Origin of the sequence: Sphingomonas sp. SFZ2018-12 (assembly GCF_022496715.1) — a bacterium.
In the GTDB taxonomy this organism is placed as follows: Bacteria; Pseudomonadota; Alphaproteobacteria; order Sphingomonadales; family Sphingomonadaceae; genus Sphingomonas.
Genome location: NZ_WTFM01000001.1, coordinates 1,593,216 through 1,646,646, shown reverse-complemented (window position 1 = coordinate 1,646,646; position 53,431 = coordinate 1,593,216). Strand labels below are relative to the sequence as shown.

Annotated in this window: 62 protein-coding genes and 1 tRNA gene (2 of these 63 only partly in view); 28 read left to right on the top strand and 35 right to left on the bottom strand. The window is 68.0% G+C overall.

Annotation, left to right across the window (positions count from 1 at the left end):
• Positions 1–49: the 5' end (the start) of an RluA family pseudouridine synthase gene (locus tag GO308_RS07680; RefSeq protein ID WP_240884985.1), read on the bottom strand. The gene continues 902 nt to the left of window position 1, outside the view; only the first 49 of its 951 coding nucleotides appear in the window; the start codon lies at positions 47–49; its stop codon lies off the left edge, out of view.
• A gap of 20 nt (positions 50–69) precedes the next feature.
• Here GO308_RS07680 and GO308_RS07675 point away from each other — a divergent pair, with 20 nt between their 5' ends.
• The 7 genes from GO308_RS07675 (at position 70) to GO308_RS07645 (ending at position 6,416) form a co-directional block, all read left to right on the top strand.
• Entirely contained in the window at positions 70–492 is a 423-nt protein-coding gene (locus GO308_RS07675; RefSeq protein ID WP_240884983.1) for a M67 family metallopeptidase, read from the top strand.
• Positions 493–575: 83 nt separating this feature from the next.
• Positions 576–1,220 carry a histidine phosphotransferase family protein gene (locus tag GO308_RS07670; protein ID WP_240884981.1) on the top strand — a complete coding sequence of 215 codons (645 nt, stop codon included), beginning with the start codon at positions 576–578 and terminating at the stop codon, positions 1,218–1,220.
• Positions 1,221–1,288: 68 nt separating this feature from the next.
• Positions 1,289–3,610, top strand: a complete 2,322-nt coding sequence (locus GO308_RS07665) for a chemotaxis protein CheW (RefSeq protein ID WP_240884979.1) — start codon at positions 1,289–1,291, stop codon at positions 3,608–3,610.
• The gene (locus GO308_RS07660) at positions 3,607–4,032 is read left to right on the top strand and encodes a chemotaxis protein CheW (RefSeq protein ID WP_066480056.1); all 426 of its coding nucleotides are present in this window, start codon (positions 3,607–3,609) and stop codon (positions 4,030–4,032) included. The genes GO308_RS07665 and GO308_RS07660 overlap by 4 nt, the downstream gene beginning before the upstream one ends.
• A 73-nt stretch (positions 4,033–4,105) precedes the next feature.
• Positions 4,106–4,471: a response regulator gene (locus GO308_RS07655; protein ID WP_066480233.1), complete on the top strand. Its 366-nt coding sequence runs from the start codon at positions 4,106–4,108 to the stop codon at positions 4,469–4,471.
• A 32-nt stretch (positions 4,472–4,503) separates the two neighbouring features.
• On the top strand, positions 4,504–5,586 hold the full coding sequence (cheB, locus tag GO308_RS07650) for a chemotaxis-specific protein-glutamate methyltransferase CheB (protein ID WP_240885215.1): 1,083 nt from the start codon (positions 4,504–4,506) through the stop codon (positions 5,584–5,586).
• Positions 5,583–6,416, top strand: coding sequence for a protein-glutamate O-methyltransferase CheR (locus GO308_RS07645; protein ID WP_066480053.1), 834 nt, complete (start codon positions 5,583–5,585; stop codon positions 6,414–6,416). Before cheB ends, GO308_RS07645 begins: the two co-directional genes overlap by 4 nt.
• Before the next feature lie 10 nt (positions 6,417–6,426).
• On the opposite strand, the gene GO308_RS07640 is transcribed toward GO308_RS07645, so the two are convergent.
• Positions 6,427–7,038 (bottom strand): hypothetical protein, encoded by a 612-nt coding sequence (locus tag GO308_RS07640; protein WP_066480050.1) that lies wholly within the window; start codon positions 7,036–7,038, stop codon positions 6,427–6,429.
• A gap of 332 nt (positions 7,039–7,370) precedes the next feature.
• Here GO308_RS07640 and GO308_RS07635 point away from each other — a divergent pair, with 332 nt between their 5' ends.
• The 3 genes from GO308_RS07635 to GO308_RS07625 are packed head-to-tail and all read left to right on the top strand — an operon-like array spanning position 7,371 to position 13,196.
• Positions 7,371–8,564, top strand: a complete 1,194-nt coding sequence (locus GO308_RS07635) for an efflux RND transporter periplasmic adaptor subunit (RefSeq protein ID WP_082730875.1) — start codon at positions 7,371–7,373, stop codon at positions 8,562–8,564.
• A gap of 7 nt (positions 8,565–8,571) precedes the next feature.
• Entirely contained in the window at positions 8,572–11,760 is a 3,189-nt protein-coding gene (locus GO308_RS07630) for an efflux RND transporter permease subunit (protein WP_240884977.1), read from the top strand.
• Positions 11,757–13,196 carry an efflux transporter outer membrane subunit gene (locus GO308_RS07625; RefSeq protein WP_240884975.1) on the top strand — a complete coding sequence of 480 codons (1,440 nt, stop codon included), beginning with the start codon at positions 11,757–11,759 and terminating at the stop codon, positions 13,194–13,196. Before GO308_RS07630 ends, GO308_RS07625 begins: the two co-directional genes overlap by 4 nt.
• A 156-nt stretch (positions 13,197–13,352) precedes the next feature.
• Here GO308_RS07625 and GO308_RS07620 read toward each other — a convergent pair whose 3' ends face one another.
• The 6 genes from GO308_RS07620 to GO308_RS07595 form a co-directional block, all read right to left on the bottom strand.
• Positions 13,353–14,204: a DUF6236 family protein gene (locus GO308_RS07620; RefSeq protein ID WP_240884974.1), complete on the bottom strand. Its 852-nt coding sequence runs from the start codon at positions 14,202–14,204 to the stop codon at positions 13,353–13,355.
• 203 nt (positions 14,205–14,407) lie between these two features.
• A tRNA-Thr gene (locus GO308_RS07615) sits at positions 14,408–14,480 on the bottom strand.
• Positions 14,481–14,499: 19 nt separating this feature from the next.
• The gene (locus GO308_RS07610; protein ID WP_240884972.1) at positions 14,500–15,366 is read right to left on the bottom strand and encodes a hypothetical protein; all 867 of its coding nucleotides are present in this window, start codon (positions 15,364–15,366) and stop codon (positions 14,500–14,502) included.
• Positions 15,350–15,697: a hypothetical protein gene (locus GO308_RS07605; protein ID WP_066671716.1), complete on the bottom strand. Its 348-nt coding sequence runs from the start codon at positions 15,695–15,697 to the stop codon at positions 15,350–15,352. Before GO308_RS07605 ends, GO308_RS07610 begins: the two co-directional genes overlap by 17 nt.
• Before the next feature lie 13 nt (positions 15,698–15,710).
• On the bottom strand, positions 15,711–17,084 hold the full coding sequence (locus tag GO308_RS07600) for a serine hydrolase (protein ID WP_240884970.1): 1,374 nt from the start codon (positions 17,082–17,084) through the stop codon (positions 15,711–15,713).
• Positions 17,068–18,387 carry a replication-associated recombination protein A gene (locus GO308_RS07595; protein ID WP_240884968.1) on the bottom strand — a complete coding sequence of 440 codons (1,320 nt, stop codon included), beginning with the start codon at positions 18,385–18,387 and terminating at the stop codon, positions 17,068–17,070. The genes GO308_RS07600 and GO308_RS07595 overlap by 17 nt, the downstream gene beginning before the upstream one ends.
• A 166-nt stretch (positions 18,388–18,553) precedes the next feature.
• Here GO308_RS07595 and GO308_RS07590 point away from each other — a divergent pair, with 166 nt between their 5' ends.
• Complete coding sequence (locus GO308_RS07590) at positions 18,554–18,973, top strand: hypothetical protein (protein WP_066480018.1); 420 nt, start codon at positions 18,554–18,556, stop codon at positions 18,971–18,973.
• On the top strand, positions 18,973–19,203 hold the full coding sequence (locus tag GO308_RS07585; protein WP_240884966.1) for a helix-turn-helix transcriptional regulator: 231 nt from the start codon (positions 18,973–18,975) through the stop codon (positions 19,201–19,203). Before GO308_RS07590 ends, GO308_RS07585 begins: the two co-directional genes overlap by 1 nt.
• Positions 19,204–19,237: 34 nt before the next feature.
• Here the strand turns inward: GO308_RS07585 and GO308_RS07580 are convergent, their stop codons facing one another.
• Positions 19,238–20,356 carry a DUF5694 domain-containing protein gene (locus GO308_RS07580; RefSeq protein ID WP_240884964.1) on the bottom strand — a complete coding sequence of 373 codons (1,119 nt, stop codon included), beginning with the start codon at positions 20,354–20,356 and terminating at the stop codon, positions 19,238–19,240.
• A 58-nt stretch (positions 20,357–20,414) separates the two neighbouring features.
• A complete protein-coding gene (locus tag GO308_RS07575) occupies positions 20,415–21,581 on the bottom strand; it encodes a glycosyltransferase family 1 protein (protein ID WP_240884963.1) in 1,167 nt (388 codons plus the stop codon).
• Positions 21,582–21,671: 90 nt separating this feature from the next.
• Here GO308_RS07575 and GO308_RS07570 point away from each other — a divergent pair, with 90 nt between their 5' ends.
• From GO308_RS07570 to GO308_RS07545, 6 genes are all read left to right on the top strand, one after another.
• Positions 21,672–21,890, top strand: a complete 219-nt coding sequence (locus GO308_RS07570; protein ID WP_066671726.1) for a DUF2945 domain-containing protein — start codon at positions 21,672–21,674, stop codon at positions 21,888–21,890.
• 262 nt (positions 21,891–22,152) lie between these two features.
• Positions 22,153–23,526: a DNA repair protein RadA gene (radA, locus tag GO308_RS07565; RefSeq protein ID WP_240884962.1), complete on the top strand. Its 1,374-nt coding sequence runs from the start codon at positions 22,153–22,155 to the stop codon at positions 23,524–23,526.
• 58 nt (positions 23,527–23,584) lie between these two features.
• Positions 23,585–24,154, top strand: a complete 570-nt coding sequence (locus tag GO308_RS07560) for a CvpA family protein (RefSeq protein WP_240884960.1) — start codon at positions 23,585–23,587, stop codon at positions 24,152–24,154.
• Complete coding sequence (locus GO308_RS07555) at positions 24,151–24,591, top strand: iron-sulfur cluster assembly scaffold protein (RefSeq protein WP_240884958.1); 441 nt, start codon at positions 24,151–24,153, stop codon at positions 24,589–24,591. The genes GO308_RS07560 and GO308_RS07555 overlap by 4 nt, the downstream gene beginning before the upstream one ends.
• A 2-nt stretch (positions 24,592–24,593) precedes the next feature.
• Complete coding sequence (locus GO308_RS07550) at positions 24,594–26,372, top strand: cation:proton antiporter (RefSeq protein WP_240884956.1); 1,779 nt, start codon at positions 24,594–24,596, stop codon at positions 26,370–26,372.
• Positions 26,369–26,701, top strand: coding sequence for a DUF423 domain-containing protein (locus GO308_RS07545; protein WP_240884949.1), 333 nt, complete (start codon positions 26,369–26,371; stop codon positions 26,699–26,701). The genes GO308_RS07550 and GO308_RS07545 overlap by 4 nt, the downstream gene beginning before the upstream one ends.
• Positions 26,702–26,962: 261 nt before the next feature.
• Here the strand turns inward: GO308_RS07545 and GO308_RS07540 are convergent, their stop codons facing one another.
• The gene (locus tag GO308_RS07540) at positions 26,963–27,835 is read right to left on the bottom strand and encodes a LysR substrate-binding domain-containing protein (protein WP_240884947.1); all 873 of its coding nucleotides are present in this window, start codon (positions 27,833–27,835) and stop codon (positions 26,963–26,965) included.
• 266 nt (positions 27,836–28,101) lie between these two features.
• On the opposite strand from GO308_RS07540, the gene GO308_RS07535 reads away from it, so the two are divergent.
• Entirely contained in the window at positions 28,102–29,859 is a 1,758-nt protein-coding gene (locus tag GO308_RS07535) for a TonB-dependent receptor (RefSeq protein WP_240884945.1), read from the top strand.
• A 152-nt stretch (positions 29,860–30,011) separates the two neighbouring features.
• Here the strand turns inward: GO308_RS07535 and GO308_RS07530 are convergent, their stop codons facing one another.
• From GO308_RS07530 to GO308_RS07520, 3 genes are read right to left on the bottom strand one after another with little or no spacing between them, the layout of a single operon-like run.
• Positions 30,012–30,155 carry a DUF2256 domain-containing protein gene (locus GO308_RS07530; protein WP_082730879.1) on the bottom strand — a complete coding sequence of 48 codons (144 nt, stop codon included), beginning with the start codon at positions 30,153–30,155 and terminating at the stop codon, positions 30,012–30,014.
• Positions 30,155–31,255, bottom strand: a complete 1,101-nt coding sequence (gene aroB, locus GO308_RS07525; RefSeq protein ID WP_240884943.1) for a 3-dehydroquinate synthase — start codon at positions 31,253–31,255, stop codon at positions 30,155–30,157. The genes GO308_RS07530 and aroB overlap by 1 nt, the downstream gene beginning before the upstream one ends.
• On the bottom strand, positions 31,252–31,794 hold the full coding sequence (locus GO308_RS07520) for a shikimate kinase (RefSeq protein WP_066479991.1): 543 nt from the start codon (positions 31,792–31,794) through the stop codon (positions 31,252–31,254). Before GO308_RS07520 ends, aroB begins: the two co-directional genes overlap by 4 nt.
• A 100-nt stretch (positions 31,795–31,894) precedes the next feature.
• Between GO308_RS07520 and GO308_RS07515 the strand changes: the two genes are divergently transcribed.
• The 4 genes from GO308_RS07515 to GO308_RS07500 are packed head-to-tail and all read left to right on the top strand — an operon-like array spanning position 31,895 to position 35,666.
• Positions 31,895–32,032, top strand: a complete 138-nt coding sequence (locus tag GO308_RS07515) for a hypothetical protein (RefSeq protein WP_197417106.1) — start codon at positions 31,895–31,897, stop codon at positions 32,030–32,032.
• Positions 32,013–33,806 carry a hypothetical protein gene (locus tag GO308_RS07510; RefSeq protein WP_240884942.1) on the top strand — a complete coding sequence of 598 codons (1,794 nt, stop codon included), beginning with the start codon at positions 32,013–32,015 and terminating at the stop codon, positions 33,804–33,806. Before GO308_RS07515 ends, GO308_RS07510 begins: the two co-directional genes overlap by 20 nt.
• Positions 33,803–34,708: a tyrosine-type recombinase/integrase gene (locus GO308_RS07505; protein WP_269450163.1), complete on the top strand. Its 906-nt coding sequence runs from the start codon at positions 33,803–33,805 to the stop codon at positions 34,706–34,708. The genes GO308_RS07510 and GO308_RS07505 overlap by 4 nt, the downstream gene beginning before the upstream one ends.
• A 10-nt stretch (positions 34,709–34,718) precedes the next feature.
• On the top strand, positions 34,719–35,666 hold the full coding sequence (locus GO308_RS07500) for an acetyl-CoA carboxylase carboxyltransferase subunit alpha (RefSeq protein WP_066479986.1): 948 nt from the start codon (positions 34,719–34,721) through the stop codon (positions 35,664–35,666).
• Between the two features lie 282 nt (positions 35,667–35,948).
• On the opposite strand, the gene GO308_RS07495 is transcribed toward GO308_RS07500, so the two are convergent.
• Positions 35,949–36,164: a Flp family type IVb pilin gene (locus tag GO308_RS07495; RefSeq protein ID WP_066551172.1), complete on the bottom strand. Its 216-nt coding sequence runs from the start codon at positions 36,162–36,164 to the stop codon at positions 35,949–35,951.
• A 127-nt stretch (positions 36,165–36,291) separates the two neighbouring features.
• Positions 36,292–36,480: a Flp family type IVb pilin gene (locus tag GO308_RS07490; protein ID WP_066551103.1), complete on the bottom strand. Its 189-nt coding sequence runs from the start codon at positions 36,478–36,480 to the stop codon at positions 36,292–36,294.
• A 64-nt stretch (positions 36,481–36,544) separates the two neighbouring features.
• Here GO308_RS07490 and GO308_RS07485 point away from each other — a divergent pair, with 64 nt between their 5' ends.
• Complete coding sequence (locus GO308_RS07485; RefSeq protein WP_240884940.1) at positions 36,545–36,967, top strand: (deoxy)nucleoside triphosphate pyrophosphohydrolase; 423 nt, start codon at positions 36,545–36,547, stop codon at positions 36,965–36,967.
• 67 nt (positions 36,968–37,034) lie between these two features.
• Here the strand turns inward: GO308_RS07485 and GO308_RS07480 are convergent, their stop codons facing one another.
• Together GO308_RS07480 and GO308_RS07475 are read right to left on the bottom strand one after the other, a co-directional pair.
• Entirely contained in the window at positions 37,035–39,206 is a 2,172-nt protein-coding gene (locus GO308_RS07480) for a primosomal protein N' (protein WP_240884939.1), read from the bottom strand.
• A gap of 60 nt (positions 39,207–39,266) precedes the next feature.
• The gene (locus GO308_RS07475) at positions 39,267–40,748 is read right to left on the bottom strand and encodes a diguanylate cyclase (RefSeq protein WP_240884931.1); all 1,482 of its coding nucleotides are present in this window, start codon (positions 40,746–40,748) and stop codon (positions 39,267–39,269) included.
• A 97-nt stretch (positions 40,749–40,845) separates the two neighbouring features.
• On the opposite strand from GO308_RS07475, the gene fsa reads away from it, so the two are divergent.
• On the top strand, positions 40,846–41,499 hold the full coding sequence (gene fsa / locus GO308_RS07470; RefSeq protein ID WP_066547526.1) for a fructose-6-phosphate aldolase: 654 nt from the start codon (positions 40,846–40,848) through the stop codon (positions 41,497–41,499).
• Between the two features lie 13 nt (positions 41,500–41,512).
• On the opposite strand, the gene GO308_RS07465 is transcribed toward fsa, so the two are convergent.
• Positions 41,513–41,872, bottom strand: coding sequence for a hypothetical protein (locus GO308_RS07465; RefSeq protein ID WP_066547523.1), 360 nt, complete (start codon positions 41,870–41,872; stop codon positions 41,513–41,515).
• A gap of 68 nt (positions 41,873–41,940) precedes the next feature.
• Here GO308_RS07465 and GO308_RS07460 point away from each other — a divergent pair, with 68 nt between their 5' ends.
• Positions 41,941–42,831: a tyrosine recombinase XerC gene (locus GO308_RS07460; protein WP_066547520.1), complete on the top strand. Its 891-nt coding sequence runs from the start codon at positions 41,941–41,943 to the stop codon at positions 42,829–42,831.
• 176 nt (positions 42,832–43,007) lie between these two features.
• Here GO308_RS07460 and GO308_RS07455 read toward each other — a convergent pair whose 3' ends face one another.
• The 13 genes from GO308_RS07455 to GO308_RS07395 all read right to left on the bottom strand — a co-directional run bounded on the left by GO308_RS07455 (position 43,008) and on the right by GO308_RS07395 (position 49,375).
• The gene (locus GO308_RS07455; RefSeq protein WP_240884923.1) at positions 43,008–43,610 is read right to left on the bottom strand and encodes a DedA family protein; all 603 of its coding nucleotides are present in this window, start codon (positions 43,608–43,610) and stop codon (positions 43,008–43,010) included.
• A complete protein-coding gene (gene gshB / locus GO308_RS07450; protein WP_240884921.1) occupies positions 43,603–44,571 on the bottom strand; it encodes a glutathione synthase in 969 nt (322 codons plus the stop codon). Before gshB ends, GO308_RS07455 begins: the two co-directional genes overlap by 8 nt.
• A 308-nt stretch (positions 44,572–44,879) precedes the next feature.
• Complete coding sequence (locus GO308_RS07445) at positions 44,880–45,287, bottom strand: SufE family protein (RefSeq protein WP_240884919.1); 408 nt, start codon at positions 45,285–45,287, stop codon at positions 44,880–44,882.
• A gap of 253 nt (positions 45,288–45,540) precedes the next feature.
• Positions 45,541–45,780 (bottom strand): hypothetical protein, encoded by a 240-nt coding sequence (locus GO308_RS07440; RefSeq protein ID WP_066548396.1) that lies wholly within the window; start codon positions 45,778–45,780, stop codon positions 45,541–45,543.
• A 92-nt stretch (positions 45,781–45,872) separates the two neighbouring features.
• Entirely contained in the window at positions 45,873–46,148 is a 276-nt protein-coding gene (locus GO308_RS07435; RefSeq protein ID WP_240884917.1) for a hypothetical protein, read from the bottom strand.
• A gap of 11 nt (positions 46,149–46,159) precedes the next feature.
• A complete protein-coding gene (locus GO308_RS07430) occupies positions 46,160–46,486 on the bottom strand; it encodes a hypothetical protein (protein ID WP_066548390.1) in 327 nt (108 codons plus the stop codon).
• A 14-nt stretch (positions 46,487–46,500) separates the two neighbouring features.
• Positions 46,501–46,821: a hypothetical protein gene (locus GO308_RS07425; protein WP_066479960.1), complete on the bottom strand. Its 321-nt coding sequence runs from the start codon at positions 46,819–46,821 to the stop codon at positions 46,501–46,503.
• Between the two features lie 26 nt (positions 46,822–46,847).
• Positions 46,848–47,138 (bottom strand): hypothetical protein, encoded by a 291-nt coding sequence (locus GO308_RS07420; protein WP_240884915.1) that lies wholly within the window; start codon positions 47,136–47,138, stop codon positions 46,848–46,850.
• A gap of 30 nt (positions 47,139–47,168) precedes the next feature.
• Entirely contained in the window at positions 47,169–47,447 is a 279-nt protein-coding gene (locus tag GO308_RS07415; protein ID WP_066479954.1) for a hypothetical protein, read from the bottom strand.
• A gap of 30 nt (positions 47,448–47,477) precedes the next feature.
• On the bottom strand, positions 47,478–47,858 hold the full coding sequence (pspC, locus tag GO308_RS07410) for an envelope stress response membrane protein PspC (RefSeq protein ID WP_066479952.1): 381 nt from the start codon (positions 47,856–47,858) through the stop codon (positions 47,478–47,480).
• Between the two features lies 1 nt (position 47,859).
• A complete protein-coding gene (pspB, locus tag GO308_RS07405) occupies positions 47,860–48,129 on the bottom strand; it encodes an envelope stress response membrane protein PspB (RefSeq protein ID WP_066479950.1) in 270 nt (89 codons plus the stop codon).
• A gap of 4 nt (positions 48,130–48,133) precedes the next feature.
• Complete coding sequence (gene pspA / locus GO308_RS07400) at positions 48,134–48,802, bottom strand: phage shock protein PspA (RefSeq protein WP_066479947.1); 669 nt, start codon at positions 48,800–48,802, stop codon at positions 48,134–48,136.
• 81 nt (positions 48,803–48,883) lie between these two features.
• Positions 48,884–49,375 (bottom strand): TonB family protein, encoded by a 492-nt coding sequence (locus tag GO308_RS07395; RefSeq protein WP_240884914.1) that lies wholly within the window; start codon positions 49,373–49,375, stop codon positions 48,884–48,886.
• Between the two features lie 175 nt (positions 49,376–49,550).
• Between GO308_RS07395 and pspF the strand changes: the two genes are divergently transcribed.
• A complete protein-coding gene (gene pspF, locus GO308_RS07390) occupies positions 49,551–50,591 on the top strand; it encodes a phage shock protein operon transcriptional activator (RefSeq protein ID WP_066479941.1) in 1,041 nt (346 codons plus the stop codon).
• A 115-nt stretch (positions 50,592–50,706) separates the two neighbouring features.
• The gene (locus tag GO308_RS07385; RefSeq protein WP_240884912.1) at positions 50,707–51,327 is read left to right on the top strand and encodes a superoxide dismutase; all 621 of its coding nucleotides are present in this window, start codon (positions 50,707–50,709) and stop codon (positions 51,325–51,327) included.
• A gap of 137 nt (positions 51,328–51,464) precedes the next feature.
• Here GO308_RS07385 and GO308_RS07380 read toward each other — a convergent pair whose 3' ends face one another.
• From GO308_RS07380 to mtaB, 3 genes are all read right to left on the bottom strand, one after another.
• Positions 51,465–52,085, bottom strand: coding sequence for a septation protein A (locus tag GO308_RS07380; protein ID WP_240884909.1), 621 nt, complete (start codon positions 52,083–52,085; stop codon positions 51,465–51,467).
• Between the two features lie 122 nt (positions 52,086–52,207).
• Complete coding sequence (gene ftsY / locus GO308_RS07375; RefSeq protein ID WP_066670670.1) at positions 52,208–53,137, bottom strand: signal recognition particle-docking protein FtsY; 930 nt, start codon at positions 53,135–53,137, stop codon at positions 52,208–52,210.
• Positions 53,134–53,431: the 3' portion of a tRNA (N(6)-L-threonylcarbamoyladenosine(37)-C(2))-methylthiotransferase MtaB gene (mtaB, locus tag GO308_RS07370; RefSeq protein ID WP_240884903.1), read on the bottom strand. Its footprint extends 938 nt past the window's final position; 298 of the gene's 1,236 nt are visible here — the last part of the coding sequence; its start codon lies off the right edge, out of view — the gene reads right to left on this strand; it ends in the stop codon at positions 53,134–53,136. Before mtaB ends, ftsY begins: the two co-directional genes overlap by 4 nt.

Below are 53,431 nucleotides of genomic sequence, written 5' to 3'. Positions count from 1 at the left end.
TGGCCGCCGCGTCGATCCGTGCTTCGATGGTAGAAATCCCTGAATCCATTTTTCATCTAGATGGGCGCAATGGCGGTTTTTTCAACACGGGTGATCGACCATGTCGCCCGCGCGGCGCGCGCCGATCCGCAGGTCGAGATCTGCGGGCTGCTGCTCGGGCGTGACGACCATGTCACCGAGGCGGTGGTCGCGCGCAACGTCGCCGACGACCCCGCCGCGCGGTTCGAGATCGACCCCGCGACGCTGATCGCGGCGCATCGCGATGCGCGGGCGGGCGGTCCGGAGGTGGTCGGCTGGTTCCATTCGCATCCGCGCGGCGACAACCGGCCGTCGGCGACCGACGCGGCGATGGCGCCACCCGATGGCCGGCTGTGGCTGATCCTGGGCGGGCCGCCCGACCATGCCCCGGCGTTGTGGCGCGCGGTGCGCGACGGGCCGGTGCACGGCCGCTTCGAGCCGGTGGCGCTGCGCACTGACCCGCAGGCTGCATAGCTTGCGCGCCCGTCGCGGCTGCTCCAAAAGGCGCACGACCGCGGCGTCCGCCCTGGGCCGACGCCTCATCCGGAGTGAATTGATTGAACATCAGCCCGACCGATTTCGCCAGCATGCTGTGCTCGCGCCTGTGCCACGACCTGCTGAGCCCGGTCGGTGCGCTCAACAACGGGCTGGAGCTGCTCGCCGACGAGCATGATCCTGAGATGCGGGCGCGCTGCCTGGAACTGCTGGCCGACAGCGCGCGGGCGTCGGCGAGCAAGCTCAAATTCTTTCGCCTGGCATTCGGCGGCGCGGGCGGTTTCGGCGAGACGATCGACACGCGCGAGGCGCACGCCGCGTTGCAGGGGCTGTTCGGTGACAACAAGCGGCTGATGCTGGGCTGGATGGTCGACGAACCGGTGCTGCCCAAGACCGCGATCAAGGTGCTGCTGAACCTGGCATTGATCGGCGGCGATGCGCTGATCCGCGGCGGGCAGCTGGACGTCGGGGCGGAGAATGTCGACGGCGTGACCGAAATCGTCATCCGCGCCGACGGGCCGCGCATCGTGCTCGATCCCGAATTGCGCGCGGCGCTGGAGGGCGAGATCGAGGAGAGCAGCGTGTCGCCGCGCGCGGCCGCGGCGCTGCTGGTCCATGCGCTGGTGGTGCAGAGCGGCGGGATGCTGCGCGTGTCGCCGCCCGAGGCCGAAGTGCTTCTGTTCGGCGCATCTTTCCGCGCCGGGTAAACTCCGCCTTAACCCTGACCGGCGCAAGGTCCCGGCGTGCAGACCGCGAGGACAGCCGCCGGGGACCCATGGACGACCTTCTTCAGGAATTCATTCTCGAGACCCGCGAGACGCTGGAGGCGCTGTCCGGCGAGATCGTCGCGTGGGAGGCGGACCCGTCCGACACCGCGCGGCTCGACGCGATCTTTCGCTTCGTCCACACCGTCAAGGGGAGCTGCGGCTTCCTGGACCTGCCGCGCCTCGCCCGGCTGAGCCACGCCGCCGAGGATGTGCTGGCGCAGGTGCGCAGCGGCGAGCGCAAGCCCGACCGCGCGCTGGTCAACGCGGTGCTGGCGATCGTCGACCGCATTTCCGAGCTGGTCGAGGCGATCGACCAGGGCGTTTCCCTGCCCGATTCGGGCGAGGAGCTGCTGATCGCCGCGCTGGCGGCGGGCAGCGACGAGGTGGCGGCGACCACCGCCGCTCCGGCGGTGCGCGCGGCATCGCGCAGCGTCCGGCTGGGCGTCGAGCTGCTCGACCGGATGATGAGCGGCATGTCGGACATGGTGCTGGCGCGCAACGAACTGGCGCGGCGGCTGCGCGACGTCGATGCGGACCCCGCGCTCGACGCCTCGCTCGAGCGGCTGTCCGCGACCGTCGCCGAGATGCGCGACACGGTCACGCGCACCCGCATGCAGAAGATTGACGCCCTGTTCTCGGCATTGCCGCGCATGGTGCGCGACACCGCCGCGACGCTGGGCAAATCGGTTACGCTGAGCCTCGACGGCAGCGACGTCGAACTCGACCGCGAGATGATCGAGGTGATGCGCGACCCGCTGGTCCATATCGTGCGCAACGCGATCGACCACGGCATCGAGAGCCCGCAGGAGCGGCGTGCCGCGGGCAAGCGCGAGAACGGCCGCCTGTCGGTCGCGGCGCGCCAGTCGGGCAACCAGATCATCATCGAGATCGCCGATGACGGGCGCGGCATCGATACCGACCGGCTGATCCGCAAGCTGGTCAAGAACGGCTCGCGCAGCGAGCGCGAGCTGATGGAACTGAGCGCGCGCGCGCGGATCGACCTGGTCTTTGAACCCGGATTGTCGAGCAAGGACGAGGTGACCGCGATTTCCGGGCGCGGCGTCGGCATGGACGTGGTCCGCGCGTCGATCGAGCAGATCGGCGGGCGCATCGACCTGCAGAACCGGCCGGGCCAGGGCCTGCTGATCGCGATCCGCGTCCCGCTGACGCTGTCGATCATCCCGACAATCGTCGTCGGGGTGGGTGGACTGGAACTGGCCATTCCGCGCCAGCCGATCGAGGAGATCGTGCGCGACCGGGGCGACGCGATCCGCATCGACCTGATCGGCGACACGAGCGTGGCGACGGTGCGCGACCGGCGCCTGCCGCTGGTCGACCTGGCGCGCCTGCTGGGGACCGAACGGACGGGCGCGGACGCCCAGATGATGCTGGTGATCATCAATCTGGGCAGCATTTCCTTTGCGATCGCGGTCGATTCGGTGCTCGACAACGAGGAACTGGTGATCAAGCCCGCCGCTCCGGCGGTGATGGCGACCGGCATCTATGCCGGCCAGACCCTGCCCGACAGCGGTCGCCCGATGCTGATGCTCGATTGCGCGGGCGTCGCGCGCGCGGCGGGAATCAGCGGTGCGACCGTCGTGGATCGCGACGTCGAAGCGGTCGATGCCGAGGCCGCGGCTGCCGAGGGCATCCGCGTGCTGCTGTTCGAGGATCTGGACGGCGTGCGGCGCGCCATGCCGCTCGCCATCGTCGATCGCGTCGAAAAGGTCGACGCGAGCGCGATCCGCCACAGCGCGGGGCGGCTGCGCCTGGCCGTCGACGGATCAATCGTGGCGCTCGCCGCAGTGGCGCCGCCGCCGCCGGGCGAGGAAGTCCTGGTGCTGCGCCTGCGCGACGAGGCGTCCGAGCTCGGCTATGCCGTCGCCGAAACGGGCGACATCGTGACCCTGGCCGGCGACATCGCGCCGCCTGCCGCGCCGGGCATGGTCGCCGGCGTCGCACTGGTCGACAACGACCCGGTCGAGCTGCTCGACCCGCACTGGCTGTTCACCCATCACGGCGCGGAGGCGATCGAGGGCGATCGCGCGCCCATCTGTCTGATCGGGGCGGACCCGAGCGGGTGGATCGGCACGTTCCTGCGCCCGATGCTGGAGGGTTATGGCTACCGCGTCACCCAGCGCCTCGGCCCGGAGGAGCAGCCCGCGATCGTGCTGACGCTCGACGCGCCGCCCCCCGACACCGTCGCGCCCGCCCCGGTGGTGCGGCTGACCAGCGATCGCGGTGCCGCGGAAACCGGGCAGATCTATCGTTATGACCGGGCGGCGCTGATCGACGCCCTGCAGCGCGCGGTAACGGGGGGACGCCGGTGAACAAGCTGTTTCTGGTCGCGCACATCGACGGCCGCGCAATCGCGATCGACGCGGACCAGGTGGATTCGGTCGTCGATCTGGGGCCGGTCACGCCGGTGCCGCTGGCCAGCCGGCAAGTGCGCGGCCTGGCGGCGCTGCGCAGCCGGGTCGTCACCGTCATCGACACCAAGGCTGCGCTGGGCATGCCGGCGCACGGCGCGCCGCGCCGCGCGGTGATCACGCGGATCGACGGCCATCATTATGCGCTGCTGGTCGACGCGCTGGACGACATCGTGGCGATGACGCTGCTACCGCTGTCGCCGGCGATCCCGCTCGAGCCCCTGTGGCGCGAGGCCGCGCGCGGCGTCGTCGAACGGGACGGCGAGCCCATCCTGGTGATCGACGCTGCTGCACTGATTCCGCAGAGCGCGGCCGCAGCATGATTTGTGGATTAACGCCACGGTTACGGACTTGTGCCAAAACCCTACTCCTCGAGTGCAAAATGAAAGCGTGTTCATGAAAACCTGTCTGGTGGTCGACGACTCAAAGGTCATTCGCAAGGTTGCGCGACATATCCTCGAGACCCTCGATTTCGAGGTTCGCGAGGCCGGCGACGGCCGCGAGGCGCTGGACGCGTGCATCGCCGACGCGCCTGACGTGGTGCTGCTCGACTGGAACATGCCCGTGATGAGCGGCATGGATTTCCTGCGCGCGCTGGGCGAGAGCAGCCTGCCGGCAAAGCCCAAGATCGTCTTCTGCACGACCGAGAACGGCATCGCCTACATCCGCGCCGCGATCGAGGCGGGCGCCGACGAATATGTGATGAAGCCGTTCGATCGCGAAACGCTGCAGAGCAAGCTTCAGATCGTCGGCATGGCCTGAACGCCGTTCAGGGGAGAGCGGCGGTGGGCGAGATGACGCACCAGGCAAAAATCGACAGAAGGGGCGCCGCCGCCGCCAAGGTCGTGCGCGTGCTGGTCGTCGACGATTCGGTCGTCGCGCGCACCATTATTTCGCGCATGGTCGACGCCATTCCCGGTTTCATGGTCGCGAACGCGGTCAACAATGCCGCGCGGGCGATCGACTTTCTGCGCCGCGAGCGCGTCGACATCATCCTGCTCGACATCGAGATGCCGGGGACGGACGGCCTGTCCGCGCTGCCCGACATGCTGCTGATCGGCGCGGGCGCCCGCATCCTGGTCGTCTCCTCGATCTGCGAGGAGGGCGCGGCATCGACCATCCAGGCGCTGTCGCTGGGTGCCGCGGACACACTGGAAAAGCCGATGGCGGGGGCGCTGGCCGGGCGCTTCGCGGCGACGCTGCACGAAAAGCTGACCCGGCTGGTCGCCCCGGCGGGCGACATCCAGCAACCGACGCTCGCGCATGAGCGCCCGGGTACGCCGGTTCCGGTCGGCGCGCGTCCGTTCGACATCGTGGCGATCGGGGCGTCGACGGGCGGCATCCACGCGCTCACCCAGCTGCTGCGCGAGCTGCCGGCGGGGCTGCAGACCCCCATCCTGATCACGCAGCATCTGCCGGATTCGTTCATGAGCTATTTCGCGGCGCAGATCGCGGTACTGGCCGCGCGCCCGTGCGACGTCGCGACCGAACGCCTGCTGATCCGGCCCGGCCGGGTCATCGTCGCGCCCGGCAACGCGCACATGGAATGCGTGCAGGTGGCCGGCGGGATCGGCGTCACCCTGACCCACGAACGGCAGTCGTCGGGCTGCATGCCGTCGGTCGACCCGATGTTTGCGTCGGTGGCGCGCGTTTACGGCGACCGGGCGCTCGGCATCGTGCTGAGCGGCATGGGTCGCGACGGCGTGCGCGGCGCGGAACAGCTCGCCGCAACGGGCGCGAACGTGGTCGCACAGGACGAGCGCAGTTCGGTGGTGTGGGGCATGCCGGGCGCGGTCGTCGCGGCGGGTGTCGCGCGCACCATCCTGCCCCCGTCGGAGATCGGCCGGCTGGTCGCGCGCGGGCGCGCAACCGCATGATCACGGGCCACGCCAACGCGATCGGATCCCCCCGCGCCACCGGCATCATCCTTGGCCTGCTCGAACAGCGGACCGGCCAGCGCATCGACTCCAGCCGGTCGTGGCGGATCGAAACCGCGCTCAAGCCGCTGCTGCGCGACCTGGGGCTGGCGAGCATCGACCAGCTTGCCAGCGCGCTGGGGGACGGCACGTCGCCGGGGCTGTCCGATTCGATCGTCGACGCGCTGCTCAACCAGGAAACGTCATTCTTTCGCGACGCCAACGTGCTGGAGATGATCGCCGACGTCGTCGCCAGGCTGCAGGCCGAGGAACCGGACCGGCGGATGCGGGTGTGGTCGGCGGGGTGCTCGACCGGTCAGGAGCCGCTGTCGCTGGCGATGCTGTTCGCCGAAGCCGAGACGAAGGGCGGGGCGGCCGCGCCGGAAATCCAGGCGTCGGATATTTCGGCGCAGGCGATCGAACGCGCGCGGCGCGGCACGTTCAGCCAGTTCGAGATCCAGCGCGGGCTGCCCGTGCGGCGCATGGTGACATGGTTCGACGACCGCGACGGCCAGTGGGTTGCGAAGCCCGAGCTGATGCGCCGGATCAGCTTCCGGCGACACAATCTGGTCGATCAGCCCCCGCTGCCGGGCCGGTTCGACCTGATCCTGTGCCGCAACGTGCTGCTCTACTTCGCAGCACCCGTGCGTCAGCGCGTCCTCGCCAGCCTGGCGAGTGCGCTGCGGCCCGGCGGGCTGCTCGTGCTCGGCGCGGGCGAGACCGTGATCGGCCAGACCGACCTGTTGCAGCCCAGCGTTACCTATCGCGGGCTCTACGAACTCTCCCGCTGAGCCGGATGCCTCAGCGCGGCTCGGGCACGCGGATCTTCGACCCGAGCCGTTCGACGACCTGTCGCGCATCGAAGGCCCGGACATTGTCGGCCGGCTTCGGCCCGCGCCCGACGACGATCTCCGCGATCGCTTCGTAACGGTCGACCGAGCGCACGTCGAACCCGGGGCCGAAACCGCCGCCGAACCCGCCCGCGAAGAACGGGTCATAATAGCGCCAGCCATAGCCGCGGCCGAAGTAGCGCCAGCTCGGGCCCCACAAACCGCCGCCGTAGAAGCCGCCATAGCCGCCGAAGAAATTGCCGGTCGTGTAGGTCTGCGTCTGGCGTTCGGTATCGCGGTCGACGAGGATGAAATGGTCGTAACCGCGCTCCAGCGTCAGCTGGGCCGCGCGGTAGAGGAGATACCGCTCGACCACCTCGCGCGAGGTCAGGCTGTTGCCGCTGAAGCTGACGCGGAAGCGCGCGTCCTCGATCTGCTCGTCGGCATAGCCGGCGCGCGAGAAGCCGCGCCCCGATGCGGGCTGATAGGGGGTCGGCGTCGCACACGCACCGAGCGTCGCCGCCATCAGTACCGCCGCCACGGCCGGCCGCAGCCGACGCCGTTGTGCAACCAATCCCACCATTTTCGTTCTCCAATCAAACCGATCCGGCGAATATGCGGCGAATCGTGCGGCTGCCACGTTACAAGCCGACATGGAACCAGAACATCCATTGCTTGTTGCTGAACGCGACATGACGGGGACCGCTCCGTCGACCCGGCAACAAATTTTCCACGGCGTTACACATTGCGACAAAAGGCCGCATTGACATCCGCGACGTTGTCCGGTCGTAGGCGCATCCTGGAGCGCGCCGGCGTTCCGTCTTCTCCATCATTGCGGAGGCAGGGCTTGGCCACGTCCGACACACCAGGGATCGCGACGCGGTGCAACCGGGCCGGCCGGATAAAGTCGAGGCGATGAGGTTGAACATTCCGGGTACCCGCCGCGGCGCGCGGCGCGGCCTTGCCATCCTCCTGATCGTCAGCCTGCAGGCCTGCGGCGCTTCCGAAGGCGAGCAGGCGGGCGGGCGGGCGCAGCGCACGCCGACCGTCGGCTATGTCACCGTCCAGCCGGTCAGCGCGCCGATCGAGGTCGAGCTCGCGGGACGGACCGCGCCGTTCGCGATGTCGGAGGTGCGCCCGCAGATTTCGGGGGTGATCGAGCGGCGGCTGTTCACCGAGGGTGGCCTGGTCCGCGCCGGGCAACCGCTCTATCAGATCGATCCGAGCCTGTATCGCGCCAGCGTGAGCGAGGCGGAAGCCAATGTCGCGATCGCGCGCGCCAATGCGGAGGCGACACGCATCCGCGCCGAGCGGCTGAAGCCGCTGGCCGATATGGAAGCGGTGAGCCGCCAGGACTATACCGACGCCGCTGCCGCCGCGCGCCAGGCGGCCGCGACGGTCCAGCAGGGCCGGGCGCAACTCGACACCGCGCGCATCAACCTGCGCTTCACGCGCGTGCCGGCCCCGATCACCGGGCGGATCGGCCGGTCGCTGTTCACCCAGGGCGCGCTGGTCACGGCCAACCAGGCGCAGCCGCTCGCGGTGATCGAGCAGCTCGATCCGATCTTCGTCGACATCCAGCAGTCGAGCGCCGATCTGCTCGAGCTGCGGCGGTCGCTGGCGCGCGAAGGGGTGATGCCGACCCAGGCGGTGGTCAAGCTGACGCTCGAGGACGGCAGCGTCTATGGACCGACGGGGGTTATCCAGTTTTCCGAGGTGATCGTCGATCCCGCGACCGGTACGGTCACGCTGCGGGCGCGCTTTCCCAACCCCGAACAGCTGCTGCTGCCCGGCATGTTCGTGCGCGCCAGCTTTGCCCAGGCGATCAACACCCGCGCGTTCATGGTGCCGCAGTCGGGGCTGACCCGCGATCCGCGCGGCCAGGCGACGGTGCTGGTCGTCGGGCGCGACGGCAAGGTCGCCGAGCGCAAGGTGACGGCCGACCGGACGATGGGGACCAACTGGGTGGTGACCAAGGGGCTGGAACCGGGCGACCGCGTGATCGTGCAGGGGACGAACGGGCTGAAGCCGGGCCAGGCGGTGAAGGCGGTGCCGGCGAGCGCGCCGCAGCCGGTCACGCGCCCCGCCGCCGGCAAGACCAAGGGCTGATCGCCACATGATCTCGCGCATCTTCATCGATCGGCCGATCTTTGCCTGGGTGATCGCGATCCTGATCATGCTGCTGGGCGTCGGATCGATCTTCATCCTGCCGACCGAACAATATCCCGACGTCGCGCCGCCCCAGGTCAATATCCGCGCCAGCTATCCCGGCGCGTCGGCGGAGACGCTGGAAAGCAGCGTGACGCAGGTGATCGAGCAGCAGCTCGCGGGCATCGACGGGCTGATCTATTTCAGTTCGGAATCGAACGCGCGTGGGCAGGTGACCGTCACCGTCACGCTCGACAAGGGCACCGACCCCGACATCGCGCAGGTCCAGGTCCAGAACCGCGTGCAGCAGGCGCTGCCGCGACTGCCCGGCCCCGTCCAGCAACAGGGGCTGACCGTCACCAAGTCCAATTCCGATTTTCTGATGATCGTCGCGGTCTATGACGCGACCGACCGGGTGACCAACCAGGACGTGTCGGATTATCTGGTGTCGAACCTGCAGGACCCGATCGGCCGGCTGCCCGGCGTCGGCGACACCAATGTGTTCGGCGCGCCCTATGCGATGCGCATCTGGCTCCGGCCCGAAAAGCTCGCCGGGGTGGGGCTGATCCCCGCAGACGTGATCGCCGCGATCCAGGCGCAGAATACCGAGGTCGCGGCCGGCGAGGTGGGCGGATTGCCGTCGCCGCCGGGGCAGTTGCTCAACGCCACCGTCACCGCGCAGTCGCGGCTGCAGACCGCGGACCAGTTCCGCCGCATCGTCCTGAAATCCCAGTCCGACGGGTCGATCGTCACGATCGGCGACGTCGCGCGCGTCGAGCTGGGTGCCGAAAGCTATGCGGTGCGCACGCGCGTCAACGGGCATCCGGGCGTCGGCCTCGCCATCTCGCTCGCCCCCGGCGCCGACGCGCTGGCGACCGCGGAACTGGTCAAGGCCGAGGTCGAGCGCCAGGCAAAGAGCTTTCCTGCCGGGTTTCAATATGCCTATCCGGTCGACAGCACCGAGTTCATCCGCCTGTCGGTCAAGGAAGTGGTCGAGACGCTGATCGAGGCGATCATCCTGGTCGTCATCGTCATGTTCGTGTTCCTGCAGAGCTGGCGCGCCACGCTGATCCCGACGATCGCGGTTCCGGTCGTGCTGCTCGGCACCTTTGCCGTGTTCGCCATCGCAGGCTTTTCGATCAACGTCCTGACATTGTTCGGGCTGGTGCTGGCGATCGGCCTGCTGGTCGACGACGCGATCGTCGTGGTCGAGAATGTCGAACGCGTCATGCACGAGAACCCCGGCATGAGCCCGCGCGACGCCACGATCGAGTCGATGAACGAGATCCAGGTCGCGCTGATCGCGATCGCGCTCGTCCTGTCGGCGGTGTTCCTGCCGATGGCGTTCTTTGGCGGGTCGACGGGCGTGATCTATCGCCAGTTCTCGATCACGATCATCTCCGCGATGGTCCTGTCGGTCGTTGTCGCGCTGGTGCTCAGTCCCGCGCTGACCGCGACGCTGCTGAAGCGGCGCGAGGACGAGCGGCCCGGCTTCCTCGCGCGGCGCGCGCCGGGCGTGGTTGCATGGGGCCAGCGGGCCGGCGACCGGTTCAACCATGGCTTTGCGCGGATGACCGACCGCTATATCGGCATGGCCGAGACGGTGGTGAACCGGAAGCTCCTGTTCCTGCTGATCTATGCCGGCGTCGTCGCGATCCTGGCGCTGCTGTTCTTCCGCCTGCCGACCAGTTTCCTGCCGACCGAGGATCAGGGGCGCGCGATCGTCCAGTTCCGCCTGCCCGCGGGCGCGACGATCGAACGCACCGTCGCGGTGCAGGATGCGGTCGAACGCTATTTCCTGACGCAGGAAAAGGAGAATGTCTCGACCATGCTGAGCGTCGCCGGCGGCGGGGGCGGCGCGTCGGGCCAGAATACCGGGCGCGGTTTCGTCTCGCTCGCGCCATGGGAAGACCGCAAGGGCGCGGAAAGCAGCGCCGATGCGATCGCCGAACGCGCCGCCGCCGCGCTGGGCGGGCTGCGCGATGCCCAGGTGTTTGCGCTGATCCCCGGTGCGGTGCGCGGTCTGGGCCAGTCGAACGGCTTTACCATGGAGCTGCAGAACAGCGGCGGGCTGACGCGTGCGCAGTTCCAGGCGGCGCGCGACAAGCTGCTCGCCGCCGCCGCGCAGGACCCGATGCTCGCGTCGGTGCGGCCGAGCGACCTGCCGCCGCTCGCCACGCTGAAGGTCGATCTGGATTCCGAGAAGCTGGCCGCGCTCGGGCTGAGCCAGACCGACGTCAATTCGACGCTGTCGACCGCTTGGGGCGGCCGCTATGTCAACGATTTCATCGACCGCGGGCGGGTCAAGCGCGTCTATGTGCAGGGCGACGCCGAATATCGCGACGCGCCCGAGGATTTGAGCCAGTGGTTCGTGCGCACCGACAGCGGCGGGATGGCCCCGTTTTCCGCCTTTGCGCGGTCTAGCTGGTCGGTCGCACCCGCCTCGCTGCTGCGCTTTTCCGGCCTGCCCGCCTATGAGATCGAGGGCCAGGCGGCGCCGGGCATCAGTTCGGGCCAGGCGATGGAGCGGATCATGGCGCTGGCCGCCGAGCTGCCCGGCACAACGGTGGCGTGGAGCGGCCTGTCCTATCAGGAGCGGCTGTCGTCGGGGCAGGCGCCGTTGCTCTATGGCCTGTCGCTGCTGGTCGTCTTCCTGTGCCTGGCGGCATTGTACGAAAGCTGGTCGATCCCGGTCGCGGTGCTGCTGATCATCCCGCTCGGCCTGGTCGGCGCGGTGTTCGCGGTGACGCTGCGCGGCCTGGAGAACGACGTCTATCTGCAGATCGGGCTGCTGACGACGATGGGGCTGGCGGCGAAGAACGCGATCCTGATGATCGAGTTCGCCGAGCAGGAAGAGAAGAAGGGCGTGCGCATCATCGAAGCCGCGCTGTCGGCCGCGCGGCTGCGCCTGCGGCCGATCCTGATGACGTCGTTCGCTTTCATCTTCGGCGTGCTGCCGCTGGCGATCGCGACCGGGGCGGGGGCCAACAGCCGCATCGCGATCGGCACCGCGGTGATGGGCGGGATGATCACCGCGACGATCCTGGCGATCTTCTACATCCCGCTGTTCTTCGTGCTGGTGCGGCGCGGCACGCGCGACGCGATGAAGAAGCTGCGCGGCGGCGACAGCGCGTCCGGCACGGGGGCGGCGGCATGAGGCGCGCGATCGGCCTGATGCTGGCACCGGTGGCGCTGGCGGGATGCTCGCTCGCCCCGAAATACGAGCGGCCCGCCCCGCCGGTCGCGCCGTCGTGGCCGGTGGGCGATGCCTATCTGCGCCAGTCTGAAGCGGATCTCGCCAGCCTGAAGTTCGATCAGGTGTTCCGCGACACGCGGCTGCGCACGCTGATCGAGACCGCGCTCGCCAATAACCGCGACCTGCGCGTCGCGGCCGCCAATATCGAGGCGGCGCGCGCGCAATATCGCATCCAGCGCGCCGAGCTGTTGCCGGTGGTGTCGACGGGCGGCACGGTCAACCGCAACCGGGGCGGCGCGTCGCGCGCGACCCAGGGCGCGGCGGGCGGCGCGACCGTTACCACCTTCTACACCGTCAATGCCGGGATCACCGCGTTCGAGCTCGACCTGTTCGGACGCATCCGGTCGCTGAGCGATGCCGCGCTCAACCAGTTTTTCGCGACCGAGGCGGCGGCGCGCGCGACGCGGCTGACGCTGGTCGGCGATATCGCCACCGCGTGGCTGACCTATGCCGCCGACCTGAAGCTGCTGGAGATCGCGCAGGAGACCGAGCGCAGCGCGCTGCGCAGCGTCGAGCTGACCCGCGCGCGGCTGGCGGGCGGGATCGCACCGCGCACCGACCTGCGTCAGGCCGAGCAGATCCTGGCGCAGGCGCAGTCGGACCTGGCCGAAAGCCGCACCGCGCTGGCGCAGGACGTCAACGCGCTGACCCTGCTGGTCGGCGCGCCGGTCGATCCGTCGCTGCTGCCGCCGACGATCGAGCAATTGGACGGCGCGCTGGCCGAAGTGCCGGCGGGGCTCGATTCCTCGATCCTGCTGCGCCGCCCCGACGTGGTGCAGGCGGAGTATCAGCTGCGCGCCGCCAATGCGCGGATCGGCGCGGCGCGGGCGGCGCTGTTCCCGCGCATCTCGCTCACCACGACGCTGGGATTTGCTAGCCGCGCGCTGAGCACGTTGTTCGACAATAACTCGTTCAACTGGTCGGTGGCACCCAATGTCGATTACGACATCTTCGCGGGCGGGCGCGCGACCGCCGGCGTGCGCCAGAGCAGGGCACAGCGCGACGCGGCGCGCGCAACCTATGAGGGCGCGATCCAGACCGCGTTCCGCGAAGTGGCGGACGCGCTGGCGCGGCGCGGCACGATCGACGACCAGCTGCGCGCCGACACCGCAGGGGTGGAGGCAGCCGGCGACACCGCGCGGCTGACCGAGGCGCGCTATCGCGGCGGCATCGACCCGTTCCTCAGCAGCCTCGACGCGCAGCGCGCGCTCTATGCGGCGCAGCGCACGCTGGTGACGACGCGGCTGGCGATGGCGGCCAATCTGGTGACGCTGTACCGCACGCTGGGCGGCGACCCGGAACTGGATGCGCGCGCGGTGGGGGCGGCGGGCGAGTGAGCGAAAGGCGGGCAACACTCACGATTAAGTGGCCGGTCTGGAGCAATCTAACAGATTGGAAGTCGAAAGTGTTTGGGAGGGTTCCAGGATCTCATCTGCACTTAGCTACGGTTGTGGCCGCTCCTCACCTGTAAGAGGGTCTTGGGGCGCGTTCACTCAACTTCCATACTCCCGCTCGATCCTTGCAATGTAGCGAAACGGGGAAGTGTCGGCTTTCGTAAGCCCGGGCACGCTCTTGATCGACAAGCTTGCGAGTATTCCTCCGGTGATAGCTGCCGTGGTCGCTTCAATCGATAAACCTTGAGTTGCCGCAATCATACCTCCGGCACTTCCGCCAACAACATTGCGCACCGCGGCCGCCCAATCGATTTCGGCGGTGAGGCTAGCTAATGATTTTCGAATATTGGATTGTCGTGCCTTTTTAAGATACTCCGCTAAAGCGAAATCAAAACGTTCACACTCGAGATTTACGGCCCTAATATCTCCCTCCTTTGAAATTTTAATCGCTAGATCTTCAAAGTAGTGCCTAAAAGCAATGAGCTCATCACGGTGTTTCTCTTTAAATCCAATTACGTCTTCAAAGGGCGTGGAGGCATCGGGTACAATTAATGCATTTTTTAGTTGCAGTTGAAATGCTAAATCGGGTGACAGGCAGTCAGTCGGGATAATCGAATTGTCATACTGCTGCCACAACGACCATCTACCTGGCTCACGTTTATTTAATTCTTGATAAGCATGCCAAACTTGATAAGATATTTGCTCATAGGTTACGCCACTGCTGTAAATCACCTTTGACTGAGAGCCTAGGCCGATGCCTGTAATGTCGGCGTCGTCCTCATCTCCCAAACGGATAAGATTGTTCGCAATTTTATCAAGTCGATCAACAAAAAGCATCGCAACTTTGAGAGTACCTTGATCGTTGACGCGTGACTTCAAACTCAGGTTGCTGCCGTTTCCGTTAATTCTGGCCGCTATCCCAATGATCCCGCCCCGCTCGCTCTTCTTCAAAGGCGGCGATAGCTCGAACCTAGCTGGCGATAGTTGTGGGTTGCGGCCACTATGGGCCACAGGCTGGACAAAGACGCTACTTGTGGTCGACCCAAGCAAGCTTGACTTGGTCGTTTTCAAAGCTGCCCCCTTTCGCCGCGAGATGTTTAGTATAGCCGCGGGAGGGGCACATTCAACGGATTCATACCTGGCGGGGCAAACGGTGCCGCGTGTCCGACTCGAACGGACGACCTACTGATTACAAATCAGTTGCTCTACCAGCTGAGCTAACGCGGCCCTGCGGGGCGCTATTGCGTCAGATCACGCCGAAGGTCCAGCCCTCGCTGCGGGCGATTTCGGGCGTGAGCGCCGGCGGTGCCCACAGGTCCGGGCGGTGGGCGTTGGCGCGCAGCCACGCGGCGGTGACGAGCGCGTCGGTGGCGTGATCGTCATAGCGCGCGAGCGGGGCGTGGGGCGCACTGTCGAGCGCGGCGAGCGCGGCATCGAGCGCGGCGGGGTCGCGCACCTTGCTCAATCCCTTGCGCAGGCCGGCCGCGCGCGCGGCGATTGCGGTATAGATCTCGACGATGACGCTGCCGCCACGGGGCAGGGGGTCGATCGGCCAGACGGGCAGGGCATCGCCGACATGGTGGAGCAGCCGCATCCCCGCAAAGCTGGCCTTCGCGACCTGGGCCGCGCCGATCGCGTCGTAGACGGTCGACGGCTTGCCGCCGCCGCGCGCGTTGAAATGCGCCTCGCACCGGCGAAAATGCATGAAGCGGGCCTTGGCACCGTCGGCTGCGCCCAGATAGAAATGGCGGCCGCGCCGCCGCTCGAGGAACGAGGCCGCGCCGAGATCGGCATCGTTGCAATCGCGATCGACATAGGCCCAGAAGGCGCGCGCATGGTCGGGCGTGGCTTCGCCGGGAAGATAGGCGCCGCGTTCGATCCGCGGCGGGGCGAAGCTGAAGTCGAAGCCGATCAGCATATTGCCGTCCGCGCGGCCGCGGACCCAGTCGAGCGCGGCGCGGCGCGACCAGACGCCGTCCGGCGCGGCGATCAGGCGTGGGGGCCCGCCGCCGGCATCCGCCACCGCCACCGCGATGCCGGGGTGGCGCGCGCCCTTCGCCCCCGACCAGTCGATCGCGACGAAATGGGCGAACGGTTCACGGCCGCTGGCCATCGCCCCGCTGCGCGCGCAAGGCGGGGGTCGCGCGGTCCCACCAGCTGCGTTCGATATAGGCGACGATGCGATCGCGCGCCGGGGTGCCGTAGCGGACGAGCACGGCGGCATAGCCGTCATAATGCGGGGTTTGCCAGAAGGTGTCGGGATCGGTCGCCATCAGCACCTGTTTCTCGACGCTGGAGACCATCAGCACGAAACTGCCGGCCTCGCGCCCCGGCGCCAGGATCGGCTTGCCCGCCACCTTGGGCACGGGCACGCCGTAATAGGGGTCCATCGCCACCCCCGGCAGCGCGAGTGCGGTCGCGCAGGCATCGTCCCAGTCCCTCATCCGCCGCTCCCCCCTATTTCAACGCCGCGATCACGTCGGCGGCGAAGCGTTCGACCTCGAACCCGTTGCCGACGGGGTCCTCGCCGCGCCGCACGATGACCAGCCGATGCTGCGGCACGACCATGACGAACTGGCCGCGATTGCCCTGGGCCGAAAAGGTGCCGGCGGGTAGCCCCTGTTGCGGGCCGAACAGCCACATCGTCGCGCCATAGCGCGGGCCGTTGCCCGCGGGCTGCTGGCCCACGGGCGTCGTCATCGTCCGCATCCAGCCGGCGGGCAACAGGCGGCGGCCCTGCCACACCCCGTCCTGGAGCCAGAACTGGCCGAGCCGGGCGAGGTCGCGGGCGGTCGTATACACCTGGGACGACAGCACGAAATTGCCCTGCCAGTCCGCACCCGCCGTCGTGTGGCGCATGCCCAGCGGGGCGAACAGCCGGGTCGCCGGATAGGCGTGATACCGCGCATCGTCGGCCATCGCGGCGCGGATCGCCCGCATCGCCAGCAGAATGTCGTTATTGGCGTAGCGAAAGCGCGTGCCCGGCGGCGCGATCAACGGCCAGCCGGTCGCCTGTTCGGTGACGGTGGTGCCGCCGAAATAGATCGCGTCGGTGCGGTTGCCCGCGGTGTCGCTGTGCAGCCCGGACGACATGCGCAGCAGGTTTTCGAGCGTGATCGCGGCGCGCGGATCGCCGGGCGTGCGCCATTCGGGCACCAGGGCGGGCGCGCGCGGATCGACCAGCCGGTCGGCGACCGCCAGCCCCGCGACGGTGCCGGCGATGCTCTTTGCCACCGACCAGGTGCGGTTGGCGGTGAAGGGCCCGAACCCCTCGGCATAGCTTTCGGCGATGATCCGGCCGTCGCGCACGATGACGATGCCGGTCGTCCGCCCGCGATAGAACGCGGTCATCGCCGCGGTGACGCGGACGGCGAGGGCGTCCGATGGCTTGGGCGCGATGCCGCGATCGCCCATCGGCCAGGGGCGGGGATCGGCAGGCGCAGGCAGCGGCTCGTTGCCTGGTTCGCCGGCCAGGGGAATCCGTTCGCCGCCGATAGGCGCGAGCATGCAGCCGAAGCGCGGCGACCAGGCAGCGACGCGCGGCTTCAGTGCCAGATCGAAGACGACGCTCACGCGGCGCGCCGGCCGGTCGATGCGCGCGGGAAGCTTTGCGACCATCGCCTCATATTCGGGATAGATGCCGGTCAGTTCGAGCGCGGCGACCGCTGCCTCGCTGCGTCCGGCGGCGATCACGCCCTCGCACAGCGCCAGCGCCTTGTAGCCGGCGGCAATGGCACGATGATGGGCGGAAGACGTCGGCGGGGTCGAAACCTGTTGCGCGGCCGCGGGCACGGCCGCCAGCATCAACCCCAGGCTAATCGCGCGTCGCACCCCGTCGTTCTCCCCACCAGGCCAGCCGTTCGGCCACGCGCTTCTCATAACCGCGATCGGTCGGGATGTAATAGCTTTCGGCACCCATGCCGTCGGGCCAGTAATCCGCCCCCGAAAAGCCGTCGGGCGCGTCATGGTCATAGGCATAGCCCGCGCCGTAGCCGATGTCCTTCATCAGCCGGGTCGGCGCGTTGAGGATGTTTGCGGGCGGCATCAGCGATCCGGTCGCCTTCGCCGATTTCCACGCGGCCTTCTGTGCGCGATAGGCCGCGTTGGATTTGGGGGCGGTGGCGCAATAGAGGCACGCCTGGACGATCGCGAGTTCGCCTTCGGGCAAGCCGAGGAAATCATAGGCGTCCTTGGCGGCGAGGCATTGGACCAGCGCCTGCGGATCGGCCAGGCCGATATCCTCGCTGGCGAAACGCGTCAGCCGGCGCAGCACGTAGAGGGGCTCCTCGCCCGCGGTGAGCATCCGCGCGAGATAGTAGAGCGCGGCGTCCGGATCCGATCCGCGTAGTGACTTATGCAGCGCGGAGATGAGGTTGTAATGCCCCTCGCGGTCCTTGTCATAGACCGGCATTCGCCGGTGGAGCAGCGCCGACAAGGCGGCCGGGTCGAGCGGTTCCGCGATCTCGACCGAGAACAGCGTCTCGACCTGGTTGAGCAGGAAGCGGCCGTCGCCATCGGCGCTGGCGATCAGCGCGGCGCGGGCATCCTCGGTCAACGGCAGCGCGCGGCCGGTCTCCCCCTCCGCGCGTGCGATCAGCGTGGCGAGTGCCTCCGCGTCCAGCCGGCGCAGGATGAGCACCTGTGCGCGGCTGAGCAATGCGGCGTTCAATTCGAACGAGGGATTCTCGGTCGTCGCGCCGACCAGGATGACGGTGCCGTCCTCGACATAAGGCAGGAAACCGTCCTGCTGCGCGCGGTTGAAGCGGTGGATTTCATCCACGAACAGCAGCGTACGCTGGCCGATCCGCGCATGGTCGCGTGCTTCGGCGAACACTTTCTTGAGGTCGGCGACGCCGGAGAAGACCGCCGAAATCTGGGCGTAGCGCAGGCCGACCGCGGCGGCGAGCAGCCGCGCGATCGTCGTCTTGCCGGTGCCCGGCGGCCCCCACAGGATCATGCTGGACAGCTTGCCCGCCGCCACCATCCGCCCGATCGCGCCGTCCGCGCCGGTCAGGTGATCCTGCCCGACGACCTCGCCCAGCGTGCGGGGACGGAGCCGGTCGGCAAGCGGCGCGTCGGGGGCTGGGATGTCCTGCGCGGAGGGCGGGGGATCGTCGGCGAACAGGTCGGGCATGATGCCCAAGATAGGGCGTGACACGATGCCTGCCTATGCCCGGTGACTGGCAAGCTCCCGCCAGCGAGTCAAACAATCTATGCATGATGTTATCTAAAGTTGACATAACGTCGGGTTTGGCATACATCGCCCCTACACATAGCCAGGATTGTGGGGGGAGCAGGACATGCCGTTCCGGGAAAAGATCGCGTGGATCACGCTGGGCGCGGTGTTGCTGCTCGCCACCATCTATTTCGGTGGCCTGATCGGCAGCCATGCCGGTCCGGCAGTGCTGAGAATCCACAGCATCGTCCTGTTGATCGGCGCAGTGATCATCGCGACGCTGTATTCGATCATCGCGACGACCATCGTCGCGCTGCGTGGCCGCGACGAGGCGACGGCGCCCGCCGACGAGCGCGACCGGATGATTTCGACGCGCGCGGCGTCGATCGCCTATCCCGTGCTGATCTTGGCGATGCTGGCGGCGGGGATCAGCGCGCATCTGGGCAACAGCCTGATCGGCGTGCTCAACGCGCTGCTCGGCGCGCTGGTGGTGGCCGAACTGGTCCGCTGCGCGGCGGAGATCATCGGCTATCGGCGCAGCTGATGGCCCGGCCACCGATCCGCAACGACATCCGTACGCTGCGCTTCCTGGCGGGCGAGATGACCCAGGCGGACCTGGGGCAGCAGGTCGGGTTGACCCGCCAGACGATCGCGGCGATCGAGCAGGGGCGCTATTCCCCGACGCTGGAAACCGCGTTCCGCATCGCGCGCGTGTTCGACAAGCCGCTGGAGGCGGTGTTCCAATGGGCAGAGGAGGCCGGTTCGGACGATTGACCGGGCATGGCCCGACCTCGACCGGTCGGCCGCGTCAGCGCAGGACGACCCCGGCATCGACCAGCCGCACGTCGTGCATCTGGTTGAGATACGCCTCGTAATAGCCCTTGTGCGATGCGCCGACGATCGCGAGCAGCCGCGTGCCCGGCTGGCGGCCCAACACGTCGCGGAGATTGGCGACCATCCGCAGGTTGCGCGTTTCCCAATAGCCGACATAGCCGCGGCCGAACTGCTGGGGGGACGGCTCGACCAGCGCCGCGCCGAAATCGGAGCGATAGGCGCGGTCGGGATAGGTGGGCGCATTATAGGCGCGGTACATGGCCAGCACGCCATCGGGCTGCGCAAGGCCGGCATTGAGCCGCTCGTCCTCCGCCTGACGCGCGCGGGTGTCGGGGTTGTCCCAGGCGCGCATGATCGCCTCGCCCGCAGCCTGGCGCTCGGCGGGATCCGCGCTGTCGGGCGCATCCGCGCTATGGTCGTCGACGCTCCACACGCGTTCCAGTCCGAGCCGTGCCGCCAGAGTCGCGCCGATCAGGACCGATTCGTTGCGCCGCCGGGCCAGCGCGGCAAGTTCGTTCACCAGCGCATCGTCCAGACCGTCGCCGGCGCGCCGCTCCTGCTCCGGCAGGCGCAGCCATTGCACCAGCGCCGAATGACGCTCGCCCGCCGCCAGAAACACCGCAGCCAGGCGCCGCCGGTCGGCCGCACCCGGCGCGGCCGGCCACGCGGCGAGCAGGCGCTCGGCCTCCGCATTTGCCGCGGGCACGTCGAGCCCGGTCGCGCGGGCGGCGGCGGTGACGTTCGGGCAATAATCGTCGACGGTGGCGGCATAGCGCGCGGGATAGCGGCGCAGCGCGTCGCATTGCAGGCCCGACAGATCCTCTGTTGCGATCGCGGTGGGACGCCATGCCGCCAGGCGATCGAGCAGCGGATCGAGCATCGACGGCGTGAAGAAATCCGGTGCGCCGGACAGATGCGGAGAGCCGAGCGTGAGCACCTCGTTCGGTGCGCCGGCGGGCGGCCCCTTCAGCGTGTCCGGGTGGAACGCCGGCCGATAATCCTGTGCGAGTGCGGCACCGGCAGCCAGAACCGACAGCGCCGAAATGCCACGCAAGACGGAACGGAGGCTCCACGACAGATTGAAAATGCGCATGTCGAGGGATTAACGCAGGTGCCTTATATTGGCAATACACTCGATGCCGGCACGGTGTTCAGGCGCGGCAGTCAACCGATTGTTGCGGCGCCAGCACCTCCAGATACGCCTCCAGCGCCGCCTGGTTGGCGCTTTCCCAGACATAGCGCTGCGCGGCGCGGTGGCCGGCCTCGCCCGCCGAGCGGCGGAGCGCGGGGTCCTCGACCAGCTGCTGGATCGCATCGGCATAGGCGCGGATATCGGTCGGGGGCACCAGAAAGCCGGTGACGCCCTGCTGCACCAGATCGACCGCGCCGGTCGCGCGGGCGGCGACGACTGCGACGCCCGCCGCCATCGCCTCGGTCGTCACATTGCCGAAGGTTTCGGTGACGCTGGGCATGAAGAACACGTCCATGCCGGCAACCGCGCGGCCGAGATCGTCGCCCGACTGGAAGCCGGTGAAGATCGCCTCGGGCACGCGTTCGGTGAACCAGCCGCGTGCCGGGCCGTCGCCGATCACCAGCACCTTGTGCGGCACGCCGCGCCGTTTCAGCTCCGCGATCACGTCGGCAAAGATGCCCAGCCCCTTTTCGAGTACCAGCCGGCCGAGAAAGCTGACCGCGACGTCCTCATCGCCGATGCCTAGCGATCGCCGCCACGCGAGGTCGCGGCGGGCGGGGTTGAAGCGCGCATGGTCGATGCCGCGCGACCAGATCGAAATCGGCGTCGTCACCCCCCAGCCGCGCAGCACCTCGCCCATGCTGGGGCTGGGCACCAGCACGCGATCGACGCGGTTGTAGAAGCGCTTCGACAGCCCGATCATCAGCGGCTCGAGCATGCCCAGGCGGTAATAGCGCGCATAGGTTTCGAACCGGGTGTGGAGTGAGGCGACCGTCGCGATGCCGTTGCGCCGCGCCCAGCTGACCGCGCGGTGGCCGGTGATTTCGGGTGCGGCGACGTGGACGAGGTTGGGAGCAAAGGCAGCAAGGTCGCGCCTGACCCCGCCCGACAGGCCAAGCCCCAGGCGATATTCGTCGCGCCCGAGCGGCAGCGCGAGCGCGGGCACGTCGACCAGGTCGCCGGTCGGCTCGAACGCGGGACGTGCGACCGTCGGCGAATAGACGCGCAGGGTGACGCCGGCATCGAGCAGGTGGCGCGCAAGCTTGTTCAACGCCTGGTTCGCGCCGTCGCGGACATAGTTGTAGTTCCCGCTGAAGATCGCGACGCGGATGTCGGAGGGCTGCATCGGCGAGCGCATAGCCGTCGCCGCGCGGCTTGCCAACGGAACGCGCACAGGCGGTGCGGGTTGTCACGCCGTCAGCACGGGAGCGCGAAGATGGCGAACAGCTTCAAAAAGGGTCAGGCGGTGACGTGGCACTGGGGCAGCGGCACGGCGAAGGGCAAGGTGGCCGAACGCTTCGACCGCCGCGTCCAGCGCACGATCAAGGGCAGCAAGATCGTCAAGAACGGGACGAAGGACAATCCGGCCTATCTGGTCGAGCAGGAAGACGGGGGACGCGCGCTGAAGCGCGGGAGCGAGTTGAGCGCGGGGTGAGGTCTCAAAAAGGGTAATCGCGCGAAGGCGCGAAGGCGCGAAGATTAGGTGTTTTTCACGCAGAGACGCGAAGGACGCAGAGCGGTTTCGCCGAGCAGCGGCTGTCCCTCTCCTGCAATCGGGGCGGGACGGGCCAACACGTCAATTCCCCTCCGCGTCCTCTGCGCCTTCGCGCCTTCGCGTGAACAAATCCCCGAGCGCCAACGAACCGAACGCCGCTTCGGCTATTCCCTTTTTGTTCCACCCGTCCTAAACTCATCGGATGGCAAAGCCCCGCAAGCGTTATGTCTGTCAGCAATGCGGTTCCGCGACGTCGCAGTGGCAGGGCCAGTGCGCGGATTGCGGGGCGTGGAACACGCTGGTCGAGGATGCCGGTGCGGTGGTGACGCCGTTCCAGGCGCGGCACAATCTGCAATCGGGCGGGCGCGCGATCCTGATGTCGGGGCTAGACACCGACGTGCCGCTGCCCGAGCGGATGGCGACGGGAATTGCCGAGCTTGACCGTGCGCTGGGGGGTGGCTTTGTCGAGGGATCGGCGACGCTGATCGGCGGTGATCCGGGGATCGGCAAGTCGACCCTGCTGTTGCAGGCGGCGGCGAAGCTGGCGCTGGCGGGCAAGCGCGTCGCCTATGTCTCGGGCGAGGAAGCCGCCGACCAGGTGCGGCTGCGCGCGCGGCGGCTGGGGCTGGGCAATGCGCCGGTGCAACTGGCGGCGGCGACATCGGTGCGCGACATCCTGACGACGGTGGGGCAGGGAGTGGCACCCGACCTGCTCATCATCGATTCAATCCAGACGATGCACAGCGACCTGATCGAGGGCGCGCCGGGGACGGTCAGTCAGGTGCGGGCGAGCGCGGGCGAGCTGCTCCGCTTCGCCAAGGAACAGGGCACTGCCGTCGTGCTGGTCGGGCATGTCACCAAGGACGGCAGCATCGCGGGACCGCGCGTGCTGGAGCATATGGTCGACACCGTGCTGGCGTTCGAGGGCGAGCGCAGCCACCAATATCGCATCCTGCGCGCGGTCAAGAACCGGTTCGGCGGCACCGACGAGATTGGCGTATTCGCGATGGACACCGGCGGGCTGGCGGAAGTCGGCAACCCGTCCAGCTTGTTCCTGACCAGCCGCGACGAAAGCGTCACCGGCGCGGTGGTGTTCCCCGCGCTGGAAGGAACGCGGCCGGTGCTGGTCGAGGTGCAGGCGCTGACCGTGCGGCTGGCGAGCGGGGCGACGCCGCGCCGCGCGGTGGTCGGCTGGGACAGCGGCCGGCTGGCGATGGTGCTGGCGGTGCTGGAGGCGCGCTGCGGCCTCAGCTTTTCGACCGCCGAAGTCTATCTCAACATCGCCGGCGGCTATCGCGTGCAGGACCCCGCCGCCGATCTGGCGGTGGCGGCGGCGCTGGTCTCCGCGCTCGCCGAACGGCCGGTCGCGTCGGACATGATCGCATTCGGCGAAGTCGCGCTGTCGGGCGAGATCCGCCCGGTCGCGCACGGGGCGCTGCGGATGAAGGAAGCCGCCAAGCTGGGCTTCGGCCGCGCGATGGCGCCCGCCAGCCAGCAGCGCGAGGGCACCGGCATTGAGCTCGCCGGCTTCCGCACGCTGCGCCAATTCGTTGACCATATGCTCGGACGCGGCTAGCCGTCGAACGCACGGCGGATCGTCCGCCGATCCCGCATGAATGGATTTTTGGGCTCGCATGGACCTGACCGCGCTCGACATCATCGTGCTGATCGCAGTCGGGGGCGCGGCGGTGCTGGGCCTGTGGCGCGGCTTCGTCACCGAAGTGCTGTCGCTGATGGCGTGGATCTTCGTGGTGTTTGCGCTCAAGGTCGCGCACGCACCGCTGACCGAACTGCTGGTCGGCGGGGTCGGCACCGCGTCGGGCGCGGCGGTGCTCGCCTTCGCGATCCTGGCGGGGGGAACCTATTTCGGCGGGCGGATGGTCGCCAACGCGGTCGGCCGGCGCACGCGCACGTCGGTGCTGGGACCGATCGACCGGGGCCTGGGCTTCGGCTTTGGGGCCTTGAAGGGCCTGGTGCTGGCCAGCCTGGGCTTCCTGCTGGTCGTGCTGGTCTATGACACGCTGGGCGGCGGGCCGGCCGGGCGGCCGCAATGGATGGTGACGTCGCAGACCTATCCGCTGCTCAATTCGACCAGCGCGTCGATCGCCGACCTGGTCGATCGCCGCCGCCGGGGCGAGCCGCTGTTCGATAATGCGGCCGGCGCGGACGACGCGACCGCCGCCAACCGGACGCGGCCGAAATGAGCGCGCCGCTCTATAATGCGCGCATCCTGCGCCTGGCCGCGTCGATCCCGCACCATGCGCCGCTTGCGGACGCGATGGCGGTGGCGGAGAACAGGTCGTCGGTGTGCGGCAGCCGGGTGAAGGTGGCGGTGCGCGTCAATGCGGACGGGCGGCTGGAGGCATTGGGCCTGGACGTCAGCGCCTGTGCGTTGGGCCAGGCATCGGCAGCGCTGATGGCGAGCCACGCGATCGGGCGGCGTGGCGAGGAACTGGCGGCGGCGCGCGATGCGCTGACGGCATGGCTGGCGGGGGAGGGCGCGTTGCCCGACTGGCCCGAAATCGAACTGTTCGACGCCGCGCGCGCGCATGTCGCGCGCCATGCGTCGATCCGGCTGCCGTTCGAAGCGGTGGCGGCGGCAGTCGCGCAGGCCTGCGCCGCGCCAGTGGAGGCACGCTGACCATGGACGCGCACGGCCCCAATCTGATCACCGAGGGCGCGCCGTTGTTGGGCTTCGGCCTGGTCTTCGTCCTGCTGTTCCGCAAGCTGGGGCTGGGGGCGACGCTCGGGTTCCTGGTCGCCGGCGCGGTGGTCGGCCCGCAGGTGCTGGGGCTGGTGGGCGAGGCCGAATCGAAGCTGGTGATCGCCGAACTCGGCATCGTCCTGCTGCTGTTCCTGGTCGGGCTGGAGCTGAGCCCGTCGCGGCTGTGGCGGATGAAGCAGGATATTTTCGGGCTGGGGTTGCTCCAGGTGGTGCTGTGCGGCATCGCCATCGCCGGGCTGGTGTGGGGGGTGGCGCAATTCTCGCCTGCCGCCGCCGTGGCGCTTGGCCTGCCGCTGGCGCTGTCATCGACGGCGCAGGTGCTGCCGATGCTGCAATCAGCGGGCCGGTTGCGCACCCCGTTCGGCGAGCGCGCCTTCGCGATCCTGCTGTTTCAGGATCTGTCGATCGTGCCGCTCATCACCATCGTCGCGGCACTCTCGCGCAATCCGGCCGATGCGGGGGGGCCGCCCGGTTGGCTGCTCGGGCTCTATACCGTGCTGGCGATTGCCGGACTGGTGCTGTCCGGGCGCTTCCTGCTGCGGCCGCTGTTCCGGCTGATCGGCAATTTGAACGAGCGCGAGATGTTCGTGTTCGCCGGACTGTTCACCGTGCTCGCCAGCGCGGCGATCATGCAGGCGCTGGGGCTGTCCACCGCGTTGGGCGCATTCGTCGCCGGCGTGATGCTGGCCGACAGCCCCTATCGGCACGAGCTGGAAGCCGATGTCGAGCCGTTCCGCACGATCCTGCTCGGCCTGTTCTTCCTGGCGGTCGGCATGATGCTCGATCTGGGCGCGATTGCCGACCGGCCGGCGTTCGTCATCGGCATGGCGGTGCTGCTGATCGTCACCAAGACCGCGGTCATTGCGGGCATCGGCATGGCGTTCCGAATGGAATGGCGCCAGGCGCTCGCGCTCGGCCTGTTGCTCAGTCAGGGCGGCGAGTTTGGCTTCGTCCTGTTCACCCAGGCGCAGAACGCGCTGCTGATCGCGCCGGAGGCCGCCAGCCTGTTCGGCGCGATCGTCACCCTGTCGATGGCGACCACGCCGTTCCTGATGATGTTCACCCGCCGCTTCCGCGCCGATGTGACCGCCGACGCGACCGGCGAGGCGCTGGAAGGACCGAGGCATGACGGGGCGAGTGCGATCGTGGTCGGCTATGGCCGGTTTGGCCAGACGGTGGGCCAGATGCTGATCGGCCAGGGGCTGGCGGTGACGCTGATCGATACCGATCCCGAGACGATCGAGGTCGCGGGCAGTTTCGGCATGAAGGTCTATTACGGCAACGGCACGCGGCTGGAACTGCTGCGCCAGGCGGGGGCGGCGGATGCCGACCTGCTGCTGTTCTGCCTCGACGGCGACCAGCTCGATGCCGACGCGCTGCATGCGGTCAAGCACGCCTTTCCCCACGCCGCCATCATGCTGCGCGCCTATGACCGCCGCTCGGTCGTGAAGCTGAAGGGCGCGCCGGTCGAGCGAATCACGCGCGAAGTCTATGAATCCGCAATCGCGATGGCGCGCGACGCGATGCGCTGCGTCGGCGTCGACGAGACCGAGATCGAGCGCACCGAGGACGAATACCGCAAGATGGACGCCGATCGGCTGGGCATCCAGGTCGAGACCGGCGACCTCTATGCCGCGTCGGAAAAGCTGTTCTGGCGCCAGCGCCAGCGTGCCCGGACGGAAGAGCAGCCGACGTGAACCTGTTGCTGGGGCTTGCCGCGCTTTCGGGTGGCCTTGCAGTGGCGGCGGGCGCGTTCGGTGCGCATGGCGCGAGCGGGCAGGCACAGGAATGGCTGCGTACCGGCGGCATCTATCAGATGGTCCACGCCGTCGCCGCGATCGTCGCGGTGCAGGCGGGGGCGCGGGGCGCGGGCTGGCTGTTCGTCATCGGCGGGCTGGTCTTCGCCGGCACGCTCTACGCAATGGCGCTGGGCGCGCCGCGCTGGTTCGGCGCGATCACGCCGATCGGCGGCGTGCTGATGATCAGCGGCTGGCTGTGGCTGGCGTGGGTGGCGTTGCGGGGGTAGGGGAGCGGCTCTCCGCGTGGCTCGTCTTTCGTCGTGACCACGCCGTTCGTGACCAAACTACAGGCGCAGCAGCCGATGGCGCTGGCAAAGTGGTTGCCCGGCTTACGGCACCCTTCGCGAAATCGGTCGCGATTAACGCCTGCTGAAATCAGAGCCTCGTTACTTTAGTCTTGGCCGTTGCCGCATCAGGACGAAAGGCCGATACGTCGGGAAATGGACGGCAGGAAGCGGCAAAGTCATCGCTAGATGCAGCGGTATTCGTCACGTTACATTCTCGTTCAGGAAGCGCTCGGTGCGGCCCATTTCCTCGCGCACCCAATCGGCAAAGGCGCGGACGTGCGGAGAGGTCCGACGTCCGGCGGGGAGCGCGAGGTAATAGCTCCACGGCGAGGCATGGCGCGGGCCCGACACCGTGACCTCGCGGTTGGCGATCCGGTCGGACATCAGGATCAGATCGAGCACGCCCATACCCGTCCCCGCCATCACCGCCCCGATCACCAGTTCGCGCGACATCACGCGAATCTCCTGCTCGCCGTGCTGCAACTGCGGCCAAGGGTCCCAGTCGTCCTCGCACCCGACCCACAAGATTCGCGGGATCGTCGCGCCATCCGCCCGGTCACTGCGCACCAGCGGGCCGAAATACTGCGGCACCAGCAGATGCGCATCGATGCCCGGCCAGCCGCCCGGGCCGAGCCGGATCGCACAATCGATCCGTTCACGCTCGAGATCAAGCAGGCGCGGCGAGGTCGCCAGACGCACGTCGATCTCAGGCCGAGATTCGGTGAAGCGGGCGAGGCGCGGCAGCAGCCAATTGACCGCAAAGCTGTCATAGGCACTGATCGTCATCACCTGCCTGGCGCTGCGCATATCGTCGACGGCATCGTCAATCGCGGCGAAGGCCCCGCCCAGTTGTGCGGCAAGTTTCGCGCCCTGCACGGTCGGCACCGCCCTTCGCCCCTCGCGTCGAAGCAGTGGCAGGGTCATGGCAGCGTCCAGAGCCTTGAGCTGGTGACTGATCGCAGAAGCGGTCAGTCCCAGCTCGGCGGCCGCCGGGTTCACTCCGCCCAGCCGCACCACGGCTTCGAACACCCGCAGAGCGTTTAGCGAGACGTTGAGCGATGCGCGCGGATTCATTGTTTAGATTTCATCATATGTGATGCGGATGAAGTTGATGGTCATCGCAGCATTTGCGGGGAAAACAAGCACCCATTCAATAGGCCGGAAATTCATATTACATGAAAAATTCAACAATCATGCGACTCGCTGCGGGGCTGCTTGCGGGTATCGCCGCGGGGCCGCTGCACGCCCAGCGCGCCACCGAAAACGCGCTTCAGGCCGCCGAGGATGCGTTCGGCACCAGCATCGGTCGCGAGAACATCGGGCTCTATGGCACGGACGATGTGCGCGGCTTTTCGGCGGTGGACGCGGGAAATGTTCGGCTGGAGGATCTCTATTTCGACCCGGTGACGCTGCCTTCCCCGATACTGCGGTCAACCACCACAATCCGCGTCGGGATCGCGGCGCAGGGCTTTGCCTTTCCGGCCCCCTCGGGCGTCGTCGACATCCGGCTGCGCAGACCTGCCAGAGTTCCCGGTCGCAGCCTGTTCGCCTCGGCCGACACCTTCGGCTTTCTGGTTTCGGAGGCGACCGCCGATGTCCGGTTTTCCCAACGTTTCGGCGCAGCGCTGGGCGCTGGGGCGTATCGCGAGCGCTATGGCAACGGCACCACCGACTGGATCGCCTCAGGCAGCGCCACCTTCGAATGGAAACCGACCGAAACGATAGAGGTGGTGCCCTTTGTCTCCTATGTCGCAATGCGCGAGGCGCAGAGTCCGCCGGATTACATCACCGCGGGCGAATACCTCCCCCCGCGCGTCCCGCGTTTGTTGTTCACCGGGCCGGAGTGGGCCGAGAACTCGCGCAACCGCTACAATTTCGGCGTCATCTTCAAGTGGCAGGAGGGCGGCTGGCGGCTGCGGGCAGGGCTGTTCCGTTCGGTCTCGAACGCGCGCGCGAGCTTTGCCAATCTCTATCTCGACGTGACCCCTGATGCGACCGCGAGTCAGCTGATCGTCACCGATCCGCCCGCGCGCAACGGTTCGACCAGCGGCGAGCTGCGGCTGGACCGCGCCTTTGGCAGCGACGTTCTGCGGCACACGCTCACGCTGTCGCTGCGCGGGCGCCTGCGCGAGCGCCTGTTCGGGGGGAGCCAGTTCGTCGATCTGGGCCGGATCGCGATCGGTGCGCCGCAGCCCGCGCCGCGCCCGGACCGCGCTTTCGGAGCGCAAGACCTCAACCAGATCCGGCAGGGGACGATTGCAGCGGGGTATGCCCTAAACTGGCGGGGCGGCGTCAACCTCAATCTCGGTCTTCAAAAGACCGGCTACCGCCAGCGCGCCGTGCCCGGCAACGGGGCGGCGCTGGTCGGCAGGTCGAGCCCTGTACTGCTCACCGCCACCGGTTCCCTGCGGCTCAGCGAGCGCGTCTCGGCCTATGCCAGCTACGCCGAGGGGCTGGAGGACAGCGGCGCCGCGCCAGGCAGCGCGACCAACCGCAACGCCCCGCTGCCTGCGAGCCGCACCCGTCAGTACGATATTGGCTTGCGCTGGAAGGTGAAGCCCGATCTCAGCCTGGTCTTGGGTGCCTATGATCTGAGCCGCCCCTACTTCCAGTTCGACCCGCAAGGCGCGTTCAGCCAGCTCGGCAGCACCGCGAACCGGGGCATCGAGGTGAGCCTGTCGGGCGCGATCACCCCGCGGCTCGATGTGGTGGGCGGGGCGATCATCGGCGACTCCAAGGTACGCGGCTCGGCAGTTGAGGCAGGACTGGTAGGGACCGAAGCGGTCGGGCGGCCGGACCGGCGCTTCAACCTCGCCTTCGACTGGAGACCGCCCTTGGCCGAAGGCGTCACCCTGTCGCTCGGGGTACGGACACAATCCTCGATCGTCGCAACCAGCAGCAACGCCGTTCGCGTACCCGCGCGGACCCTGTTCGATGCGGGCGTGCGCTACGGCTTCCGGCTTGGCGAACTTCCGGCGCAGGCGCGGCTGAGCGCCACCAACCTAGCCGACACCTTCGGATGGGACGTTTTCGGGAGCGGCGTTTACGGCTTTATTGATGGGCGCGCGGTGCAGCTTAGCTTGGGGATCGATTTCTAGGTCGCACGGCATGCAACCACGTCCGATTAGCCGCGTGGCGAGCTGCGAGCACTGCAGGTCGAGATCGGTCGCCGGGCAAAACACCGGCATGGCCGCTCCCCAACCAATATGCGGCCTTCGCGACGGGCAATCCGGGACCAGTCGACCATCCCTTACCGCCCCGTCATCCGGCAACGGTCGGAGCAGTAGACCACATTCTCCCAATCGCGCGCCCATTTCTTGCGCCAGGTGAAGGGGCGCTGGCAGACCGGGCAGGTCTTGGTCGGCAGGTCGCGCTTGCTGACGCCGTTGGGCATCAGCGCGGCTGGCGGTTCAGGAAGTCGGCGACGGCGGCGAGGTCGACGGTCTTGTCGAGATAGGTCCGGCCGATGCCGCGCGCGAGCAGGAACGGCAGCGTGCCGCCCGCCATTTTCTTGTCGTGGCGCATATGTGCGACCAGGGCCTCGCCCGACGCGGTGATGCCCGCCGCTGCCAGCCCGTCGGGCAGGCCGACCGCGCTGAGGTGCGCGGCGACGCGGGCGGCGTCCTCATCCGCGCACAGGCCCTGATCGGCGGAAAAGGCGAAGGCGAGCGCCATGCCGGCCGCCACCGCCTCGCCATGCAGCAGCCGGTCGGTAAAGCCGGTCTCCGCCTCAAGCGCGTGGCCGAAGGTGTGGCCGAGGTTGAGGAGTGCGCGGGTGCCGGTCGTCTCGCGCTCGTCCGCACCGACGATCCGCGCCTTGGCCGCGACCGAATGCGCGATCGCGGTCGCGCGCGCGGACGCGTCGCCGGCCAGCAGCGCCGCACCCTGCGCCTCGCACCAGGCAAAGAAGCCGGCATCGTCGATCAGCCCGTATTTGACCACCTCGGCATAGCCCGCGCGCAGCTCGCGCGGCGGCAGCGTGGCGAGCACGTCGGGGTCGATCAGCACCAGGGCAGGCTGGTGAAACGCGCCGACCAGATTCTTGCCTGCGCGCGCGTTGATCGCGGTCTTGCCGCCGACCGAGCTGTCGACTTGGGCGAGCAGCGTCGTCGGCACCTGAATGAAGTTGCAGCCGCGCTTGAGGATGGCGGTGACGAAGCCGACCAGGTCGCCGATCACCCCGCCGCCCAGCGCGATGACATGGTCGTCGCGCTCGACCCCCAGCGACAGCAGCGTGTCGGTGAGCTGTTCGAGCATCGACCAGCTCTTGCTCGCCTCGCCCGGCGGCAGGATGATCGGCTCGGCGGCGACGCCGGACTGGGCCAGCGATGCGCGCAACGTCGCGAGATGGGGGCCCAGGTTGCTGTCGGTGACGATCGCGACGGGGCGCTTGCCCGCCAGCGGCGCGATCAGATCGCCGGCACGGGCGAGCAGGCCCGGCGCGATCCGCACGTCATAGCTGCGATCGCCGAGCGAAACCGGAATGACGGTCAAGGATACAGGGCCTTCAGGATAGCGTTGACGGTGGCATCGTGCGGCGTGCGGTTGCTGGCCACGCGGATCGGGGCCATCGCATAGAGCGGGTTGCGCTGGTTGGCGAGGTCGCTCAGCACCGCCAGCGGATCGCGGTTGCGCAGCAGCGGCCGGGTGTCGCGCTTCCTGACCCGTTCCGCCAGCACGTGCGGATCGGCGTCGAGCCATACGGCGAGCGCGTGATCGAGGATGAGTTCGCGCGTCTGTTCGTTGACGAACGCGCCGCCGCCGGTCGCCACCACGCGCGGGCTGCCGTCGATCAGCCGCGCGATCACGCGGCGTTCGCCATCGCGGAAATGGGGTTCGCCATAGCGCTCAAAGATCTCCGCGATGGTCATCCCCGCCGCCTTCTCGATCTCGACATCGGCATCGACGAAGGGCAGGTCGAGCCGCGCGGCCAGCCGGCGGCCGATCGTCGATTTGCCCGCGCCCATCAGCCCGATCAGCACGATCGGCTTGCCGGTCCAGCGAGGTTGCGGTGCGAGTTGGGTCGACATCATTGCGGGGGGCTATACAGCGACGCCGCCTGTCGGGCAAAAGGCCCCCGATTCAGTCTCGTTCCATTCCGGTCCACACCGGTTGCAAGGATGCCGCCTGCCCATGTCCCGTTTGCTGTTGTTGCTGATCGTCATTGTCGTGCTGGTGGTCGGCGGGTTGTTCGTGCTGGCTGGCCGCGATTCGGCGAAGGAACCCGTGCGCGTCGAAAAGGTGGTCTCGATTGAAAATCTCTCGAACTAGCGCGATCTGCGTCACCGTCGCGCTGGGCGCGATGGTCGCCGCGCTGCCCGCGCTCAGTCAGGATACGCCCGAATCGCTGCTGCCGCCGGGCTTCAATGACCCGGTCGAGCCGGCACCGTCGCCGACGCCCGCGCCCGCCGCGACGCCGCAGGGCGGCGAGACCCTCGTCCGGCCCGCCGGTCCGCCCGACGACCTGACCGGCAATGCGGCGCTCGGCAATGACAGCCTTGGCGTGGCGGTGGCGGAAGAACTGACGCCCGAGGAGCTGGAGCGTTACGAACTGCCCGCATTTGCCCGCCGGTCGCTCAACCGCGTCGGTTTCGCGGCGGCGGGTCGCGGCGGACTGCCCGCCAATGCGTTCGGCGGCGACAATGGGCGCTTCCTGGAAGTGCTGATGCGCCGGCTGGACGCGCCGATCGCGTCGCGCTGGCTGTCGATCGCGCTGCGCCGCGCGCTGGTGAGCGAGGTCGACACGCCCGCCGGGGTCAACGGTGCCGATTTCGCCGCCGAGCGCGCGTGGCTGCTGATCCGGATGGGCGAGGCCAATGCCGCGCGTGGCGTCGTCCAGTCGGTCGATGTCGCCGACTATACCCCCAAGATGTTCCAGATCGCGCAACAGGCGGCGCTCGCCACCGGCGACCCCGCCGGGATGTGCCCGCTGGTCGACGGGGCGATGCGGGTCAGCGCCGAACGCGGCTGGCGGGTGGCGGAGGCGATGTGCGCGGCGCTGGCCGGCCGGCCCGAGGAGGCCGGGCGGCTGATCGACGCGGCGCGGCGGCAGGGCGCGGCACGCGGCATCGACCTGGTACTGGCCGAAAAGATCGTCGGCGCGGGGGCCCAGGGCCGGCGCGCGGTGACGGTCGAATGGGACAATGTCGACCGGCTGGATGCGTGGCGCTGGGGGCTGGCGGCGGCAACCGGCGAGGTGGTGCCCGCACGGCTGATCGACACGGTGGGGCCGCAGGTGCGGCTGTGGCAGGCGCTCGCCCCGGCGCTGCCCGCGGCCGACCGGCTGGCTTCGGCGGAGCTGGCGGCGGTGCGTGGCGTCTATTCGGGCGCGGCCTATCGCGATCTGTTCGCGCTGGTCAGCGAGGCACAGGACGTCGCGGGTTCCGACGCGACGGTAATCGAGGGGCTGACCGACGCCTATGCCGCCCAGTCGATCGAGGGTCGGCTGACCGCGCTGCGCAACCTGTGGCAGGGATCGACGCCGATCCAGCGCCACGCGCGACTGGTGCTGACCAGCGATGCGGCGGCGCGCATCCCGGCCGCCGAAGCCTATGTCGGCGATGCCGACGCGCTGATCGCGTCGATGCTGACCGCGGGCAAGGACCTCCGTGCGTTGCGCTGGCGCGGCCTGGTGCCGGCACGCAGCGATGGCTGGGCGATGCTGGCGCTGGCCGATCCGGCCGGGCGCATCGCGGTCGATGGCGGCGACCTGTCGGCCTATGGCGGCGCGGAATCGCGCAAGGCGCAGCTTTTGTTCGCCGGGCTCGCCGGGCTGGGCCGCCTGCCCGAAAATCAGGTCGCCGACATCGCCCAGGCGCTGGCGGTGCCGATCAATACCGACAATAGCTGGACCGATGCGATCCGCACCGCCGCGAGCCGCGGCGAGCCGGGCACCGTCCTGCTGCTCGCCGCGGTGGGCATGCAGACCAGCGACTGGCGCGGCGTGTCGCCGGTGGCGCTGTTCAACATCGTCGCGGCGCTCGACGCAGTGGGGCTGAACGGCGAGGCCCGGATGATCGCTGCGGAAGCGATCGCGCGCGCGTGAGCGCGCCGGGCGATCCCGCGCTGATCGACCGGTTTCTGGAAATGATGGCGGCCGAAGCAGGGGCGGCGCGCAACACCATCGCGGCCTATGCCAGCGACCTACGCCTGGCGTCGGAGGCCGCCGGGGGGCAGCTTGCGGCGGCCGACCGGGCGGCGATCGAACGGGTGACGGGCGACTGGGCGCCGCTGGCCCGCGCAACTGTGGCGCGCAAGTCGGCGGCGCTGCGCCGCTTTTTCGATTTTCTGGTCGACGAGGGATTTCGCGCCGACAATCCCGGCGCGGCGCTGCCCCGCCCGGGTGCGGCGCGGCCATTACCCAAAATCCTGTCGACCGGCGATGTCGACCGGCTGTTCGCGGTGATCGCCGAAAGGCTGGCGCGCACGCCGGTCGATCCGGCGGATCTGCGCCTGTCCGCGCTGGTCGAGCTGCTTTACGGGTCGGGATTGCGCGCGACCGAGCTGGTGTCGCTGCCGCGCAATGCGGTGTCGCCCGATCGCCCCTTCGTCATCCTGCGCGGCAAGGGCGGGCGCGAGCGGCTGGTGCCGATTTCGGATCGCGCGCGTGCCGCCGTGGCGGCGTGGCGCGGCGAGGTGCCGGCGGCCAGCGCGTGGCTTTTCCCGTCGCGCGCCGGGCATCTCAGCCGGGTGCGGCTGTTCCAGCTGATCCGCGCACTGGGCGCGGCGGCGGGCATCCCGCCCGACCGGATCAGTCCGCACGTGCTGCGCCACGCATTTGCCACGCACCTGCTGGAAGGGGGCGCGGACCTGCGCGCGCTCCAGGCGATGCTGGGGCATGCCGACATCGCGACGACCGAAATCTACACCCATGTCGACAGTCGCCGGCTGATCGAGCTGGTCAATGCGCGCCATCCGCTCGTTGACGTAAAGCCCCGTCGGCCCTAGCCCGCGCGCCATGGTGATGTTTCTGGATTTCGAAAAGCCGATCGCCGAGCTCCAGGCTCGCATCGACGAACTGCGCGATACCGCGAGCAGCGGCGAGCTCGACATCGGCGCGGAGATCGCGCGGCTGGAGGCCAAGTCGGAGCGGCTGCTGCGCGAAACCTATCAGCGGCTGACGCCGTGGCAGAAGACGCAGGTCGCCCGCCACCAGGACCGGCCGCATTTCAAGCATGTCGTCGCCGCGCTGTTCGACGATTTCATGGCCTTGGGCGGCGACCGCGCCTTTGCCGACGATCAGGCGATCCTGGGCGGCTTCGCACGGTTTCGCGGCCAGCGGGTGGTGGTGATCGGCCATGAAAAGGGCGACGATACCGCCAGCCGGCTGCGCCACAATTTCGGCATGGGCAAGCCGGAAGGCTATCGCAAGGCGATGCGCCTGATGGAGCTGGCCGACCGGTTCGGCCTGCCCGTCGTGACGCTGGTCGACACGCCCGGCGCGTTTCCCGGCGTCCAGGCGGAGGAGCGCGGTCAGGCCGAGGCGATCGCGCGTTCGACTCAGGTCAGCCTGAAGCTGGGCGTGCCGATGGTGTCGGCGATCCTGGGCGAGGGCGGATCGGGCGGCGCGATCGCGCTGGCGGCGGGTAACCGGGTGCTGATGATGGAGCACGCGGTCTATTCGGTGATCTCGCCCGAGGGGTGTGCGTCGATCCTGTGGCGGACCGCCGACAAGGCGGCCGATGCAGCCGAAGCGATGAAGGTGACGGCGCAGGAGCTGAAGGCGCTCAAGGTCATCGACATGGTCGTGCCCGAGCCGGTGGGCGGCGCGCATCGCGACCCGGCGGCGGCGATCGGTGCGCTGGGTGACGCGATTGCCGCGGCACTGGCGGGACTTTCAGGCAAGCCGGCGGATGTGCTGCGGCGCGACCGGCGACAGAAATTCCTGGCGATGGGGCGGATTTAGGAGCGTTGAGAGCGAACTGATTCTTCTCAAGCACCTCCCCTTCAGGGGAGGGGTTGGGGTGGGGCCTCGCCACACGCCCCGCGCCGGCTCCGGCAGCGTCGCGCCCGCCGGACAGCCCCCACCCCCAACCCCTCTCCTGAAGGGGAGGGGCTTGGAACATGTCGCTGCCACAGGCCCCGGCCACCGCCGGGGCAACGTCCATGAACCGCATGACGCCCCAAAACGAAAAGGGCGGCGTGACCGAAGCCACGCCGCCCCCCATCGGAGAATGATGTTTGCGGATCAGCCGCCGGTCGAGGCCGCCGGAGCCGCAGCACCACCGCCGGCGCCCGTCGCCGTGGTCATCGTGCCCGACACGTTCTCGAACGTGCTGGTCAGGCTGCTGCCCAGGCCCTGCATGGCGGCAATGGCGGCAACGGCGATCAGCGCGGCGATCAGGCCGTACTCGATCGCGGTGGCGCCCTTATTGTTCTTCAGGAAAGCGCGAATCTTCTGCATACCGGTCTCCATCTTCAAATAAACTGACTTCAATCACCCGACTGCTCCGGGGAGAGCCCGGTCCAGTAATTGCGTGTATCGGCGATCAGGGTTGAAAAATACTTAAGTGAACAAGGTTATAATCGCGTTAACCACCATTTTGGGGGGAATTTTCGCTGACCTTGGTCGACACATTATTCCAGATTTCCGACGTGACGCTGCCGACGCTGCTCAGGCTGGCGACCATTGCGATCACAACCAGGGAAACGATCAGGCCATATTCGATTGCGGTCGCGCCCTTTTGATCGGCGATCAACCGACGGACCTGGTTTTTCATCCCGCGTGTCAAGATGCCGAACTCCCGCTAATACTGCCCGGTCTACTGCCAAAGGAGTTAATGAATGCTCACCGCCGCGCCCGCCGCACCGCCGCTGATGCTGGTCTGCGCGGCGGCGATGGTCGACGGCGACGGCCGCGTGCTGGTCCAGCAGCGGCCGCCGGGCGGTGACATGGCGGGATTATGGGAGTTTCCCGGGGGCAAGATCGAGGCGGGGGAAACACCCGAGGCGGCGCTGATCCGCGAGCTTGGCGAGGAACTGGGCATCGACGTCGAGGCATCGTGCCTGGCCCCGGCGGTCTTTGCCAGCGCGCCGCTGGGCGCGCGCCATCTGTTGCTGCTGGTCTTCGTGCTGCGCAAATGGACGGGCGTGCCGACGGCCCGGCATGCGACCGCGCTCAGATGGTTGCGCCCCGTCGAACTCCACGCCCTGCCGATGCCGCCGGCCGACCGCCCGCTGATCGGGCTGATCGAGGCGTTGATTTAAGGAGGGATGATCTTGTGAGCGGCCCTGGCCTACCCCGGGGTTGCTTGCCAGTTGCGCACGCTAATCTTCACACGAAGCTGTAGGGATCGACGTCGACGCTGACCCGGACGCGCGCCGGCCATGCAAGCGTGCCCAGCCATGCGCGAATTTCGTCCTGAACCGCCAGGCCGCGGGTCGCGTGGACGAGCAGACGGAAGCGGTGGCGCCCGCGCAGCATCGCGAGCGGGGCGGGGGCGGGGCCATAGACGTGCATGCCCTCGCGATGGGGCGCAGAACGGCCGATCGCGCGGGCGGTGTCGTCGGCAGCCTCCCTGTCCTCGGACGAGACGATGATCGCGGCATACCGGCCGAAGGGCGGGGCGTCGGCCTCGCGGCGTGCCTGGGTTTCGGCGGCGTAGAAGCCCTCGGCATCGCCGCTGACCAGTGCCGCCATGACCGGCGCGGTCGGCTGGTGGGTCTGCAGGAGGACATGGCCGGGCTTTTCACCCCGCCCGGCGCGCCCGGCGACCTGCATGATCTGTTGAAAGGTGCGTTCGGATGCGCGGAGGTCGCCGCCGGAAAGACCCAGGTCGCCGTCGATCACGCCGACCAGCGTGAGGTCGGGAAAGTGATAGCCCTTGGTCACCAATTGCGTGCCGATGACGATGTCGATCTCCCGCGCGGTCATGCGGCGCACGAACTCGGCTGCCTTGGCCGGCGACCAGATGGTGTCCGAGGTGACGACGGCGGCACGCGCATCGGGCCATAAAGCGGCGACTTCGTCGGCGATCCGCTCCACCCCCGGGCCGCAGGCGACCAGGGCATCCTCCGCATCGCAATTGGGACAGGCGCGCGGGGTGGGGATCATGTGGCCGCAATGATGACACGACAGACGATGGATCAGCCGGTGCTCGACCATCCAGGCGGTGCAGTTCGGGCACTGGAAGCGGTGCCCGCACGCCCGGCACAGCGTCAGCGGCGCATAGCCGCGACGGTTGAGGAACAGCAGCGCCTGCTCCCCGCGCGCCAGCGTCGCATCGATCGCCTGTACCAGCCGGGGCGCGATCCAGCGGCCGCGCGGCGGCGGTTCGGCGATCAGGTCGATCGCCTCGATCGTCGGCAATTCGGCACCCCCGTGGCGCGCGGGCAGCCGGAGTTCGCGGTAGCGGCCGGCCGCCACCTGAACCCGCGTCTCGATCGCGGGCGTGGCCGACGCCAGCACGACCGGGCAGAACTCAAAGCGCGCGCGCATGACCGCGACGTCGCGGGCGTGATAATGCACGCCCTCTTCCTGCTTGAAGCTCGTTTCGTGCGCCTCGTCGACGATGATGAGCCCGAGGTTGCGATAGGGCAGGAACAGCGCCGATCGCGCGCCCACCGTCACCCGCGCCTCGCCGGTGGCGATCGCGCGCCACGCGCGGCGGCGCTGCGACTGGCGCAGGTCGGAATGCCAGGCGACCGGCGCGCAGTCGAAACGCGCGTTGAAGCGATCGAGAAACGGCTCGGTCAGCGCGATTTCGGGCAGCAGCACGAGCGTCTGGCGCCCGTCGCGCAAGGCCCGGGCGATCGCTTCGAAATAGACTTCGGTCTTGCCCGACCCGGTGACGCCGTCGAGCAGGAACGGCTGGAATTCGCGCGCGGCGACCGCGTCGGCCAGTGCGGTTGCGGCGTCGCGCTGGGCCGGGTTCAGCCGGGGCGGCGCATGATCGGGGTCGGGCAGGGGATAGGGCGAATCAAGATCGACTTCGACCGCCGCGATCGCGCCGGCGTTGACCAGCCCGCGAATGACCGCGTCCGACACGCCCGCGATCGTCGCGAGCTCGCGGATCAGCCCCTGGCGATCGCCGATCCGCTCGATCGCCTGGGCGCGTTGCGGCGTCAGCCGTTCGGGCACGACGCCGGTTGCGCGATATTCGGTGATGCGCTTCACCCCCTCCAGCGCCGATGTCGATGCCAGCGCCATGCGCAGGACCGCGGCGGGCGGGGCGAGATAATAATCGGCGGCCCATTCGACCAAGCGGCGCAGCGCGGCGGGGATCGGCGGCGCGTCGGCGACCGCGATCAGATTGCGCAGGCGGTTGTCGCCCACCTCCTCGGTCACCAGCCGATCGGCTTCCCAGACCACGCCGACGAGCTGACGGGGGCCGAGCGGGGCGACGACGATCGAGCCCGGTTCGACCGTCATGCCGGCGGGCACCCGGTAATCGAGCGGACCGAGCGCGGAATTGAGGACGAGCACGCGAGCGCGGGGAAGAGGCATCGCCGCTATCTAGGGCGTGCGGGCACGCGGGGGAACCGGGGAAGGGGAGCGGTGCGCGCGTCAGGCTGCCCGCGTGGTGACCCCTGGACGAAACCGCAGCCCGGAATAGCTGCGCGCCGTGCCGCGTTCGAGGCGCTTGGCCTCGTAGAGCGCGGCGTCGGCGCGGCGGATGAATTCGCGGGTCGACGTGACCAGCGGGCTGAATTCCGAATAGCCGATTGTCCCCGACATGCCGATCGCGCCCTGGCCCGTATGGACCGGCAGCTTGAGGTCGCCGGTCAGCCGCTCGATCGTCGGGGCGGGATCCGCGCAGATCGCCGGGTCGGTGACGATCAGGGCAAATTCGTCGCCACCCAGCCGGGCCGCGAAGCTGTCGGCGAGATAGGGCGCGCGCAGCCGCCGCCCGACCGCGCGCAGCACGTCGTCGCCGGTCAGGTGGCCGTGGGTGTCGTTGATCGCCTTGAACCCGTCGAGATCGATCAGCACCAGCGTCAGCGGCGCCTCACCCAGCCGCGCGCGCGCCATCGCGTTCTCGAGCTCGCGGTTGAACGCGGCGCGATTGCCGATCCGCGTCACCTCGTCGACGGCCGCCGACCGGCGGAGGCTCTGTTCCATCATGTAGCGTTCGGTGATGTCCTGGATCAGGCCGGTGACCGCGACCGGCCGCCCCTTTTCCAACTCGACTTCGCCGATACAGCGCACGCGCAACGGCCGCTGGCGCGCGGTGACGAAATCGACTTCGAAATTGAAGCTTTCGCCTGTTTCGATCGTGCGGGCGAGCGCATCGCTGACGACTGCGCGGGCGTGCGGCGGATAATAATCGAGCGCGGTTTCCACGGTCAGCGGGCTGCCGGGATCGAGCTCGTGGATGCGATACACGCCCTCGGACCAGACGACGGTGTTGTCGACGATCGAATAGCGCCACGAACCGATCATCGCCAGCCGCTCGGCCTGGTGAAAGGTCCGCTCCTGACGGCGCAGCGCCTGGGCACCCGCGCTCGCGCTTTCTGCCAGCGTCATCGCCTGATGCGCGCTGGTGCGTGCCGCGATCAGCGTTCCGGCGATCACGGCCAGCTCGCGCAGCTGTTCCTGCTGGCGCGCGGTGAGCGTGCGCGGCTGGTGGTCGATCCCGCACAGCGTGCCGATCACCCGCGGTTCGACATCATGGTCGATCGCCGCCGTGACCGGCGCGCCGATATAGAAGCGGATCTGGTGATGCTCGGTCAGGCCCATGCGGTCGGCAAATTGCGGCTCGCTCAACAGATCGCTGATCTCGACGACATCGCCGTTCGCGACGGTGACGTCGCACAGCGCATTCGCCCGCGGCAGCTCGATCCGGTCGACGCCGGTCGACGCCTTGGTCCACACCCGCGCGCGGTCGACCAGGGTGAGCATCGCCACCGGCACGTCGAGGACTTCGGCAGCAATGCGCACCAGCGCGTCGAACGCGGCTTCGCGGGGCGTATCCAGCAATGCCTGGGCGTCGAGCGCGCGCTGACGACCCTCCTCTTCCGGCGTTGGCGGTACGATGGGTTCGAACATCCTGCCGATCTATTCGGGCGTTGGTTAAATTAGCGTGCAACGCTTGCCCGCTGCGGACCGATCGGCGAAAGGACGGCTAAACCAGGGAGCACACCCGATGAAATTCTTTGTCGACACCGCCGACACCGCCGAAATCCGATCGCTGGCCGAATCGGGCCTGGTCGACGGCGTCACCACCAACCCGTCGCTGATCCACAAATCGGGGCGCGATTTCCTGGAGGTCGTCCGCGAAATCTGCGCGATCGTCGACGGGCCGGTGTCGGCCGAGGTCGTCGCGCTCGATTACGAGGGCATGATGCGCGAGGCGGAGATCGTGCGGAAGATCGCCGACAATGTCGCGGTAAAGGTGCCGCTGACCATCGACGGCCTGCGCGCGTGCAAGGCGCTGACCAGCGACGGCACGATGGTCAACGTGACCCTGTGCTTTTCCGCCAACCAGGCGCTGCTCGCGGCCAAGGCGGGGGCGACCTTCATCTCGCCATTCGTCGGCCGCCACGACGACAACGGCTTCGACGGCATGGAGCTGATCGCCGACATCCGGCTGATCTATGACAATTACGCCTTCGGCACCGAAATCCTGGTCGCCAGCGTCCGCCACCCGGTCCACATCCTGGAAGCCGCCAAGATCGGCGCGGACGTGATGACCGCGCCGCCCTCGGTGATCCGCCAGCTGGTCAAGCACCCGCTGACCGACAAGGGGATCGAAGGCTTCCTGGCCGACTGGAAAGCGACGGGCCAGACGATCGGGTGACCGCGCACGGCCGTTATTTGCGCACCGCGTTCCAGTTGAACAGGAAGGTGCGGTGTTCGGCCCAGGTCTGTCCCTGAACGCTGTCGCCGACGAGGCACGCGGCGCTGTGATAGGGGCCGACCCCGTCACTTGTCCGGAAACTCACACAGGTCCGATTGCGGTCGGTTTTCCAGCGGCCGGATTCGATCGTGCTGTCGTAAAAGCTGCCCGCGACGCTGCCGTCGGGCCTGAGGTCGAGGACCATCGGCTTGGTATAGGGCGGGTCGTTCGGGTTGCTGCTGAGATCGACCACCCATTCGCCGCCGAGCGGGGCTGGGCTGGCCGGCGCGGGGCTCGCCTGGGCCAGCAAAAGGATGATCGCGATGGGCAGCATGTCAGCTCCTTGCTTCGCCCGCCAAACTCGATTGTTTCGCGGTGGCGGTCAACGCTAGACTCGCGCGCGTGACAGGTCCGCTCCCACTCGCTTTCGCGGCGCATCTCTCCCGCGACCGGCGGCGGTCGGTGCATACGGTGCGGGCGTATCAGGCGACGGCGGAGCGGTTGCTGGCGTTTCTGGGCGGGCATTGGGGGGCGCAGGTGGATGCGGCGGCGCTCGCCCGCGTGACCCCGGCGGACCTGCGCGCGTTCCTGGCGGCGCGGCGGGGCGAGGGGATCGGCAATCTGTCGGCGGCGCGCGAATTGTCGGCGGTGCGCGCGTTCCTGAAATTCGCGGGCGGCGAGGGGGCGGAACTGCCGCGCCTGAAAGGCCCGCGCGTCAAGAAAGGCGTGCCGCGGCCGATCGCGCCCGACGAGGCCGTTGCACTGGCCGAGGATGTTGCGGAGCAATCGGACGAAGCGTGGATTTCGGCACGCGACTGGGCAGTGCTGATGCTGCTTTATGGCGCGGGGCTGCGCATCGGCGAGGCGATGGCGCTGACCGGCGCGATCCTGCCGCTCGGCGAGACGCTGGTCGTCACGGGCAAGCGGGCCAAGACGCGGCTGGTGCCGCTGCTGCCGCAGGTGCGCGAGGCGATCGAGGCTTATGTGCGGCTGTGCCCCTTTGGCGTTGCGCGCGATGCGCCGCTGTTCCGGGGCGCGCGCGGCGGGCCGCTCTCACCGGCGATCATCCGCCGGTCGGTGCGCCGGGCGCGGGTGCGGCTGGGGCTGGGCGATCGCACCACGCCGCATGCGCTGCGCCACAGCTTCGCCACGCATCTGCTGGGTCGAGGGGCCGATCTGCGCGCGCTCCAGGCACTGCTCGGCCATGCGAGCCTGAGTTCGACGCAGGTCTATACCGCGGTCGATGCCGCGCACCTGATGGATGTGTATCGCAACGCCCATCCGCGGGCGTGAGGGGGCACCCCAACCCGTCATGCCAGCGCAGGCTGGCATCTCGTGCCGCAGAGGTTCCGCAAGTGGCTTGAGGCCCCAGCCTGCGCTGGGGCGACGTGAGGCGTGTCAAACAGCGTCGCGGCCAGCGGACAGGCCCCACCCCAACCCCTCCCCTGAAGGGGAGGGGCTTTATCGCCTCAATCTTCGCGCGGCTTCCAGGTAAACACCCGGATCACATAATAGGCGACCATCGCGATGATGACCCCGGTCGACACCGGTCCCAGCCATTCGTCGACCTGAGCATAGCGCGAACCCAGCTCATAGCCCGCGACCGCCAGCGCCGTGGTCCAGCCCAGCGTGCCGAGCGTCGACCAGATCAGGAATTCGCGCCACGGCATTTCGAACAGCCCGGCGGGAATCGACACCAGGGAGCGGATCGTCGGCATCATCCGGCCGAGGAAGACGAACCAATGGTCATATTTGTCGAAGAACGCATCCGCCCGCTTCACTTCGCGCCAGTCGAGCGTCAGCCAGCGGCCCCAGCGGTCGATGATCGGCTTGAACCGGTCATAGCCCAGCCAGCGGGCAAAGGCGTACCACAGGACGTTGCCGACCATCGCACCCGCCGTGCCGGCCAGGATCACGCCCCACAAGGTCATCGTGCCGCGCGCCGCCTGAAGGCCGGACAGCGACATGATGATTTCCGACGGGATGGGCGGGAACACGGTCTCCAGCAGCATCAGCAGGAACACCCCCAGATAGGAGGATTGTTCGATCAGCTCGCGGATCCAGTCACCCATGGCGCGCGCTCCGTGCGGCGACGCGCGCCTCGATCGCGTCCCAGATCATGCCGGCGGTGTCGGTGCCGTTGAACCGGTCGATCGCGACGATGCCGGTCGGCGAGGTGACGTTGATTTCGGTCAGCCACTGGCCGCCGATCACGTCGATGCCGACGAAGATCAGCCCGCGCCGCTTCAACTCCGGGCCGAGCGCGGCGCAGATCTCGCGCTCGCGCTCCGTCAGGTCGGTCGCAATCGCCGATCCGCCGACCGCCAGGTTAGACCGGATTTCGCCCTCGCCGGGCAGGCGGTTGATCGCGCCCGCGATTTCGCCGTCGACCAGCACGATGCGCTTGTCGCCCTTCGCGATTTCGGGAAGGAACGCCTGGACCATGTGCGGCTCGCGATAGGCCTGGTTGAACACCTCGATCAGCGAGGACAGGTTCTGGCCATCGGCGTCGATCTTGAAGATCGCCTTGCCGCCATTGCCGTGCAGCGGCTTGACGACGATCGCGCCGTGCTCCGCGAGGAACGCGCGGGCTTCGTCGACCGATCGGGTGACCAGCGTCGGCGGCATATATTGCGCGAAATCGAGCACCCAGACCTTTTCGGGCGCGTTGCGCACCGATGCGGGATCGTTGACCACCAAAGTCCGGTCGCTGATCCGTTCGAGCAAATGGGTGGCGGTGATGTAGCCCAGGTCGAAGGGCGGGTCCTGGCGCATCAGCACGACATCCGCGTCCTCGCCCAGGTCAAGGCGGATCGGATCGGCGAAGTCGAAATGGTTGCCGACCTCGCGCCGCACGGTGACCGGATGCGCGCGCGTCCAAACGCGGCCGGCGGAATAATTGAGGTCCTCGGGCGCATAATGGAACAGCCGGTGTCCACGCGCTTGGGCCGAGAGCATGAGCGCGAAGCTCGAGTCCCCGGCAATGTTGATCTGGTCCAGCGGGTCCATCTGGATGGCGACGGTCAGGGTCATCGAGCGTCCTTGTGGGGGTGTGCGAACCAGTCTTTCCCGGACCTCGGATGTTGAGCGGCTGACCCAGCGTTGGAGTTTGAAGCCAAGCGCGGCCAACCTTCTACCGTCACCCCGGGCTTGACCCGGGGTCCCGCTGCCTGATCCGCCACAAGAAGAAGCGGGACCCCGGCGCGAGGCCGGGGTGACGGGAAAGTCTGGGGTATGATGCTCAAAGACGACACGGATGAGTCAGCTTTTCAACATGAGCGGTGAGGGATGAATTTGAGTGCCATAGGACCAGTTTCCCCCATGCGAAAGCGCCGTCGCGTTCACCCGGCGTAGCGCGCGGCCGTTTCGCGGATCAGCGCGATCATGTTCGGAATGCCCTGGGTGCGGTTGGAGCTGAGCTGGTTCTTGAGGTCGAAGGGCGCGAGCGCGGTGTCGATGTCGGTCGCCAGGATCGCGGGCGGCGGCTGGTCCTGCACGGTGAGCAGCACGAGCGCGATGATCCCCTTGGTGATCGCGGCATTGCTGTCGGCGAGGAAGTGCAGCGTGCCGTCGTCGCGCACGGTCGGATAGACCCAGACCGAGGCGGAGCAGCCGCGCACCAGCGTCGCATCGGTCTTGAGCGCTTCGGGCATGGGCGCGAGCCCGCGGCCAAGGTCGATCAGCAGGCGGTAGCGGTCGTCGGGATCGAGGAAGCCATATTCGTCGGCTAGGTCGGCAAGCTTTGTCATGCGGCGCGATATAGCGGGCACGGCGCGGATGGGAATGCGGGATTGGGGGCGAGGGGGGCTCCCGGTTCTGCTAAAGGCCCCGGCCTTCGGGGTTTCCCGCAAATTACTACTTTGCGGGGGCCCCTGCGCTGGGCCGACGCGCTACCTGTCGTCGCCCCGGCGGAGGCCGGGGCCTCTCACCACTTTAAGCACCTCCCGCAGGCCAGGGCCTCTGGCTAATCCAGCGACCCTCAACGCTGGGGCCGCTCGCCAATCAGAGATCCACCCCCGCTGCGATCGCTTCCAGCTTGCGGACGCGTTCCTTGAGGTCCGCAATCTCGATCCGCGCGCCGGCCGAGCTTGGCTGGGGCTGGGCGCTCTGGCCCGTGACCATCAGCTCCTGCTGCTTGAGTGCCAGCCAGCCGCGCCAGGCGGTGAGCGCCGCGGCGGTGATCATCGCCACGCCGGCGAGCAGCGCGGTGGTGATCGCGAGGGTGAGCATCGGGTCGGTCATGTTCTCGCTCCCTTGTGTCGGACGCGGTTCCGGAGTCGGCTGTGGCGTTGCTCACCGCAGCCGTCGGTGCGTCGCTATTCCCTGATTGCGCGTCAGTTCAGCGGCTGATCGCGCAGCGTCTCGATTTCATGGGCCAGCGTGGTGCCGCGGTCGGTGACGACGCGCTCCAGCACGCGCACCCGCTGTTCCAGCCGTTCGACCTGCGCGGCATATTGCGCGGCCTTTTCGGCGGTTTGCGCATTGAGCGCCTTGGTCATCGCTTCCTTGTGCTTCAGCCACCGCTTGAACATGTCGCCGCCCACGCCAAGCATCACGGGCAGGCCGACGACGATGAAGAAGAAACCGATGACCATCCAGCCCTTGTCCATGATGCTCTCCCTCAGCTTACCGCTTCATCGCGCAGCGCGTCGATTTCGTGCGCCAATACGGTGCCGCGATCGGTGACGACGCGCTCAAGGACCCGGATGCGCTGTTCCAGACGCTTGATGTGGGCGGACAGGTGCGCGACTTCGTCACTGTCCTGAGTGGTCAATCTGGCAATCACCAGCTCGCTTTCCTGCGCCCGGCGCTGCAGGTCGGCGATCAGCTTATCTTTTTCAGCCTGTTCGCGATTTTTGCGGTTTTCCTCGATGCTCCCAGCAATCGTGGACCAAGCTGCGCCCCCGATAACCAGGATCATCAGACCCCACAGAATGAATTCCTTCATCGCGTCTCACCCTCTCAATTCGACCGCCCGCGCAGCTGCTCGATCTCGCGGTCGAGCAGGTGGCTGCTATCGGTGACAATCCGCTCGACATTGGCGAGCCGGTCCTTGACCGCGCCCAGTTCGGCGCGCAGCTGCGCGTTTTCCTGGCTGAGCAGCTTGATCCGTTCCATCGCCTCGTCATTACGCTGCGGATAGATGGACTGGCCCCAGGCACCGTCAAGCGGATAGCCATGTTTGACCCGCATCCACGTGGTGAGCACCCAGCCGCCGATCCCGAGTGCGGTGAGCGTGACGATCAGCGGCGCCGCGTTCAGAATCTGTCCGATATGTTCCATGAACTTTGCTTCCCTGTTCGTGGCGATCAACGCAGCGCGTCGATCTCTCGGGCGATGCGGTCGGCGGGATCGGTAGCGATCCGTTCCAGCACTGCGATGCGCTCCTCGAGCCGCATGATCTGACCCGTCAGCCGCTCGTTTTCGTGCGACAGCAGTTCGATCTTGCGATCAGCATCCGGGTTCGGACGCGGGGTCATCTCGCCCCGTTCATCCTCGATCGGATAGCCGTTCTTGGCGCGTATCCAGGTGGTGACCAGACCGCCGATCATCGACATGGCGATGAGCGCGATGACGAAATTCGGTCCACCCCAGCTCATTGTGCTTCTCCCTGTTTCATCGAAGGCCGTTCAGGCCAGCGTCTCGATCTCGCGCGCCACGCGGCGGGCGGGATCGGTGGCGATCACTTCGAGCACTTCGACGCGCTCCTCGATCAGCCGGAGGTTGAAATTGAGCCGCTCATTCTCCTGGCGCAGCGCGGCGATCTCGGCGGCGTTTTCGGTGGCGGCGGCCTGGCCTGCCTGGCCCGTGCGGCCCCGAAGCCAGCTGGCGGCCAGCCAGGTCGTCAGGCCCAGCGCGGCGAGCAGCATCAGCGGCTTCATCAACTCCATCAGCAGATGTTCGGACATGTTCGTCTTCCCTGTTGTGCCCGATGGTGCTTACCGCAGGCTGTCGATTTCGTCGGCGAGGCGGCGGTTGCGGCTGGTATAGTAGAGCTCGATGTCGGCGAGGCGACGGTCGATGTCGCGGAACTTCGAGCGGACTTCCGACGTCGAACGGCTGGGGTTCGAGCGCACGCCCTGCCAGAACTTGGCGTCCTCGGGGCTGCCATACAGGCCCGAAGGCTTTACCGGCGCAAGCCAGGCGATCATGAAATAGGCGATGATCGTCCAGGGAAACCCGCCCAGCAGCGTCAGGATGACGGCCCCGATCCGGACCCACATCACGTCGACCCCGGTATAGTCGGCGATCCCGGCGCACACGCCCGACCATTTGCCGTTCTGTTTGTCGAGATAGAGTTTCGTGCGGCTGGCGGACATTTCAGTTCCTCCTGGTATAGTCGTAGCCGGTGGGCTCAGGCGATGCCTGGTTCGGCCGGAAATCGGGGTCGTCGGCGGCGATGATGCGCTCCACGGTCTGGAGCCGCTCCTCGAGCCGGCGGGCGGTGTAGTGGAGTTCGTCGAGGAGTTTTTCGTCCTCGCCGGTCAGCGTCGCCGACTGCTTCCACTTGGTGATGTAGTGCATGACCACCCAGGGGAGCCCGATGAAGAGCATCCCCACGATCATGATGGGAAGGAAGACGTCTTCCATGGCGTCAGCCCTCCTTGTTCAGGCGGGCCTTCAGCGCGGCCAGCTCGGCATCGACCTTCTCGGCCGACTTGAGCTCGGCGATCTCCTCCTCCAGCGACTTGGGCGCGCCGCCCAGGCCGGCCGCATCCGCCCGGCCTTCGGCCAGGTCGACGCGACGCTCCATCAGGTCGAAGCGGCTGAAGGCGTCCTGCATCCGCTCACCGGCGTACATTTCGCGCACGCGCAGGCGATTGGTCGCGCTTTCGAGCCGGGTGACGATCGAGTTCTGGCGGGCGCGTGCCTCGCGCAGCTTGTTCTGCAGCTTGGTGATGTCCTCTTCCGACGCCTTGAGCGCATCGTCGAGCACATGGATCTCCTGGGCGAGCTGCTCGGCCATGTCGGCGGCCTTCTGCTTTTCGACCAGCGCGGCCTTGGCCAGATCCTCGCGGCCCTTGCTCAGCGCGAGCTCGGCCTTTTCGGTCCAGCTCTCCTGCAGCTTCTCAAGCTTGGCGATGTGGCGGCGCATTTCCTTTTGATCCGCGATGGTGCGCGCGGCGGAGGCGCGAACCTCGACCAGAGTCTCCTCCATTTCGAGGATGATCATCCGGATCATCTTGGCCGGGTCCTCCGCCTTGTCGAGCAGGTCGGTGACGTTCGCGGCGATGATGTCGCGGGTTCGGGAAAAAATGCCCATCTGGGATACTCCTTCGTGCGTGCAATCAGGTTTGACGGGCCGGGGCGACGTTGGGGGCGTCGCCGCCCCGGCCGGGACGGATCAGCTGTTCAGGCTGTCCGGGTTGCTCTTGACGTGGCCGCGAGCGACCTTGGTCGAGGTGTTGCGGATCTTCGCCCGCTCGGGGTTGAGGCTCGGGTCGCCGAAGAACACCTCCATCGCGACGGTACGGGCCGACCCGCGCAGCGCCTGGGGCATCTGCGGGAAATTGACCTTCGACACCGCGCGCATCGCTTCGCGGTCGAGCACGGCGTTTCCGGTCGGCCGGGCCAGCGTCGCGCCGCGGCACTTGCCGTCGGCGTCGAACGTCACGGCGACGATCGCTGCCGCGTTCTGGCGAACCGCCTGCGGCACACCGTCGATCGAGCGGATGTTCGCATTGAGGCTGTTGGCCACACGCGCCATCCACTGGTCACGGCTCATTTCGCGCGCCTCGGCGGCGGCGGGCTGGGCAAGACCGAGCAGCAGCGCCGCACCGCAAATCCCGACGGGGAGCAGGGTGGCAAGGCGGGTCGTGGCATTCTGGCGTTCCATGGGTTTTCTCCCTGAACCTTGGTATCGTTGTCCACCGCTGCGGGTGGTGCAACAGGCTTTGCAACCGCTGTGCCAAATCAAGGAGTGGCGGTTTTGCGACCTTTCGCCCCGATGAACGGGCCGCGATGCGATCGACACTTGCCAAGTGTTGGGATTCTACGCCAAGTGCCAGGCCATGGAACGCGCGAGCCAGGTCATCGGACAGTCGACCGTCTTTCTGGACGTGCTGGAGCGTGCCAGTCGCGCCGCCGCGCTCGACCGCCCGGTGCTGGTGATCGGCGAACGCGGCACCGGCAAGGAACTGGTTGCCGAACGACTACATCGGCTCAGCCCGCGCTGGGACCAGCCGCTGATCGTGATGAACTGCGCGGCACTTCCCGAAACCCTGATCGAAGCCGAGCTGTTCGGGCATGAGGCGGGCGCATTCACCGGGGCGACCAAGTCGCGCGCCGGCCGGTTCGAGGAAGCGCATGGCGGCACGCTGTTCCTCGATGAACTCGGCACATTGTCGATGGCGGCGCAGGAGCGGCTGCTGCGCGCGGTTGAATATGGCGAGGTGACGCGGATCGGTTCATCGCGGCCGTTGCGCGTCGACGTACGCATCGTGGCGGCGACCAACGAACATCTGCCCGACCGGGTCGATCGGGGCACGTTTCGCGCCGACCTGCTCGACCGGCTGTCGTTCGAGGTCGTGACGCTGCCGCCGCTGCGCGCGCGTGCCGGCGACATCCTGGTGCTGGCCGAACATTTCGGCCGGCGCATGGCGTCGGAACTGGGCCGCGACCGATGGGAAGGATTCGGCCCGCTCGCGCTCGACCAGCTGACCCAGTATCACTGGCCGGGCAATGTCCGCGAACTGCGCAACGTCGTCGAGCGCGCGGTCTATCGCTGGGAAATCGCGGGGCCGATCGACGCGATCGAGATCGATCCGTTCGCATCGCCCTATCGCCCGGGCCCGGCCACTGTCCCGACCCCCGCCGACGGTGGGGTCGCGCCCGCAGCGAGCCCGGCAGTCGCCCCGCCGCCGATCGGCGAGGCGCCGTGCGAGGGGCAGGACTTCAAGAGCCGGGTCAACCGGTTCGAGCGCGAGTTGCTGGCGCGCGCGCTGGCCGAGCAGCGGTTCAACCAGCGCGCGACCGCCGATGCGCTGGGGCTTAGCTATGATCAGCTGCGCCATGCGCTCAAGCGGCACAATCTGCTCGGGCACCTGGGCTGAGGCGAAATTGCGCCCGACGTACCGTCCTTGGGTCAGTCAGCGGAATTTTGATGCGGCAAAGCGCGGCCTGATGCGTTAGGCGGACACCCGAGCCGTTACTGCCAAGGAGGACATTATGGCCTTTGAACTTCCCGCACTGCCCTATGCCAAGGACGCGCTGGCACCGCACATGTCGGCCGAAACGCTCGAATTCCACCATGGCAAGCACCACAAGGCCTATGTCGACAAGACCAACGGCCTGGTCGAGGAAAAGGGCCTTGGCGGTCATTCGCTGTCGGCGCTGATCCGCCATGCCAAGGACGCGGGCGACAAGGGCCTGTTCAATAATTCCGCGCAGATCTGGAACCACACCTTCTTCTGGCACTGCCTGTCGCCCGAGAAGCAGGCGCCGAGCGGCAAGCTGGCCGAGATGATCAACGAAAGCTTCGGCTCGGCCGAGGCGCTGGTCGAGAAGATCAAGGCCGAGAGCGTCGGCCATTTCGCCAGCGGCTGGGGCTGGCTGGTGCTCGACGGCGGCAGCCTGAAGGTGACCTCGCTCCATGATGCCGACACCCCGGTCGTCCATGACGGCATGAAGCCGCTGCTGACCATCGACGTGTGGGAGCATGCCTATTATGTCGACTACCGCAATGCGCGCCCGGCCTATCTGGACGCGGTGACCGCGAACCTGATCAACTGGGAATTCGTGGCGCAAAATCTCGACGGCGAGGGCGTGAGCCGCGCCGACCAGGGCTGAGCTGAAGGCGGGCCGCCCCGGCGCAAAGCGGGGCGGCCGGCCGCTTATACGTCATCCCGTTGAAGGCCGGGATCGCTCGCCGAAGTCGGGCTCCAACTGCCAACGGCCCCGGCCTGCGCCGGGGCGACGCCATGTGGTCAGCCCTCCGGCGGCACCGGTATGTCGGCGGGGGGTTCGGTCTGAAGCCCGTGCCTGAGCAGCATCGGAATGTTGGCAAAGGCAAAGAGCAGGGTCAGCGGCGCCGCGCCCCACAGCTTGAACCCGACCCAGAAATCCCAGCTCGCCGACCGCCAGACGACCTCGTTCAACACCGCCATGAAGGCGAAGAAGATCGTCCAGTTGCGCGTCAGCTTTCGCCATCCGATCGCGCTCAAGCCGGGATAGGCGCTTTCGAGCAGCATCTGGAGCAGCGGCCGTCCGGTCGCCAAACCATAGGCGAGGATGACCGCGAACATCGTGTAGACGATGGTCGGCTTGATCTTGATGAACGTCTCGTCATGAAAATAGAGGGTCAGGCTGCCGAACAGCAGCACCAACGCGCTCGAAATCCACAGCATCGGCGAGATGTGTCGCGCCTTCCACCACGACAGCACCATCGCGGCGATGATCGCCACCATGAAGGCGGCGGTCGCGGCCAGGATACGGCTGAGCTGGGGCCCGCCGCTTAGCGTGTTGACCAGGAAGAAAACGGCAAGCGGGCCGAAATCGACGGCCATGCGCAGGCCGGGCGATAGGGCGGGGCGTTCGGTGGGTGACATGGCGTGTCGTGTAGGGCGCGCGGGGCGGCGCTTCAACCGATGTCGCGTCGTCCCGGCAGAGGCCGGGACCGCTGGCCAACTTAGCGCCTCACCTGCCAGAAGCCCTTGCTCCGGGGCGACGATCAGCTTCGGCGCACCTGCTCGACGCCCGCGATGATCCTCGAGACCTGATTGGCGTCGAAGGGGCGCAGGTCCTCGGCGGTCTCGCCCACGCCGATCGCGTGAATCGGCAGGCCGAATTGTTCGGCCGCCGCGACCAGCACGCCACCACGCGCGGTGCCGTCCAGCTTGGTCATCACCAGCCCCGTGACGCCCGCGACTTCCTTGAACACCTCGATCTGGCTGAGCGCATTCTGGCCGGTGGTCGCGTCGAGCACGAGCACGACGTCGTGCGGCGAATCGGGGTTGATGCGGCCCAGCACGCGACGAATCTTGGCGAGCTCGTCCATCAGCTCGCGCTTGTTCTGCAGCCGCCCGGCGGTGTCGACGATCAGCACATCGATGCCCGTCGCGGTCGCTTGCTTGACCGCCTCGAACACGATGCCGGCCGCATCGCCGCCCTCGGCACCCGAGACGATGGGCACGCCGATCCGTTCGGCCCAGGTGCGCAGCTGGCCGATCGCGGCCGCGCGGAACGTATCGCCGGCGGCGAGCATCACGCCATAATCCTGATCGGTCAGCCATTTGGCGAGCTTGGCGATCGTCGTCGTCTTGCCCGATCCGTTGACGCCGATGACCAGGATCACCTGAGGGCGGGGGAAGGCGCTGATCTCGAGCGGTCGCGCCACGGGCTCGAGCGCGCGCTCGATCTCCTCGGCGACGACCAGGCGGATGCCGAGCTCCTCCATGTTGCGCTCATACTGACCCTCGCCCAGCCTGGCGCGTACTCGCGCGGCGGTAGCGGGGCCGAGGTCGGAGGCGATCAGGGCTTCCTCGATCTCGTCGAGCGTCGCGTCGGTCAGCCGCGCCGCCGACAGCCCGGCCAGATTGCCGAGCAATCGGTCCGACGTCTTCCTGAACCCGCCGAGCAGGCGTTCGGACCAGCTGCTCATCGGGCCGTGCCCACCAGCATGTCGTTAGCGACGGAGTCTATTTCGACGGTCACGATGTCTCCGATGTTCCGGGCCGGGGTGGTGAGCGCCACATTCGCGAAATTGTCGGCATGGCCGCGCGTTCCCGGCCGCTCGACCAGTATCTGCTGCCGCGTGCCGACCAGGGTGCGCAGCCATGCCCCCCGGCGGATCGCGGCACGCTCGCGAAGCGCGGCCGCGCGCGCTTTGACACGCGCCGGTTCGATCTGCGGCATCCGCGCGGCCGGGGTGCCGGCGCGTGGCGAATAGGGGAAG

What these genes read in the sequence shown, in the direction of transcription:
- GO308_RS07675 (WP_240884983.1), top strand. Translation starts at nt 70, where the DNA reads ATGGCGGTTTTTTCAACACGGGTGATCGACCATGTCGCCCGCGCGGCG.
- GO308_RS07665 (WP_240884979.1), top strand. Translation starts at nt 1,289, where the DNA reads ATGGACGACCTTCTTCAGGAATTCATTCTCGAGACCCGCGAGACGCTG.
- GO308_RS07655 (WP_066480233.1), top strand. Translation starts at nt 4,106, where the DNA reads ATGAAAACCTGTCTGGTGGTCGACGACTCAAAGGTCATTCGCAAGGTT.
- cheB (WP_240885215.1), top strand. Translation starts at nt 4,504, where the DNA reads ATGACGCACCAGGCAAAAATCGACAGAAGGGGCGCCGCCGCCGCCAAG.
- GO308_RS07645 (WP_066480053.1), top strand. Translation starts at nt 5,583, where the DNA reads ATGATCACGGGCCACGCCAACGCGATCGGATCCCCCCGCGCCACCGGC.
- GO308_RS07640 (WP_066480050.1), bottom strand. Translation starts at nt 7,038, where the DNA reads ATGGTGGGATTGGTTGCACAACGGCGTCGGCTGCGGCCGGCCGTGGCG.
- GO308_RS07635 (WP_082730875.1), top strand. Translation starts at nt 7,371, where the DNA reads ATGAGGTTGAACATTCCGGGTACCCGCCGCGGCGCGCGGCGCGGCCTT.
- GO308_RS07630 (WP_240884977.1), top strand. Translation starts at nt 8,572, where the DNA reads ATGATCTCGCGCATCTTCATCGATCGGCCGATCTTTGCCTGGGTGATC.
- GO308_RS07625 (WP_240884975.1), top strand. Translation starts at nt 11,757, where the DNA reads ATGAGGCGCGCGATCGGCCTGATGCTGGCACCGGTGGCGCTGGCGGGA.
- GO308_RS07610 (WP_240884972.1), bottom strand. Translation starts at nt 15,366, where the DNA reads ATGGCCAGCGGCCGTGAACCGTTCGCCCATTTCGTCGCGATCGACTGG.
- GO308_RS07605 (WP_066671716.1), bottom strand. Translation starts at nt 15,697, where the DNA reads ATGAGGGACTGGGACGATGCCTGCGCGACCGCACTCGCGCTGCCGGGG.
- GO308_RS07595 (WP_240884968.1), bottom strand. Translation starts at nt 18,387, where the DNA reads ATGCCCGACCTGTTCGCCGACGATCCCCCGCCCTCCGCGCAGGACATC.
- GO308_RS07590 (WP_066480018.1), top strand. Translation starts at nt 18,554, where the DNA reads ATGCCGTTCCGGGAAAAGATCGCGTGGATCACGCTGGGCGCGGTGTTG.
- GO308_RS07585 (WP_240884966.1), top strand. Translation starts at nt 18,973, where the DNA reads ATGGCCCGGCCACCGATCCGCAACGACATCCGTACGCTGCGCTTCCTG.
- GO308_RS07580 (WP_240884964.1), bottom strand. Translation starts at nt 20,356, where the DNA reads ATGCGCATTTTCAATCTGTCGTGGAGCCTCCGTTCCGTCTTGCGTGGC.
- GO308_RS07575 (WP_240884963.1), bottom strand. Translation starts at nt 21,581, where the DNA reads ATGCAGCCCTCCGACATCCGCGTCGCGATCTTCAGCGGGAACTACAAC.
- GO308_RS07570 (WP_066671726.1), top strand. Translation starts at nt 21,672, where the DNA reads ATGGCGAACAGCTTCAAAAAGGGTCAGGCGGTGACGTGGCACTGGGGC.
- radA (WP_240884962.1), top strand. Translation starts at nt 22,153, where the DNA reads ATGGCAAAGCCCCGCAAGCGTTATGTCTGTCAGCAATGCGGTTCCGCG.
- GO308_RS07560 (WP_240884960.1), top strand. Translation starts at nt 23,585, where the DNA reads ATGGACCTGACCGCGCTCGACATCATCGTGCTGATCGCAGTCGGGGGC.
- GO308_RS07555 (WP_240884958.1), top strand. Translation starts at nt 24,151, where the DNA reads ATGAGCGCGCCGCTCTATAATGCGCGCATCCTGCGCCTGGCCGCGTCG.
- GO308_RS07550 (WP_240884956.1), top strand. Translation starts at nt 24,594, where the DNA reads ATGGACGCGCACGGCCCCAATCTGATCACCGAGGGCGCGCCGTTGTTG.
- GO308_RS07540 (WP_240884947.1), bottom strand. Translation starts at nt 27,835, where the DNA reads ATGAATCCGCGCGCATCGCTCAACGTCTCGCTAAACGCTCTGCGGGTG.
- GO308_RS07530 (WP_082730879.1), bottom strand. Translation starts at nt 30,155, where the DNA reads ATGCCCAACGGCGTCAGCAAGCGCGACCTGCCGACCAAGACCTGCCCG.
- GO308_RS07520 (WP_066479991.1), bottom strand. Translation starts at nt 31,794, where the DNA reads ATGATGTCGACCCAACTCGCACCGCAACCTCGCTGGACCGGCAAGCCG.
- GO308_RS07515 (WP_197417106.1), top strand. Translation starts at nt 31,895, where the DNA reads ATGTCCCGTTTGCTGTTGTTGCTGATCGTCATTGTCGTGCTGGTGGTC.
- GO308_RS07500 (WP_066479986.1), top strand. Translation starts at nt 34,719, where the DNA reads ATGGTGATGTTTCTGGATTTCGAAAAGCCGATCGCCGAGCTCCAGGCT.
- GO308_RS07495 (WP_066551172.1), bottom strand. Translation starts at nt 36,164, where the DNA reads ATGCAGAAGATTCGCGCTTTCCTGAAGAACAATAAGGGCGCCACCGCG.
- GO308_RS07490 (WP_066551103.1), bottom strand. Translation starts at nt 36,480, where the DNA reads ATGAAAAACCAGGTCCGTCGGTTGATCGCCGATCAAAAGGGCGCGACC.
- GO308_RS07485 (WP_240884940.1), top strand. Translation starts at nt 36,545, where the DNA reads ATGCTCACCGCCGCGCCCGCCGCACCGCCGCTGATGCTGGTCTGCGCG.
- GO308_RS07480 (WP_240884939.1), bottom strand. Translation starts at nt 39,206, where the DNA reads ATGCCTCTTCCCCGCGCTCGCGTGCTCGTCCTCAATTCCGCGCTCGGT.
- GO308_RS07475 (WP_240884931.1), bottom strand. Translation starts at nt 40,748, where the DNA reads ATGTTCGAACCCATCGTACCGCCAACGCCGGAAGAGGAGGGTCGTCAG.
- fsa (WP_066547526.1), top strand. Translation starts at nt 40,846, where the DNA reads ATGAAATTCTTTGTCGACACCGCCGACACCGCCGAAATCCGATCGCTG.
- GO308_RS07465 (WP_066547523.1), bottom strand. Translation starts at nt 41,872, where the DNA reads ATGCTGCCCATCGCGATCATCCTTTTGCTGGCCCAGGCGAGCCCCGCG.
- GO308_RS07455 (WP_240884923.1), bottom strand. Translation starts at nt 43,610, where the DNA reads ATGGGTGACTGGATCCGCGAGCTGATCGAACAATCCTCCTATCTGGGG.
- gshB (WP_240884921.1), bottom strand. Translation starts at nt 44,571, where the DNA reads ATGACCCTGACCGTCGCCATCCAGATGGACCCGCTGGACCAGATCAAC.
- GO308_RS07445 (WP_240884919.1), bottom strand. Translation starts at nt 45,287, where the DNA reads ATGACAAAGCTTGCCGACCTAGCCGACGAATATGGCTTCCTCGATCCC.
- GO308_RS07440 (WP_066548396.1), bottom strand. Translation starts at nt 45,780, where the DNA reads ATGACCGACCCGATGCTCACCCTCGCGATCACCACCGCGCTGCTCGCC.
- GO308_RS07435 (WP_240884917.1), bottom strand. Translation starts at nt 46,148, where the DNA reads ATGGACAAGGGCTGGATGGTCATCGGTTTCTTCTTCATCGTCGTCGGC.
- GO308_RS07430 (WP_066548390.1), bottom strand. Translation starts at nt 46,486, where the DNA reads ATGAAGGAATTCATTCTGTGGGGTCTGATGATCCTGGTTATCGGGGGC.
- GO308_RS07425 (WP_066479960.1), bottom strand. Translation starts at nt 46,821, where the DNA reads ATGGAACATATCGGACAGATTCTGAACGCGGCGCCGCTGATCGTCACG.
- GO308_RS07420 (WP_240884915.1), bottom strand. Translation starts at nt 47,138, where the DNA reads ATGAGCTGGGGTGGACCGAATTTCGTCATCGCGCTCATCGCCATGTCG.
- GO308_RS07415 (WP_066479954.1), bottom strand. Translation starts at nt 47,447, where the DNA reads ATGTCCGAACATCTGCTGATGGAGTTGATGAAGCCGCTGATGCTGCTC.
- pspC (WP_066479952.1), bottom strand. Translation starts at nt 47,858, where the DNA reads ATGTCCGCCAGCCGCACGAAACTCTATCTCGACAAACAGAACGGCAAA.
- pspB (WP_066479950.1), bottom strand. Translation starts at nt 48,129, where the DNA reads ATGGAAGACGTCTTCCTTCCCATCATGATCGTGGGGATGCTCTTCATC.
- pspA (WP_066479947.1), bottom strand. Translation starts at nt 48,802, where the DNA reads ATGGGCATTTTTTCCCGAACCCGCGACATCATCGCCGCGAACGTCACC.
- GO308_RS07395 (WP_240884914.1), bottom strand. Translation starts at nt 49,375, where the DNA reads ATGGAACGCCAGAATGCCACGACCCGCCTTGCCACCCTGCTCCCCGTC.
- pspF (WP_066479941.1), top strand. Translation starts at nt 49,551, where the DNA reads ATGGAACGCGCGAGCCAGGTCATCGGACAGTCGACCGTCTTTCTGGAC.
- GO308_RS07385 (WP_240884912.1), top strand. Translation starts at nt 50,707, where the DNA reads ATGGCCTTTGAACTTCCCGCACTGCCCTATGCCAAGGACGCGCTGGCA.
- GO308_RS07380 (WP_240884909.1), bottom strand. Translation starts at nt 52,085, where the DNA reads ATGTCACCCACCGAACGCCCCGCCCTATCGCCCGGCCTGCGCATGGCC.
- ftsY (WP_066670670.1), bottom strand. Translation starts at nt 53,137, where the DNA reads ATGAGCAGCTGGTCCGAACGCCTGCTCGGCGGGTTCAGGAAGACGTCG.